Source organism: Mycolicibacter sp. MU0102 (assembly GCF_963378105.1).
Taxonomy (GTDB): domain Bacteria; phylum Actinomycetota; class Actinomycetes; order Mycobacteriales; family Mycobacteriaceae; genus Mycobacterium; species Mycobacterium holstebronense.
On record NZ_OY726398.1, the window covers coordinates 2638631 to 2696301 of the forward strand.

Here is a 57671-nt window from a genome sequence, read left to right on the forward strand (position 1 = left end):
CCTTCGCTCATTGCGCAATGCGCTCTCGTGATCGTCGGGGCTGGCCCATGCTCGGGCCGCCCGCAGCGATCAGTACCACTGCACCCGCAAAAGGGTACGTGCCCGGCTGGCCGGGATGATCGTTGGGCGGACGTTCCGCGCGTCGGGCGTGTCAGCCGGCCAGCCGGATGGCGGCGACCTGCCACACCCGAGTGGCGGAGAGCTGTTAGGCGCCCTCGATGGCCTCTTCGACTGCGGCCTCGGCCGTCAACTCCTCCGGCTCGATCTTGTCGCGCACGGCCAGCTTCATCCAGGTGGTCACCACACCCGGCGCGATCTCCAGGTCGACGTCGTCGTCGGTGATGCGGGTGATGGTGCCCTGCAGCCCCGACGTGGTGTGCACCCGGTCGCCCACCTGCAGCGATTCGTGCAGGTCGATGGTGGCCTGCATCGCGCGCTTCTGCCGCCGCGAGGCGAAGAACATAAAGGCGCCCATGACAAGGAGCAGCGGCAGGAAGGCAACCATGTTTTCCATGACGACAACCGATCTTTCGACTTGTTCGAATGATTCTTTGGCACCGGACCACCTGAGGCGTGGCGGGCCACTGTGATGACAACAGTGTGCCACTGTGTCCGGCGACCGCGCGTCGGTACCGCCGTCCACCCCCTAGGCTGTCGGTGACAGGGGGGTCAGGATTCTTGAGGGAAGGTTGGCCGATGAAAAACTTTGCGTGTGGTCTGGCGACCGCAGTTGCCCTGGCAGCGGCTCCCCTGGCGCTGGGAGCGATCGCCATGCCCGCCATCGGATCGGCAGAGCCGCTGGCCTGCCCGGGCGGTCAGTACTGGGAGCCCAGCACCAACTCCTGCATGCCGCTCGGACAGGGCCCGACCCCGCTGGCCTGCCCGGGCGGTCAGTACTGGGAGCCCAGCACCAATACCTGCATGCCGCTCGGACAGGGCCCGACCCCGCTGGACTGCCCGCCCGGTGAATATTGGCAGCCCTTCGGGAACGCATGCCGGCCACTCGGCCAGATCTAAGCCGCGGAAAGCACCGCTAAGGAGGCCCGCCCCATGTCAGTGCCGCCGCTGCTGCAGAGCCGACACCTGGCCACCGAGATCCCCGGGCCCGGCTCGGTGCAGCTGGCGCGCCGGCGAGCGAAGGCCGTGCCACGTGGGGTGGGCAGCACGCTGCCGGTGTACGCGCTGCGGGCCGGCGGCGGCATCGTGGAAGACGTCGACGGCAACCGGCTGATCGACCTGGGCTCGGGCATCGCGGTGACCACGGTGGGCAACGCCGCGCCTCGCGTGGTGGAAGCGGTACAGCAGCAGGTGGCCGAGTTCACCCACACCTGTTTCATGGTGACGCCCTACGAGGGGTATGTGGCCGTAGCCGAAGCCCTGAACCGGATCACTCCGGGTGAATTCGAGAAGCGTTCCGTGCTGCTCAACTCCGGCGCCGAAGCGTTGGAGAACGCCGTCAAGATCGCCCGGTCCTACACCCGCAAGACCGCGGTGGCGGCGTTCGACCACGGCTACCACGGCCGCACCAACCTGACGATGGCGTTGACCGCCAAGTCGATGCCGTACAAGAGCGGATTCGGTCCGTTCGCACCCGACATCTACCGCGCACCGGCGTCCTATCCCTACCGCGATGGGCTGGTCGACAAAGAGCTGGGCAGCGACGGGGAACGGGCCGCCGAGCGGGCCATCGGCGTCCTGGAGAACCAGATCGGCGCCCACAACCTGGCTGCGCTGGTCATCGAACCGATCCAAGGCGAGGGCGGCTTCATCGTCCCGGCTCCGGGTTTTCTGCCGGCGCTGCTGGCCTGGTGCCGCGATAACGACGTGGTGTTCATCGCCGACGAGGTGCAGACGGGTTTCGCCCGCACCGGGGCGATGTTCGCCTGTGATCATGAAGGCCCGGCAGGGCTGGCACCGGATCTGATCTGTACCGCCAAAGGAATCGGCGGGGGCCTGCCGTTGGCGGCCGTCACCGGCCGGGCCGACATCATGGACGCCCCGCACGTGAGCGGGCTGGGCGGCACCTTCGGCGGCAACCCGGTGGCCTGCGCCGCAGCGCTGGGAGCGTTGGCCGCCGTCGAGGCCGACGATCTGGTGGGCCGGGCCCGGCAGATGGAGCGGCTGATCTTCGAACGGCTTGGCCGGTTGCAGGCCGACGACGATCGGATCGGCGATGTCCGCGGCCGCGGCGCCATGATCGCCGTCGAGTTGGTGCAGCCGGACACAAGCGCACCGGACCCGACCCTGACCGCCGCACTGGCGGCAGCGTGTCATCAGGCGGGTGTGATCGTGTTGACCTGTGGAACCTTCGGCAATGTGGTGCGGCTGTTGCCGCCGTTGACCATCAGCGACGCCCTGCTGTCGGAGGGTTTGGACGTGCTGGCCGCCGAGCTGGCCAAGCTCTAGTCCGACCTACTCGAACAACCCCTGTTGCCCCAGTCCCCCGGCGCCAGGCGGGGGCACCATGCCCAGATGCGTCCATGCTGCCGGAGTCGCGACGCGACCCCGCGGGGTACGCGCGACCATCCCGGCACGCACCAGGAACGGCTCGCAGACCTCTTCGACGGTGGCAGCTTCCTCCCCCACGGCAACCGCCAGGGTGGAGACCCCGACCGGCCCACCGCCGAAGCTTCGGGTCAGTGCGGACAGCACCGCGCGGTCCAGCCGGTCCAGGCCCAATTCGTCGACGTCGTAGACCGCCAGCGCGGCTTTGGCCACGTCGCGGGTGATCACCCCGTCGGCGCGCACCTCGGCGTAGTCACGTACCCGGCGCAGCAGCCGGTTGGCGATCCGCGGTGTGCCACGGGAGCGCCGCGCGACCTCGGCTGCGGCCTCGGCGCCCAGTTCGATCCGGAGGATCTTCGCCGAGCGTGCCAGCACGCGCTGCAGTTCGGGCGGCTCGTAGAAATCCATGTGGGCCGTGAACCCGAACCGGTCGCGTAGCGGGCCGGTCAGCGCACCGGATCTGGTCGTCGCACCGACCAGGGTGAACGGCGCCACCTCCAGCGGAATCGAGGTGGCCCCGGGCCCTTTGCCGACGACAACGTCAACGCGGAAGTCCTCCATCGCCAGGTACAGCATCTCCTCGGCCGGTCGGGCGATGCGGTGGATCTCGTCGATGAACAGCACGTCGTGTTCGACCAAGTTCGACAGCATCGCGGCGAGATCACCGGCACGTTCCAGCGCCGGTCCGGAGGTCACCCGCAACGAGCTGCCCAATTCACTGGCGATGATCATTGCCAGCGACGTCTTGCCTAGCCCGGGCGGTCCGGACAGCAAGATGTGATCCGGTGTGCCGCCACGGTTCTTGGCGCCCTCGAGCACCAGCTGCAACTGCTCGCGTACCCGCGGCTGGCCGATGAACTCGGCCAGGCTGCGCGGGCGCAGACCCGCGTCGATGTCGCCCTCGCCGACGGTCAGCGCCGGGGAGACCTCGCGGTCTTCGGGATCGCCGGATTGGCTCACTTGGTCTTCCCCAGCCGGCTCAGCGCGGTCCGCAGCACTTCGGAGGTAGTCGCGTCGGGAGCGTCGGCCAGGACCTTATCGGTGGTCTCTTCGGCCTGCTTGGCGGCAAAGCCGAGCCCGATCAGGGCTTCGATCACCGGAGCGCGCACGGCATGACCGCTGAACACGGCGCCGTCGGACGCGGCCACCGCACCGATCTTGTCGCGCAGCTCCAGCACCAGCCGCTCGGCACCGCGCTTGCCGATCCCGGGCACCCGGGTCAATGCCGTGACGTCCCCGTCGCCGAGCGCCCGGCGCAGGGTGGCCGCGTCGTAGACCGCCAGGGTTGCGAGGGCGATCTTGGGTCCAATACCCGAGACCCCGATCAGCGTGAGGAACAGATCGCGTGCATCGCCGTCCGGGAACCCGTAGAGCGTCATGGAGTCTTCGCGCACGATCATCGCGGTGATCAGACGGGATTCGCTGCCGCGGCGCAGCGTCGACAGGGTCGCCGGCGTGGCCATCAGCTTGTAGCCCACCCCGGCCGCCTCGACCACGGCGTGGTCCAGTGCGATGTCGATGACCTCGCCACGTACCGACGCGATCATGCTCGGGCCGCCTTGAGCTTGGCGGCGTACTTGCGTCGCTGCTCGGCGGCCAGCGCCTCGGCGGCGGCCATCCGGGCGATCATCGGGGCCCGCCAGCAGTGACAGATCGCCAGCGCCAGCGCATCCGCGGCGTCGGCGGGAGTCGGCTTTTGCTGCAGCCCGAGAATTCGGGTGATCATCGTGGTCACCTGCGCCTTGTCAGCCGAACCGTTGCCGGTCACCGCGGCTTTGACCTCGCTGGGGGTGTGGAAGTGCACGGTGATGCCGCGTCGGGCAGCCTGCAGCGCGATCACCCCGCCGGCCTGCGCGGTGCCCATCACCGTGGAAACGTTCTGCTGGGAGAACACCCGCTCGATCGCGATGACGTCGGGGTGGTGAGTGTCGAGCCAGTGCTCGGCGGTGTTACTGATGGTCAGCAGCCGCTCCGGCAGCGGCTGATCGGCCGGGGTGCGCACCACATCGACATCCAAAGCGGTGACCTGACGGCCCTGCCCGCCTTCGACCACTGACAGCCCGCACCGCGTCAGCCCAGGGTCGACGCCCATCACCCGCATCGGAATCCTCTCCAGTACCGAACAACTGTTCGACAGTCTAGTGGGGTCCGACGACACCGATGGGGCGCGACACGCGGCGTCCACGCGCTCTCCCCGGCCCGGTCATCAGGCGGTGGAGATGCGGCCACTGCGCGCCGCAGCCCGCAGCGCCTCGTAGTCGTGGTTGTTCTGTTCGGCATACGCCATGGCGAACCGGGTCAGCGCACGGTCGGCGTTATCCCCCTTGCCGAGATAGGCCGCAATCGCGACCCGGTCGCCAGAACGGCTGTGCGCCCGGGCAAGTGCGTGCCCGCACGCCTGCACGTAGGCGGTAAGAACCTTGGGCCGCATCGACTCGACGTCGGCGGACCCCTTCATGTCCCACAGTTGGCGCACGTAGTAGTCGCCGTGGTGACCGTCGGGACCGATCGCGTGCAGCCAGCCCAGCAGGACGTCGCTGGTGGCCTGCATCAGCCGCTGCCCCGCCACAACGCGCTCCCCAGCGTTGGCGTATCGGCTGCGCTTGAGGTGGGGTTCCAACACTGAGGGGCGAGCCTCCTTGACCTGCATGAGCAGCGGGTCTCCGCTGCCGACGCCCTCAAACAGCACGATCCACGTTCGGGTTCCGACGCTGCCGACACCGACCACTTTGCGGGCCACCTCCATGTAGCGGTAGCGCCGTGCGAGCACCCTCCGGTCGTCGGGAAGGCTGGAAACGTAGTCCTTGATCAGCTTCCGCATGTACTTGTTGTAGAGCTGCGCCACACCGTCACTGACCAAGTCACCTGCCGGCACGATCAGGGGCGGATCGCTGATCAGTCGCAGGCGCCCGTCTTGCGACCGGGTGAGTTTGTCGACGGCCTGCTGCCGGCCGCGGGACAAGGCACCGACTGCGGTACGCCGGATCGCCTTGGCGTAGACCGGCGCTACGGCGGCCAGTAGTTCGGAGTCGATGACCGACTGCGCGTACCACACGTCGAGCTCACCGAGCCTGGCCAGTTCGCGCATCTGATTGCGGTAAGCCTCGGCGCAGGCCGATACGACCGATTCCTGCTTGGCAGGGCGCAGTCCCCTGCTGCGGCAGAGGACTGCGGCACTGGCCACCAACCGTTTGACGTCCCACTCCCACGGTCCGGGCAGCGTCTCATCGAAATCGTTGAGATCGAACATCAGCTGCCGTTCCGGGGAGGCGAACATCCCGAAGTTCGACAGGTGCGCGTCCCCACACAGCTGCGCCTGTAATCCGGTGTGCGGGTCGGCAGCGAGATCGGAGGCCATGATCACCGCCGAGCCCCTGAAAAACGCATACGGGGATGCCAACATGCGGGCGTAGCGGATCGGTACCAACTCGGGAACCCGGGACTTGGATTGAGATTCCAGCAGCGCTACCGGGTCCGCGCGTCGCGACGACGGCTCGTAGTCCCCGAGTGCGGATCGCGGAAGCACCTTCCGCTGGGACCTGCCGTACTCCTGGCGTTCCCTCGCCGACACGGCGTCAGTCTAGAGCCGTTGGCCGGCTAAATCACCCGCAAACCGGCGGGCACTGCGCCGGGGTCGCGCCAGAACGCGTCGTTGATGAACCGGTTGAACAGGTCCGGCGGCAGTATCGTCTCTCGCGGCTTGGCCCGGACCTCGCCGTGCACGGTGTGCAGGCCCGGCGTGCCGGCTCGTTCGTCGAAATCGGTTACGTCATAGTCGACATGAGCGAAGTCGTGTTCGAACATCGGCTGGCCGATGAAGTCGTAGATGGCACGCATGGTGAACGCCGGATCGGTGGTCAGCGTCTCATACTGCACCACCAAAAGTCGGTCGCGCTCCGCGCCAAAACAGGCCTGTTTGAGCATGTCGTATGGGGCCCCGATCATTCCGTCCTGCGCCACAATCGCGTTGGCGCGGGTGTAAACCGTGCCGCCGGGGTTGAAGCCGAAGATGGACGAGGGGGTGAATACGTTGCGCTGAACCAACCGTTCGATGCTGTCGACCACCCACGGCAACTCGCGCACGCAGGCGATGATCTTGGCGCTCGGGAACAACCGCGAAACCGCGGGCATCCAGCCGCACCACCCTCGGTTGGTATCGAAGACCACCTCAGCGTCGCAATCGGTATAGAAGCTGTCGAACAGGCCGCGCAGAATCCGTTCCCGCTTGGCGTCGTCGATGAACACCGAGTACTCGTTGCGGGCGCTCATCTCACCGAGCAGGGCGCCGAACAACCCCGCCAGCGGGCCCGACATCCCGGCCTCGAAGCGCGGATTCTGCCGCAGCAACGCGGCCAGCAGGGTCGAACCTGAGCGCGGCAGACCGGAGATGAAGTGAATCGTCGACAACGAGGTAGCTCCTATTCGTCTTCGAGGGCTGCCAGTACTTCGTCGGACAGATCGACGTTGGTCCACACGTTCTGCACGTCGTCGTTGTCCTCAAGAGCATCAACCAACTTCAACACCTTGCGAGCCCCCTCAACATCGACCGGGACACTCACCGACGCCTGAAAACTCGCCTCAGCCGAGTCGTAATCAATCCCCGCCTCCACCAACGCACTACGCACCGCCACCAAGTCCCCCGGCTCCGAGATCACCTCAAAGCTCTCCCCCAAATCATTGACATCCTCAGCACCGGCATCCAACACCGCCGCCAACACGTCATCCTCAGTCAACCCATTCTTATCCAGGGTCACCGTGCCCTTACGACTGAACAGATACGCCACCGAACCCGGATCGGCCATCTGACCACCGTTACGAGTCATCGCCACCCGCACCTCACTGGCCGCACGATTGCGATTGTCGGTCAAACACTCGATCAACACCGCCACCCCATTAGGCCCATAACCCTCATAGGTGATCGTCTGGTAATCCGCCCCACCAGCTTCCTCACCAGCACCACGCTTACGCGCCCGCTCAATATTGTCGTTGGGCACCGAGTTCTTCTTCGCCTTCTGAATGGCGTCAAACAACGTCGGATTACCCGACGGATCCCCACCACCAACCCGCGCCGCAACCTCAATATTCTTGATCAACCGCGCAAAATTCTTGCCACGACGAGCGTCAATGACAGCCTTCTTGTGCTTCGTGGTCGCCCACTTGGAATGGCCGCTCATAACCCGCCCTACCTCACTGTTTCTGATGAAAAGTTCGCCCGGTGAGTCTACGCGGACGCTTCGGAATTACCTGCACATAAGGTGGCCAAACAACCGCTCGCTCGGGCTCGCCCGGCTTCGCTCCCCCTGCGGGCCTCACCGCTACTGATTCCGCTCAAAAGGATTCCAGCCTGTTCGCGAGGCCAGCCAGACGTAGCCAGCGTTAGCCCGCCTCGTCGGAATGCGAGCATCCGCCGGCCATTGCCGTCGCCTCTTTGGAACCGCCGCAATGCGCCGGCGCAACGATGCCGCACGGACACACCGGCACCTCCGTGCGGGACTGCAATGCGGGCGGACATCATTACCGTATCGCCGCCTCTCAGGTTATTGCGTTGGCGCACTGGCGATTACACCTCACCTCAAGTAACGCACCTGAGTATGACCCACCGTCTCAACGGCAAGGATCCGCCAAGGTGTGCGGCAACGCACAAGGCGGTCGGCATGGCGGACGTCCTGAGCGGATCGCGGTGACTCGTGTCGCCATCGACGATCGAGGTTCAGCGCCGAATCCGTTTGCTCAGCGCGTCGCCGGGGAGTCCCACCCGGCCTTGCGGGCACCCGGATCTGCGGACCGGATTTCGACCGGCTGCGGCAAGCTTCACTGCATCATCGCGCCGACGCCCGCGGACGCCCAAACGTCATGGCATCTGCGCACGAACACCGTGGAGCATTCATGGATAACCGGTTCTTCCCATTGGTCGTAGTGACGGCCATGCTCGCGCTGGGAATGACCCTCACGGTCGCCGACTTCCGGCGGGCCGCCGCACTGAAGCGCCCACTCGCGGTCGCCTTGGTCTGCCAGGCGGTGGTCCTGCCGACCTTCTGCCTGCTGATTGCCGAAGCATTCAACCTCCCGCCGAAGCTCGCGGTGGGGCTCATGCTGATATCCGCCGTCCCAGGCGGCCTGTTGGCCAATGTCTTCAGCCACTTGGTCAATGGCGACCTGGCGCTCAATCTCACGCTTACCGCGATCAACGCCGTGATCTCGATCGCGTCCCTGCCAGCGATCCTGGCATTCTCAATCAACTGGTTCACCGGCGAGGGCAGGACCATTCCGCTGCAGCTGGACAAGTTCGTCGCAGTGGTCGGACTGGTCCTGATCCCCACAGCAATTGGTGTCGGCATTCGCGAACGCTTCCCCGAGCTAGCCCGCCGCTTGAAGCGGCCAGTGCGAGTCGCCGCGGCCACGCTGCTGGTCGCGATCTCCATTGCCGCAATCGTCGGGGGGCAACCGACACTGCTCAACAACCTCGGCACACTCAGTGGCGCCGTCGTGTCCTTCGCCACCGTCAGCTTGACCGTCGGCTATCTGGTTCCTCGATGGATGAAACTCGCTCCGCGGCAGGCGATTGCCATCAGCCTCGAAATCGGGATGCACAACGCAATGGTGGCCACAGCGATTGCCCTGAGTCCGCAGCTCCTCGACAGCGCCGAAATCGGGACTGTGCCGGCACTCTACGGCGTCATCGCGCCCATCATCGCCCTGCTGCTTGTCGTCACGGTGCGCCGCTTCGATCCTGCATACCGCTCGGACCGCCAATCCGCTGCCGCCTCCGCTGCGGACCAGACGCTGTCACCGAAACCCGATGACGGTGCGCGGCCGGCCTCAGAAACGGTGGCCGGCTAGGCCGCTCCAGCCGGGTCGATTACAGCTCAAGTAGGGCGAATTACCCACTGCCCCGTGCGATCCGCAACATCGATTAATAGTGTTCTCAACAGACGCAGTCACTTGAGTACACGCAGGTCATAGCGAAAGGTGACACCGAGATGAGCCAGCCCCAGCGCCCCCCACAGGACGCACCCAATGTCGTGGTAGTCCTGCTCGACGACCTCGGCTTCGCTCAGTTCGGCTGCTACGGCTCGGACATCTCGACGCCGAACATCGACCGCCTTGCCGCCGGGGGGTTGCGTTACAACCGGTTTCACGTGACTGCCCTGTGCTCCCCGACCCGGGCGGCGCTGCTGACCGGCCGCAACCACCATGCGGTGGGAATGGGTTTCCTTGCCGATCTGCCCACCACGCATCCCGGTTACACCGCACACATTCCCCGCTCGGCGGCCACGCTGCCACGGATCCTGCGGGACGCGGGCTGGAGCACACTGGCAACCGGCAAATGGCATCTGGTACCGCGCGGTGAGCGTGGCGGAGCCGGGCCTTACGACCAATGGCCCCTGGGATTGGGGTTCGAACGCTACTACGGATTTCTGCGGGGCGACGCCAATCAATGGGCGCCGGAACTGGTTCGCGACAATTCGTTCGTCGAAGCACCTGCCCGGCCCGATGAGGGCTACCACCTGACCGAAGACCTAGCCGACGAAGCGATCCGGATGGTCCTCAGTCAACAGGCCAGCGCCCCCGGCAAGCCCTTCTTCCTCTACTTCACGCCGGGAGCGATGCACTCGCCGCACCACGTAGAGCGCTCGTGGGCTGATGCCTACGCCGGCAAGTTCGACATCGGCTGGGATCGCTGGCGCGACGAACTGTTCGCTCGTCAGGTGGAGTCCGGCGTAGTCCCGGCCACCACATCCTTGACCCCACGGCCGCCCTGGGTTCCGGCCTGGGACGATCTCAGCGCCGACGAGCGCCGTCTGTACGCCCGCATGCATGAGGTTTACGCCGGGTTCCTCAGCCACACCGATGCACAGATCGGCCGGCTGGTCGACACCCTCGAGCGCATCGGGGTGCTCGACAACACGTTGATCCTGCTGATGTCCGACAACGGCGCCAGCGCCGAGGGTGGGGTTTCCGGAACCGTCAACGAGCACCGCTTCACCCATCGGGTACGTGATGACCTCGCCGAGAACCTCGCGCAGCTCGACGAATGGGGCGGACCGCGCACCTATCCGCACTACGCGTGGGGCTGGGCGTGGGCCGGCAACACGCCATTTCGGTTGTGGAAGCGCTACACCTGGCTAGGCGGTACCCGCGTTCCATTCATCGCGCACTGGCCCAAGAAGATTCGTGAGGGCGGCGAGGTCCGTGGACAGTTCGCCCATGCGATCGACGTCCTGCCTACCGTGCTCGATGCGTGCGGCGTGGCCGTCCCGGACTCCGTCGACGGCATTGCACAACAGCCCGTCCAGGGGGCCAGCCTGCTGCCCTCGTTCACCGATCCTGCCGCCCCCAACCCGCGTTCGCTGCAGTACTTCGAAATGATGGGCTCGCGGGCGATCTTCGCCGACGGCTGGAAGGCGACCACCGACCACGTGCCGGTCGGTGTGATGGACGAGGACACACTGCTGACCGGAAGCCGCGACTTCGATACCGATCGGTGGTCGCTGTTCCGCCTCGACGAGGACTTCTCGGAGTCCGAAGATCTCGCAGACCAACATCCCGATGTAGTCGAGCAGCTACAGGAGCAGTGGTCGCAGGAGGCTGCCGCCAACAATGTCCTGCCGCTGCTTGACTCGCTGATCGGGCGGTTGGCTGCCGCAGCGCAGCCGCAGTATCCGGTTGGTCTGAAGGTCACGCTGTATCCGCAGGCCGGTCCAGTGCTCGATGAGGCGTTGCCGATGCTGGCCGGCGGTGGTCACATCCTCGCCGATGTGGATGTGCCGCAGCAGGATGCGGCCAGCGGGGTGTTGTTTGCCATCGGTGACCGCAACGGTGGCTTGGCCTCCTACGTCATCGATGGCAGGTTGCATGTTGCCGTCGCGCTGCCCAGCGGCACCCTGCAGCTGCAGTCCGAACAGCACGTGCCGCCCGGGCGTCACCTCATCGGCTGCGTTCTGCGCCTGGTGTCCGGGGGCGTCGCCGTCGATGCCGTCGTCGACGACACCGTTGTCGCGAGCACGACGACCGAACATGCGCTTCCGTTCATCTGGCAGCACGGTGGCACGCACCTCACCCTGGGCTATGACCGCGGCCTGCCGGTCGCCGATGACTACCAGCCGCCCTTCGCCTGGAATGGCTCGCTGCATGCCGTCCACGTGCAGGCCGGGCAGGCCGAACTCGACCAGATCGACGCGCTGCGCATCGCCCTGCAATCCGACTAGTCGCCGGCGAAGGCGAACTGGAAGCCAGTGAGTATTGCGTGTTTTGCGGTGATGTAGGCCGGGTTATTGGGATCCCTAGTCTGAATAGTGACCGTGGCGGCCCAGAGCCTGTTTGCACTGTCCTGACCCGCAACTATTAGGCAGGTAACCTCACGACTGTGAAGGGCCGCGGCGCTGGTGCCGTCGTCGGCGACGTTGTACGCAATGATAACGGCGGGATATCCGCAAACAACGCCGCGACTCTGGTCAAGAATGTCGGTGATGCTGGCGCTTTCCCATTCGAGTGCGTCTTGCGGAGTTCTGAGTCCGACCTTGTCAGTTAGGTTTTCAAGAGTCACAACGGTGTTCGGCACGAAATTGTAGGCACCTATTTCTCGGCCGACCGTCACCGCGCGAACTATTGGCGGCCTCGGCGGGCCAGCGGCGTCGAAGACCCAGCCGTTCGGTTGGGGCAGCGCCAGCCTGGGCTCGTCGGCGGCGCGGTGGTCCAGGTGGGCAAGCGGCACGGGGCTGGGCGCGCATTTGCTCGACAACGAGCTGTCAGACGCTTCGACAGCCGGCGCATGGACTCTGCGAATCACAATCAGCGCAGCGGCGACCAGCGCAGCGGAGGTCAGCGCAATGGCCATCGCGACCGCGACGGCAACAAGGGCCGCTGAAAGCGAACGGCGTGCAGGCTGGGTGGCAGCGTCACTTCGCGGCTGCTCTGGCGGTTCCTCAACGAATGGCCCTTGGCTGCCGGATGCTTGGCTCTCCATCGGCAAAGGATAGCCACCCCGCTTGCCTCCGGGGCCAGGGCCGACTGACTCGGTGGCCAGTCGTCGGACGAATGGACAGCCTCAGCAATGCATTCGGCGGCCCGTCGCAGACAAGGTCAACTGCTGTTCAGCCCAGGGTGGCACCAGCCGGCGAACGCCGGGCGGTGCTGCTGGGCCACCGGAGCCGTGTCAGCCAGTCGCGGGCCACGACGGCATGGCCGTCCAGGCGCTGCACCGATGACGGGTGCAGGGCCGCCACCGACGCACGTTGGGCTCCCGGTTGCGGACTCAATCCGGGCAGCGGTCCACCGGCGCCGGGTTGGGCTCCGGTGCGGAATGCGGCCGCGAACGCCAGCGTCTGATCGTCGCCGGAGCCGGCGACCTCCAGTGCGGTCCACGTTTCAGGTGCCGGGTAGGCCCAGACCTTCGCTAGCAGGTCCGCCAAGTCGTGTCCTGGTGCGAGCCGGTATGCGGCAAGGTGATCTCCGCTTTCCTGCACGATCCCGTGCCAGGTCTCGCGAGAACCTGCGGAGTCCAGTCGCGGGACATCGTCGGATTCGACGGCGCTGGCCGTCCAACCGGATTCCCGGAGGTGATCGGCGAGCCGGCGTGCCACGACTGCAGCGGTCTTGTCCAAGGGGATATCTGGGGAACGTGCTTGCAGCGCAGCGAGATTGTCGACGGCGGAGAAGGTCAGCCCGATCCACGTGGTCCGCTCCCGTACGCCGGCCTGGTCTCCGACGTCGCGGCTGGTGACCCGGATCGTGTCGGCCCGCAGACCGTAACGGTCCAGATAGCGGGCGATCAGGGGCAGCGGAAGCGCATCGATGTCTTCGTGCGGCGCCGCGACGCTCAGCAGCGCGGTGACCCGCGGGTCCGTGACTGTTCTGCGGGCCCGGCGTTCCCCGTGCTTACCGCGGTTGAGGGCCACCCGACGCCACAGCAGCGTTGTCAGGGGTAACCCACGCCACCGCGCCAACAAGACCGCTGCGACGGCGACGCCAATGCCCAGCACCCAACGCTCGCGTGCCGCGTGCCAGGGGTAGGCAGCGACCACGGCCACCGCAGCGAAAAGCACCACGGCGATTCGGGCGGTACCGGGCCAGGATGATCGGTGGGTACTCACAGGGCGGTCTCCTTTCTCCGGCGTGCCGCGATTGCGGCGGCGCCGACAGCCAATCCCAGCGCCGCTGCGCCGCCCAATGCGACGAGCTGCGGCGTGTAGTTCTTCGGTTCGGGTTGCGGAGGCGGGGCCACCCGTTTCAGCGGAACCGCGTCCGGGACGGATCCGGCCGGCAGCTGCCAGGTCAGCGCGGCCACCGGGTCAACGGATCCGGCACCAAGGATGTTGGACGGTGCGCGGGCCGTGTTGTGCGCAGTGGCGGTGAGTCGGTGGATCACCTGCGCCGCGCTCAGCTCCGGATACCGGCTCCGAACCAGCGCCGCGACGCCGGCCACATAGCCGGAGGCGTAACCGGTACCGCTGAGCGGCACCAATTTCTGCCTAGCACCGGGTAGCGCGTTGGCGAGGCCACCGTCATCGCGGTTACTCACCGACACGATGTTCTCGCCAGGTGCGGCGAGACCGACCCACGGCCCGGCCGTGGTGAATTTCGAGGGCTGGCCGTTGGGCGCCAGCGATGCCACCGACAGCACATAGGGCTGCCAGGACGACGGGATCGACACCGATGCAACGGTTCCCCAACTGCGCGGGTCGTCTGGTCGGCTCAGGTCGGTCAGCGGGTTGGACTGGCAACCGGTTCCACCGCCAACCGATCCGGTGGCGCCGCTGTCACCGGCCGCGGCAATCACGACGGCGTCCTTGTCGACCGCCGCATAGCGAATGGCCGCACCGAGTTCGGACTGGTCGACGTTGCGGTCGGCGGGCACGCAATGCACCGCAGAGACAGCTATCACCCGTGCACCCAGATCCGCGGCGTGCACGATCGCCCGACTCAGGGCCGTAACAGCCAAGGCCGCCTGCGCCAACTCCGGATCACCGTTGGAGGTTGCCGGTGTGATCTTTGCGGACGCGGCGCGCAGGGACAGCAGGCGGGCCGCCGGCGCGACGCCGGTGAAACCGTCGTCGCCGGGCTGGCCGGCAATGAGCCCGGCGACCAGCGTTCCATGCCCGTCGCAGTCGCTGAGGCCGTCGGTGGTGCCGATGTAGTCGCCACCGGGCTCAACGGCAGGAAGGCGCGGGCCGGGCCGCACCCCGGTGTCGATCACGGCCACGGTTTGGCCGTCGCCGCGAGCGAACTGCCAGGCCCCGGCAAGATCGATCTGCCGTTGCGCGGCAGGGGGATCCTTGAGATCGGTTCCGGCGATGATCTCGGTGGTACCGCACTCGCTGTTCTGCTGGGTGGCTTGCACCGGCCCCGGACTCCCGCTGGGCGGTACGACGCCCAGATCTACGGTCGGCGGGGTGATCGCCAAGACCAGCGGGGATGTCCACAGCGCCGCGACCAGGACCCCGGCGGCACCGCCGAGCCGGATCGCCCGGGAGTACCCGGGCGCCGGGCCGATTCGGGAACGGCTCATCGATCGAGGACCCAGGCGAAAATGCCGACCAGGTAGGCGATTACCGGTATCAGCGATGCGTCCAGACCCGAGGCAAGGAAGCCGACCAGGCGGCGCACCGGCAATGAATAGCTGTGCGGGTCGGCGACGGCCGGAAGCACGGCGGCCAACACCCATATCGACACCAAGCTGGCCAGCACCCCCACCGCGATCAGCGCGGCAAGATAGCGGCCCGTCACACCGTAAAACACCAGCAGCGCCACCGTCAGTAGGTAAGGCTGGGCCAGCAGCCAGGATTTGCTCGCGGCGGAATCCCACACCCGTGCGCGCAGTGCAGCGGCGACCGCATTGGCCACCACCACGTACCATCCCCACGCCGGAACCGTTTCGGGTTGCGCAGCAATCGCAAACGAGCCAAGAGCTCCAAGGAGCACGCCACCGGCGATGAATCCGGTTTGGTACTTCTCGCTGGCCTGTACCCGACGCGGCAGGTCCTCCAACACCCGCAGTGAAGGAGCTGCCGGGGTCGGATCTCCGGGCGCGGGGATGACCGGCAGCGGCAACCGTGCCCACAGTGCAGACAATTGCGGAGCCGAGACGGTGAGCAACAGGGCCAGCACGACCAGGCCGCCGCCGATGCTGCGCAGCGGCAGCGGCCACAGTGCCTCGACCGCTGCCGCCAGGGCAACGCCGCCACCGACCGCGGCTGTTGCCGTGAAGAATCCAAGGTCACGGTGTGAGCCGATGACGCGAATCAAGGACCACGCAGCAACGCCGGCGGCTCCCAGTGTCAGCTGTGCCGGCCCGAATTGCCCCGGCACCGCCAAAGCCAGTGCCGAGGCGATCGGCGCCAGCGCGGCGATGGACAACGCTCCGTCATACGGCGGGCGTGCGACGAACGCGGCGAGCACGGCAAGTACGGCGATCGCGCCGGCCGCGAACAGCCCTGCCGGCGCGCCGGTGACCACCCGATAGGTGACGGCCAGACCCGTTGCCGCCACGATCAATCCGACAGCGGCCGCGAGTGCTCCGGTCCCGATGTGCCGCGGCCCCCAGGGCTTTCGCCGGGAGGCCGAGAAGATCACCGCAGCATCTGCGATGTCTTCGACGATGCCGGGCGCCGAGGGCCCGGAGGGCACCGGCTGCAGGGCCAGGAGGTCCCCGTCGACCACGCCGACGGTGTCCAGGCTGGCATCCAGGCTGAACGGTGCGCCGCCGATCGGCGCAAGGCTGAGCCGGTCCGTGCTACCGGCACTGTCTTGAGCCTCGTCGGGAGCGGTTGGCACGACCAAGCGCTGGACGGTGGGCAGGATTTCGCGTAGCGGCAGGTCCGCGGGCAGAGCAATCTCCGTCAACCGGCTCTCGGCCAGGACAGCTATCCGCACGATCGGAATCACAGTGTTGGCCATCACGGGGTCCTCAACTTCAGAAGGGACATGGGTTCTTCTCCTAGCGCGTCAAGGTTTGGCTGAATTGCGGGTTGACTAGTTGTAGGTAGGTGGGTTCGTCGTTGTCGGCCAGCAGGATTGCTCGTCCTGCGGGTAGGCGTGCGAAGCGTTGGCCGCGGATCTTGCCGCTGTCGGCAGGGTTGCCTGAGAGCATCAAGGTGGTGGCTTGCAGGTCGTTGAGCCGGCGCAGTAGCGGGTTGGTCATCAACGCGTGCCCTGAGCCGGTGGCCCGTGCGGTGACGATGACCCGCAATCCCAGATCGCCTGCTTGCGACAGCAACTCGATCAAGGTGGTCCACGGCCGCTGCCCCGCATAGGGGCCGGTCAGGGCCGGGGTGTCGGGGATGGCATCAACATCGTCGATGATCAGGTAGTGGGTGTGCCCTTCATAGCTCCAGGAGGCCAGATCGGCCGCCGACAAGCCTGCGGGGGGCCGACGTGATCCGATCAACGCCGAGAGCCCGAGCATGGCCGGGATGACCCGATCCACATTCGCGGTGTACTCGTTGTCGGCGAACAACGGTTCGTCCACCAGGTGCAGGCGCCGATCCAGGACGGTGAACGCCACCTGATCAGCACTGGAATGCTCACGCACGGTGCGAATGATGTGCCGCAGCAAGGTGGTCTTGCCGGACTTGGCATCACCGAGCACCAGCAGCAGCGGGTTGGTAGTGAAGTCCACCTGCACTGGCGCCAGGTCCTCTTCGCGCACCCCGATCACCACATGATCGACCGCGGGATAGACCACACCCACTTCTTCGGGAGCCAGGTTGGTCGGCAACAACCGCACCGGCGGCGCCGCCAACCCCAGATGGCGGGCATTGATCGCCTCGATCTGACCCAGATCCGGTTGGGCGATCAAGAAATGCTCGGCGGCCATCGTCAAACCACGACCCGGCTGGTTGGCCGGCACCGCTTCGGCGGGCCGGGTCAACGCGCCGGCGACGCGCACGTTGCTGTCGCGGGCATCATGGAGCTTGAGCTCCAGACGCAATCCGAGCCCATCGCGCATCGCCAACGGCACTTCCAGCCAGCTCGGCGTGGTGACCACGACATGGATGCCGTAGGCCAGGCCGACGTTGACCAGTTCGGTGACCTTGGCCAACAGCGGGTTGCGGGTATTGAACGCATCGGTGTTGTCGCGGCTGAACGCATACAGGTTGTCGATCACCAAAAACACTTCGCCGTAGCCGTCGTTGAGCGAACCGATGCTGCCATCACGGAACGCTTCCCGGTGCTGACGGGCGGTCAACAACTGCTCGAGTTCGCCGAAGGTGCGGCGGATCTTCTCCGGTTCTAGACCCGAAGCCACACTGCCCACATGCGCCAGCCCTTCCAGGGCCCGCAACTGCCCGCCGCCGTAATCGAGGCAGTAGAAACTGACCTCCCGCGGCGAATGCAGGCTCGCGGCCGACAGGATGAACGTCTGCAACGCGGTGGTCTTGCCCGACTTGGGGCCACCATGAATCAGCAAGTTCCCACTAGCGGAGCGGGCATCAAAGACCAGCGGGTCGCGGCGCATCTCAAAGGGTTTGTCGATCTGTCCCAACGGCCACCGCAACGCCCGCTCGGAAATCCCGGCACCGGCCAACGTCGTGGCGAGTGGGATCGGCTCATCCAGGGGCGGCAACCACAACGCCGGGGCCTGGGGCCCGTAGTTCGCCAACTGATCACCGATCGTGGCGATCAGCTTGCGCGGCGGACCCAACACCTCTTCCTCGACCTCACCCACGATGGTGGTCTCCGCCCCGGCATCGACCACGCCAGCGGTAAACAGTTTCGGTTCGGGCAGCGCATGCATCACCACCGCCCGCGATTGGCGCGGCGGGTCATAAATCCCATCGACATAGGTGGAGCGGAACTTGATCGGCGCCGCCCCCGGAGCCGGCACCAAAAAGCCCTCACCTTTATGTTCTTTGCCCGACTCGATGTGATAGGCGTCCTCAACCCCGATGATCTGGCGAGACACACTCGGGCTCGCGACTTTCAACCCGATCCGATACGAGGTGTTCTTGTCGATGTCCTTGATCTTGCCCACATCCAACGTTTGCGACGCGAACAAGATATGGATGCGGAACGAGCGACCCTTACGGGCCACATAATCAAACAACTCGGCGTACTCGGGATGATCAGCCAACATCAACGTGAACTCATCGGCCACGATGAACAACGTCGGGATCGGCGCCAAATCATGGCCGGCCGCGATCGCCGCCTCATACTCGGTCACCGAGTTAAACGCACTGCCCTGAACCCGCCGGCCCGCCTCCCGCAGCAACAACTCCCGCCGCGCCACCTCACCACGCAACGTGTCGGCGAACCGATCCGCCAACGACTTCTTCTCGGCCATATTCGAGATCACCGCAACGACCTGCGGGAAATGCCGGAAAATATCCGCGCCGGCCTCACCCTTGAAGTCGGCGTAAATCACGATCAACCGATCCGCCGAATGCGTCGTCAACAACGACAACAAGATCGCCATCAACGTCTGCGACTTACCCGAACCGGTCATCCCGATCATCAACCCGTGCGGACCCATCCCGCCCTCGGCCTCATCCTTGAGATCGAAGAACAACGGCTCCCCGGTCGCGGTCACCCCAATCGGCACCCGCAACTCCTCCTCACGGCTACGCGGCGCCCACAACGCCGGCACATCCAACCGCGACGCATCCGCGATACCCAACAACGTGGTGAACGTCGCCCCCCGAGTACCGGCCGAGCGCAACCCGGCATGAGTGGGATTGGAATCCCACCGCGACAACCGCCGCGCCACATGCGCAGCCTCCGCAGCGCCGAGCTGGTCCGCAGCATCGACGTAGCGCTGCCAGCCGCCGGTCTGCCACCGATCAATCGAGCCGCCGCCGGCGCTGATCCGCAGGATCGGACGCTCCGGATCGGAATACTGCTCACGATTCGGCGCCACCACACTGCGCTGCACAACGGTCACCCCGGCCCGCGCGGCGCCCAGTGCTGAAGCCGCCACATCAAACTCCGGGTCATCGACGATCACCAACAAATGCCGACCCGACTCGGCCGCATCACCGGTAAACGGCGGGCGGGCCGCCAGCACCGGCGCCAACAATCCAGCGAGTTCTTCGGCGCTGGCCGCCAGGTAGCGGGCCGGGCCCACCCCATCGGCCTGGCCGGCGATGTCGGTGTGCGGCAACCACTTGCACCACGACCACTCTGGGCTCTCCAACTCCGGTGAGGCCAGCGCCACCCCGAGCATCGTCGGGTCATGCCAGGTCACGGCCTGGGCCACCCACGCCCGCAACGCACCGCGCACCTCATCGGCAGCGTGCTCGCCCTCACCCAGGACCGTGATCCGCGACAGTTTCGTCACATCCACACCGACGGGCACATCACGCACCGTGCGCTGGGTATCGAGCAAGCTACGCAACGCACTGTGCGACACCGGCTCCAAATCAATCTCATCCGCAGTGTCGCTCACCCGCACCGCACTGGCCAACCCCACCGCATGCCGGCCCGTGCGCACCACCAAGAAATCCTCATCATGAGGATCGCGCTCCCACTGGCGGCGCGAACCCGGCACCGCCGCCAAATCCGCCGGATCGGGATGCGACCACTCCGCAGCCGCCCGCTGCTTAGCCGCCGAACCCCGAATGTTGTCGCGAACCACCGACAGATACCGCAGGTAATCCGCCCGCTCGGCATCCACCTCAACGGTGCGGGCCTTCTTATCCCCGCCCCGATAAATCCCGGCCGCGGCCACCAACAACGCGAACGGGAAGAACAACATCACCGGAGACACCAACCGCATCCCCGTCGCGACCATGGCGATCACCATGCCCACGATCAGGATCACAATCACCACCGGCAACGCGCGCTGCAAAAACGACGCCGGAACCAACCGCGGCAACTCCGGCGGCGGCTCAATCGTGATCGTGCCCTTATCGGTCGGCGGCACCGGCAACCGGCGACGTGCCTCAAAAATCAAACGACTCATCGGGTCTCTCCCCCGTTAGATCCGGTACCCAGCTCAGCAGAGGCACGACGACCCGGACGCGAATCCGGCGCCAACCCGTCATGCGCCAACAACGCATCACCACGCGACAAGGTGGGTCCAAGGGCGAACTGCGAGAGCACCGACCACGGAATCGGCAGTGCCGGCTCGGTCAGGCCGAGTGCGGCGATGGTGTCTCCATCGCCACCAGTGGTGCCGGCCTCGGTGTTGATGCCATACCGCACACCGGTGTCCGAGATCCAGAACAGCGGGCCCGCAGTCGCGTTGGCCGCCGGATCACTGTTGACGCTCTGGGCGAAGTAGCCCGACCCCGGGGTCAGCGCGACGCGTGCGGCGGTGCCGCCCACTCCCGCGCCCACCAAATCCAGGGTGCGCACACCCTCACGCAACGGCAGCGTCGAACCCGACAACAACCTCAACGAACTCGTGCTCGCCCCAGCAGGCTTGCTCCACTGCGCGCACGTCACCGGCGCCGACACCGCATCAACCACCTTGACCGGCTGCTCCGGGAAACGCGACACATCCAACTGGTGCGAAACAGGCAGTCGCGCAACATCATCGGCACCCAACACCGGCGGCCGATCCAAACCCTGCGAATCAGTGTTACGCAACACCGCCGCCAACACACCAGAAATCGGCTGCAAGCCATCGGATAACACCGCGTAGTACCGCCGGGCGGTGTCAGAACTGTCGTCGATCTCGTGCGCCACGACCACAGAGCCGATGGAAACCGGCACCGGCAATGCGAACGGCAGCGGGTTCCCCGCATCGGGGATCACCGGCGCCACCAGGGCGGGCGCCTCCGGAATCACGTTGAACAGTCCCGAAGCGATCGGCCGAGGCTTGGATGCACCGGCATCCAGGCCCAGCGCGGCGGTGACGGCCCGATCGTCGAGGTCGATCCGGCTGCGCTTGCCGTCCCACAACAGCCAGGCACCGGCACCGTTGTCGACCAGCACCGCGTGCTGCGCTCCCAACGCGTCAGCGCGACTCCCGTCGGTGTCCAGCCGCCCGGCGATCACTGTCACGCCCGTGGCGCTGCCGGACGCCGCGTCGCACACCGTCCAGTTCGCGTCGGCGTCTGCGTTTTGCACCAGCCGCTCCGGCGCTCCCGGAATACCCAGCAGATTGCCACGCGGGAAGTTGTCCAACACGGCCGCTTTCACTGCTGTGGGATTCACCGGACGACCAGCGACCAGCCGCGCAGAGGTCAGATTCAGCACTGGGTGCAGCTCATCTCCGACCCGCACATAAAGCGCCGATGTGGACCGGTCAGCCAACACGGGATCGTTGCCGGCGGATCCACCCGGCCGAATCAAAGACAGCGCAAAGCTGCCGGCCACTCCGGTGGCCAACAGGACCACCCCCATCAACACCGAACGGGACTGGGTGCGCAGCGGCTCCACGAGCATCCGGGTGTCATGCAGAGCAAGGCCCGCGGAAATCCGCCGCACCAGGAATCGCCAGCCGCTGACCTGGTGCTTGGTGATAAAACCGCGCCGGTACTCGACTCGGTCGGGATTGTCGTTGACTGGGGTCCGCGACGCGAACGAGCGCCGCCCGTCTTCCGTCAGATCAGACCGGTCCGAAGGTGCGCTCATACCTTGGCCTCCAAGCCCAGGCCACGCAGCAACGGCGCCACCGAGTTACGAACGTCTTCGGCAGTAATGGTCATGAGCTCCTCATCAGTGAATGCCTCGCTGCCAGCTTGTTCGGAATGATCGAGCCGGAATTCGCGCTCCTCCTCGGAGCGTTCGACGAGGTTTCGTACGAACCGGCCGTTGCCGGCGATGTCCAGGCTGCGCCGTTCGACACCGTTGGCATCGGGGTGCGACGCAGCAGCCAGCTGACCGAACAGCGCCTGCAAGTCTTCTTGCGCGCTCGGTTCAAAGACGCTGTCCCGGTGCTCGGCCATCACAGTGGCGATCTCGACCAACTCGCCCGCTGTGTAGGACGGGAAGTCGATGCTGCGAGAAAAGCGTGACCGCAGACCTTCGTTGGTGTCCAGGAACCGGTCCAGGTCGGCCCGGTAGCCCGCGATGATCACCACCAGCCGGTCACGGTCGTTTTCCATCCGCGCCAGCAGGGTGTCGATGGCGATCAGACCGAAATCGTTCTTGGCGCCGGTGGCCACCAAGGCATACGCCTCATCGAGGAACAGCACACCATCAAGGGCGCTGTCGATGACCGCGTTGGTCTTGGCTTCGGTCTCACCGATGTGCTGACCGATCAGGTCGGCACGGTGCACCTCACGCACATTCTCTTTCTTCAGCAGGCCCAGGCCGCAGTAGATCTTGGCCACCACACGGGCGATGGTGGTCTTACCCGTCCCGGGCGGCCCGGCGAAGACCAGGTGATGGGCTCGTTGCGCCACGGCCAGACCGTGCTGCTCGCGCCGGATCGCCATCGCCACCGAACTTTTCAGCCGCTGCACCTGATCCTTGACCTCGTCGAGGCCGATGAACTCGCCGAGTTCACGCTCGGCCTCGGCCAGCAGCTCCGCCTTGCGCTCATGCGCGCCGGGATCGATGAAGTCGGATTCGTTCGGCTCGGTGCCGCGGTCCCACGGGTCGGTCCGGGCCTCGATCCGGGCCGCGGTGGTCGTGATGATCCCGAAGCTGTGGTCCAACAGGGCCTGCTGAACCTGCTCGTTCTCCGGGTTGGCGGCATAAAGGTCCTGCAAAACCTCAGCCGCGGTCTCCTCATCGTCTTGGGCCCGCAGGACCAATCCCTTAGCCAGGGCCCCGTCGGTGGCCGCGGCCGCGATCGGCCCTTCCGGCTCCTCCAGGTACGACAACGCAGGGGCGAACATGCCCAGCCGCGCCAGCGCACTCCCTAGGGCGATCTTGGCGGCGTGGGCGAACAAGTCGTCCAGCTCCGGGTCGTTGACGATCGGAGTCAACAGCTTCACGACATCCGACCACCGCTCGGCGCGGTAGTGGATCACCGTGGCGAGCCAGCGAGCATCGCGGAAACCCGGCCGGCGCTCGGCGATCTCGGTGACCAGTCGGTACGCCTCGCCATAGTGGCCGGCCGCGGTCAGCGCGCTGGCATAGGCCAGCTGGAAATCGTCGGGATCGGTGGCGCGGAACTGCAGGTACAGCCCTGTGTCGTAGTGGAAGCCCAGCGCACCGTGCTGCAGGTCGAGTTGCCGTTGCAGAGCACCCACTGTCAGCTCGGTGCGCCAGACCGCCTCCAATACCCGTGGCGAGGTATCGCCGGCAGCGGCCAGGCCCACCCACGCATCGCATTGATCGTGGGCGACACGGGTCAGCGCGGCGAAGCCCGCGCGGGCCGCGGCCAGGTCGGCGGGCCGTTTCCGACCGTGGACCGCGATACCCAGCGCTCGACTGCAGGTGGCGAACCGGCTGACGACGTCGGCATCCACCTTGGTTGTGCGAGTACGTGCCTCCAGCACGCCCACGTCACGGTTACTCATCCTCAAATCACTTCCCACTCAAAGCTGTACGGCCCGAAACGATTGGTGGCTTACGCCACCGCTCGAGGCTCTCCGATGACGGAGTACGCCGAAGCGTCGCCCTGGATGACGCGACTGCGCTCACCGTGGACGCTGACCGGAATGTCGCCGGCAAGGGTGATCCGGTGCAACCGCCGGTGCGCCTGCCCGAAGTCGGAGACTCCGTAATGCTGGGTGGACCGGTTGTCCCAGATCGCCAGGTCGCCCAGCTGCCAGTTCCACCGGATGGTGTTCTCCGGCCGAGTGATCCGCTCCTGGAAGAGCTGGAACAGTGCACGCGACTCGGAGCTCTTGACGTCGGCGATCCGTTGCACGAAGCTGCCGAGAAGCAAGGCGCGTTCCCCGCTCTCGGGGTGCACCCGCACCACGGGGTGCTGCGTCTCGTACGTGGTGGAGTTGAACGTCTGGACGTATGCCTGGAACTCCTCCGATTGCAGCAGATCGGCGTACTTCTCGAGCTGCTTGGAGTCCGCCACCTCGAGCTGCGTGTAGTCGAAGGCGTTGCTGTGCACCGCCCACAGCTCATCCGCCAGCCGCGCCAGTGGATTGGGCAGCTGCTCGTAAGCGGTTACGGTGTTTGCCCACAGGGTGGTTCCGCCGTAGGGCGGCAGCTCCACGGCCCGCAACAGTGACGCCTTGGGTGCCCGGTCGACGAAGGTGACGTCGGTGTGCCAGCTGCTCGCGCTGGTGCCGCCGAAGGAGTCGATCGGAAGAATGGCGCCCTCGCCCGGCAACAGCGGGTGGGGAGCCGTCGGCGTTCCCAGCAGCTGAGCGAACTCGAACTGGCTGACATCGTCCAAATGGTGCTGCCCACGGAAGAAGATGACCTTGTGGGCGACCAAAGCGTCGTTGATCGCGGTGACGGTCTCGGTGTCCAAGTCACCGCCCAACTGGACTCCGTCGATCCGGGCACCGATGTATTCGCCGAGCTTCACCACATCCAAGTCGGAACGGGTGGACAACGATTGGCTGGACATGAGATTTTCTCCTTTGTTGATCTAGCTAGTTGTTGAACGGTTCAAGCCGGCGTGCGGATGGGGGAATCCAACACACGCCAACCTGTTGAATTTGCTTCGGCAGAGTTCTTTTCGGGTGAAGGGATATTCGGTACGGGCGCTACGTCAGCCCCAGCGGGCGGCCTCCGCCGTGTCGCGGGCGAGCATCCCCAGGGTGTTGGACTCATGCGTGGTGGCCATCGCGTGGTAGGCCCGCACCAACTCCTCCATCGCCTGATTCCACTGCGCCTGCCACGCCTGATAAGTCAGTCCCGTATCGCCCTGCCACGCCGAGTGCAACGCCGCCTGCTCACTGGCAATGTCAGCACCCACGGCCTGCAATGTGCCCGCGTGACTATTCATCTCCGCGGCATGGGCCAGCATCGCCGGGTAGTTGTACAGAATCTGTGACATCACAAAATCCCTTCTCGTCAGAATCCGGTGTAGGTGCTCGCCGCGGCCGCGTCGGCCGCCACATAGGTACTGCCCGCGTCCGCCAAATTGGCCTGCGCCATATCAAGCAATGCATTCACCCGCGCCGCCAAAGCCACAAACCGGGCGTGTGACCCCTGAAAGGCCACGGCTGACTCACCCACATGAAATGCCTGCGCCGACAACGCCGTCTGCTCCGCCTGCGCCATCGTCGACCGCATCAACGCCGCCTTGGCACCAAACGCCGACTCCGAGGCCACCAACTGCGGAATATGTGCATCCAACAAACTCATCGCTTATCTCCCTTTCCACATCGCTTGCTTTGTGTTCACCGTCGATCAGCTCTCTGCGTTGCGATCCACTCCTTCGGTCGACTGACCGGTCCAGCTGGCCGGCAGCAGCGGCTCACTCGGAATGCCATTGAACGAATCGCCGGCCAAGGTGGCCAATCCGGCTTCTCGCACACCGTGTTTCACCGCGTTTCCGCCGAACCCGATCCCGCCTGCGCTCCCCTGCGAGGCGATCGGGCCTCCGCCCCATTCGGCGTCCACTTCGACGTTCATGTCGGCGTATTGCTCGCCGTGCTCACGAATCTGCGCCCGGCGCCGGCGCCGCGACCGCGACGCTCGCCGCGCGGCCGACTCCTCCACCGCGGAGTCCGATGCCGGGCTCTTCGCCTGTGAGCCGGTGCCGCTTCCGGTCCTGTTGTTCGTATTGAATCCGGTGCCGGGGCCGCCGCCGAATCCGATCATGTACGGGAAGGCAATTGCCGGGGCGGGAGCGGGTGCAGGCGGCGCCGGAGGTGATGCACCACCGGGAACGCTGGCCGGAGGGGCGGCTGCGGGGGATCCGCCGGCCGGTACTGACCCGGCCACGCTCACCACGTGCACATTGGACCCCGTCGTGGCCGACCCGGAGGGCGCCGCGACCACCTGGGGCGTCGTGTCGACCAAGAAGGACAGGTCGGATGAGCGGGGCAGAGCCGCCAGTGCAGCCAACGCGCTCATGCTGGCCAACGGCGCGGCGAGGCTGGAGGAGATCGCGGCGCCCAGCTCGATGGCGGTCAGCGGGTGCGCAAGCAACCACGGGGCGAGAGTCACCGGGTTGAGAAGCAGCAGGCCCACTTCCGGGTTCGTCGAGAGATTGGCGACGATGTAGTCGATCTCCTGGATCTGAGTCAACGTGTTCTTCAACCAGTACGCCACCGTCAATGGGTTGGTGTAGGCGGTATATGGCAGTCCGTCGATGGTGCCGGTCACGGGGTCCCAATTGAGCCCGAAGACCGACCGCACCACGTCCGCGACGTTCTCCAGAAAAGGGTCATTCCAGACGTGGGCCGGGCCCCACGGGTCTGAGGAATCCGCGGGCGCCGCCGGGGCCTCTGACTTGAGGATTGCCGGTGCCGAGGCGGTCGGCGGTATGGACGCGGCGGCCACGCTCGCGACCGCCTGGTAGGTGCTCATGGTGGTAGCGGCCTGAACCCACATCCGCGCGTAGTCGGCCTCATTGATCGCAATCGGGACGGTGTTGACCCCGAAGAAGTTCGTCGCCAGCAGTAGCCCGTGAACGGCGTGATTGGTGGCCAGCTCAGCCATCGTCGGCATCGCTGCCAACGCAGTCACGTAGGCGGCGGCCACGGCCTCATGCTGGGCCGCCGCCGCGGCGCTGTCCGCGCTGGCCTGCGACAGCCACGCCAGGTAAGGCGCGTTGGCCGCCACATAGGTTGCGGCGCTCGGGCCTTGCCATGCCCCGGCCTGCACCGCTGCCAGCACCTCACTGAGTTCCACCGCCGCTGAGGAGTACTCGGCGCTCAGCGTTTTCCATGTCCCAGCCGCAGCCAATACCGAGCCGGGGCCCGGCCCGCTGGTCAACATTGTTGAATGGACCTCGGGCGGCAACGCCATCCATGCCGGCGCGGTCACGCCAGCCACCCCGGTTCGGTTAGCTCAGTGCGTCCCTGGGCCACCAACGCTGACTCCACCACCAACGGCGGAACAGGCGCATCCAACAAACTCACGGTCTATCTCCATATCGACATCGATTGCCTTGCGTTGAGCGACGATCACTGATCCCGGTGGTGGTCCGCCCCATCGCTCGACTGGCCGGTCCAGGTACTCGGCATCAACGGTTCAATCGGGAGGCCACTGAACGAATCACCGGCGAGAGTGGTCAACCCCGCCTCCTGCACATCGTGTTTGACAACGCTGCCTCCGAACCCGAGCTGTCCTGCGCCACCCTGGGAGGCACTCGGGCCGCTGTCCGGCAACTCCCACTCGGGGTCGACGTTCATGTCGGCGAACTGGTCGCCGTGATCGTGCAACTGCGTCTTCCGACGGCGCCGCTTCCTGGCCTGTCGGCGGGCCGCGGATTCTTCTGCCGCGGAGGCCGATGCCGGACTCTGCGCTCGTGCGCCGGTGCCGGTTCCGGTCCTGTTGGTCGAATCGAAGCCGATCCCAGGACCGCCACCGAATCCGATCATGTAAGGGAATGCGATTCCCGCTCCCGCGACTGCCGCCGGCGCCGGTGCTGGGGCCCCCGCACCGGCCGAAGCGCTCGCCGGCACCCCGGCCCCAGGGGATCCCCCGGCAGGGACCGACCCGGCAACGCTCACCAGATGCGGGTTGGAGACCGTTGCCACCGAGTCCGGAGCCGAGGCGACGTCGGGAACCGAGTCGACCAGGATGGGTACGCCGGACGGCCATGGCACAGCTGCCAGTGCCGCGAACGCGCTCAGACTCGCTAAGGGCGCGGTCAGGGTGGAGGCTATCGCGGCACCCAGTTCGATGGCGACCAGCGGATGCGCGATCAAGAACGTCGAGAGAGTGGCCGGGTTGAGAAGCAGCAGAGCGACTTCCGGGTGAGCACCTACGTTCGCGATGACGTAGTCGACCTCTTGGATGAGGGTCACGGTGTTCTTAACCCAATACAGCACAGTCAGTGGGCTGGTGTACGCCGAGTAGGGCAGCCCGTCGATGGTGCCGGCGCCGGGTTCCCAGTTGATCCCCACGGATCGCAACACCTGCGCGATGCCTTCCAGCAAGGGGTCGGTCCAGGTGTGTGCAGGCCCCCACGGGTCCGCCGGATCCGACGTCTCCGCCGGCGCCGCCGACTTGAGGATCGTCGGCGCCACGGGCGTCTCCGGGGTTGACGCTGCGGCCGAGCCCGCGACCGCCTCGTAGGTGCTCATCGTGGTGGCGGCCTGGACCCACATCCGCGCGTAGTCGGCCTCGTTGATCGCAATGGGGACGGTGTTGATTCCGAAGAAGTTCGTCGCCAGCAATACCCCGTGAACGGTGTGATTCGTGGTCAGTTCAGCCAGTGTCGGCATCGCCGCCAACGCGGCGGTGTAGGCGGCAGCCACGGTCTGATGCTGGGCCGCCACCGCGGCACTGTTGGCGCTGGCCTGCGTCAGCCATGCCAGATAAGGCGTATTGGCCGCCGCGTACGACTCGGCGCTCGGCCCTTGCCAAGCCCCGGCCTCTACCGCCCCCAGCACCTCGCTGAGTTCCTCGGCAGCCGATGCGTAGTCGGCGCTCAGTGAACTCCATGTCCCAGCTGCCGCCAACACCGGGCCGGAACCTGGCCCGCTGCTCAACAGTGCTGAATGAAACTCCGGCGGCAACGCCATCCAGGCTGGCGCGGTCACGCAAGCCGCCAGTTCGGATACACCGACGCCGCAGCGGCATCACCGGCGGCGTAGTTGACGCCGGCCTCACCCACTCCGATCCCCGATCGGCCGAGTTCGGCTGTGCCCTGGGCCGCCACCACTTCATGCCGGCCGCCGAAGAGGCTCAGCGTGGCCGCGCTCTGCACCGATACCAAGTCGGCCGCGGGAGGAACCACCGCCGTGATCACCGGCGCCGCACTGGCGTGTGCGGCGGCAAGCCTAGCTGTCAGCGCTTCCACGCGTGCGCAGGCAGCGGCCAGTCCTTCAGGGACGACATGTAGCGGCATGACCAATCTCCTTCCGTACTGGGGCAAATCCACGGCGACTACCTCGATGGGTACTCATACGACCACCGCGGCCCACGGGTGTCGACCACCGATCAGGGCGCCGCCGCGCCACAGCAAGCGGATTCGGAGCCCGAACGGATGCCCGCACCGAGTTGGAATACGTTGTCACTCAACGTGTTTCGGAATTCAGGGGAGTCATGTTAATCCCCAGTAGGGACTTGCGCTGAGTTTGAATCAGAAGGTGCCGAAAGGCGCACCGGCACTTGACCATCGGATGATCCGGGCGCGCCTCGCCGCACACCTATCACCGAAAGGCGGCTACTACGGACTCGGTAGGCAGACCGTCAAGGCTGACGCTGCAATGACTTTCGTTGTTCTACAACGGTTTACCGTCGTCACGACGGTTGATGAGCGCATACCGAGAGGTACGCGCGATTCGCTCTGAAAGCGGGATGGACTCGACGACATGAGGTTTCGAGTCGAGGAACTGCTCGAGGGCGGAAAGCCGCACGCGAGCAAAGGCTCCGGCAGCCGCGGTCGTCAGACGAGCCGGAGAAAGGCCGCGACTGTCGACGGCGAACGTAAGTACCGCGACAGGCGGTCGAAAGTAGGGAAGACCGTCAGGGTGCGGCGTACCGACCATGACGATATTTGGCGTGGGTGCCCACTTGGGTCACCGAACGTGTAACCCCTCCCGTGGTGTCACAGGCAGCAGCGGCGACATCGCCCCTGGCGGTTCAGCTGACGATCCCGCGATTCCTGGCAGCCCGGCACGACTCGGCCGGCGGCCTGCGTCGGAGCGGCCATCAGGACCTCCATGAATTGGCGGATCAGTGCGCCGAGCACGCCGCGACGCGCGCCCGCTGGTCAAGCGACTACACGATGTAGTGCGGTTAGCGTAACTAGCAGGCGGCCAGCCCAGAACAGAGCTGCGGCGGCGGGTGCCGGCCCGCACCGTCCTCGACGATTTTCCGGTCGTGCAGGTCTAGGAGCGATTGCCCATCGCAGCAATCCGGTGAGCTACGTCCAACGTAGCTATGCCCAGGAACGCACCGGCCGTGTTGCTACCGCCAATGCGGTAGCGCTGCAGTTGAATTGACAGTTCTTCGAGCCGTTACTACGCCCGGCAACGGCGATCGAAGACCTATCGTGCGCATACTTGCGGCAAAGCCTCAACGGCGAGCTCACGCGACCGCCGAAAGCCAGCGCCACCGACATGTACCGGATTGCATTCCCGGTGAGCCAAACCAGCCCCCTGCCGAGATCGCTTATTCGTCTTCGAGGGCTGCCAGTACTTCGTCGGACAGATCGACGTTGGTCCACACGTTCTGCACGTCGTCGTTGTCCTCAAGAGCATCAACCAACTTCAACACCTTGCGAGCCCCCTCAACATCGACCGGGACACTCACCGACGCCTGAAAACTCGCCTCAGCCGAGTCGTAATCAATCCCCGCCTCCACCAACGCACTACGCACCGCCACCAAGTCCCCCGGCTCCGAGATCACCTCAAAGCTCTCCCCCAAATCATTGACATCCTCAGCACCGGCATCCAACACCGCCGCCAACACGTCATCCTCAGTCAACCCATTCTTATCCAGGGTCACCGTGCCCTTACGACTGAACAGATACGCCACCGAACCCGGATCGGCCATCTGACCACCGTTACGAGTCATCGCCACCCGCACCTCACTGGCCGCACGATTGCGATTGTCGGTCAAACACTCGATCAACACCGCCACCCCATTAGGCCCATAACCCTCATAGGTGATCGTCTGGTAATCCGCCCCACCAGCTTCCTCACCAGCACCACGCTTACGCGCCCGCTCAATATTGTCGTTGGGCACCGAGTTCTTCTTCGCCTTCTGAATGGCGTCAAACAACGTCGGATTACCCGACGGATCCCCACCACCAACCCGCGCCGCAACCTCAATATTCTTGATCAACCGCGCAAAATTCTTGCCACGACGAGCGTCAATGACAGCCTTCTTGTGCTTCGTGGTCGCCCACTTGGAATGGCCGCTCATAACCCGCCCTACCTCACTGTTGCGTCAAAACTTTGCGCGACGAGTCTACGTGTCAGTCCTGTTCGCGTGCCGGGGGCTGCTCGGGTGGGAAGAATCCCGGCGCCCATCGCTCGATCAGCGCGGCGTAGTCGACGTGCGCGTCCAGCTGCACCGCTACGCCCAGCAGACCGCCCAGCGTGCGCAGCAACATGACGTAACCAGCGGGAATGGTCAGCCGGCGAGCCATCTTGAATCGGTCGGCGAAGCCTTCCGCCATCGGATCGGTGGTGACCAGCGCAGACTTCTGGAACCACTTGCGGGTGAAATGGAACTCCCCCGAGCGCAGCGGGTCGATGTAGGGCCACAGCGGCTGGATGTACTCCACCAGCTGCTCGGCACTCAGGTCATAGTCGGCAGGCATGAACCCGAGTTGCTTGAGCAGCCGGATCGCCTCGTCCCACTGCTCGTCCCGAGCCCAGCACAGCAGTTCGGCGAATCCCGGCGGGATGCCCTCGGGATGTTCGGCCACCGCGCCGAAGTCGATGACGCCTAGCCGACCGTCGGGCAGCATCATGAAGTTGCCCGGATGCGGGTCGGCATGCACCAGCCCGACGCGCGCCGGCGAGCTCAAGGTGAACTCCAGCAGCAGCGCGCACGCGGAGTCTCGCTCCTGTCTCGTGCCACTGTTGATGATCGCCGACAGCCGCCGGCCTTCGATCCACTCCGAGACGATGACTTTCGGCGCGCTGGCGATCACCGCCGGAACGAAGAACTTCGGGTCATCGGCATAGGCCTTGGCGAAGGCCCGCTGATTGTCGGCCTCCTGGCGGTATTCGAGTTCGGCTTCCAGGGTGTCGTTGATCTCCGTGACCAGCCGGTCTACGTCAGCGCCGGGAACGACCTGCTTGGCGACCCAGTTGAACCGCTGAATCAGCTTGAGATCGGCGCGCAGCGCCTCGTCGGCACCGGGATACTGGATCTTCACGGCGACCTCGCGGCCGTCCTTCCAGACCGCCCGGTGGACCTGCCCGATGCTCGCCGAGGCAGCGGGGGTGTCGTCGAAGGACGCGAAACGCTCCCGCCATTTGGTCCCAAGCTGGGCGTCGAGCACCCGGTGCACCTTGGCGGCCGGCAGCGGCGGAGCCTCGCTTTGGAGCTTGACCAGCGCCTCGCGGAACGGTTCGGCGAACTGCGGAGGAATCGCAGCCTCCATCACCGACAGCGCCTGGCCAACCTTCATGGCGCCGCCCTTGAGCTCGCCGAGCACCTTGAACATCTCGTCGGCGGCCTTCTCCAGGAGCTCGGCGTTGACCTCGTCTTTGGTCTTGCCGGTCATCCTCTTACCCACACCGAGCGCTGCGCGGCCTGCGACTCCAGCCGGAAGGCTCGCCAGTTTTACTGCGCGACGAAATCCGCCCCGCGCGAGATCTGCCATGCCGACATCATGCCTGGCGGTCCCGGCGGCGGTGTTCCCGGTCACCCAACTGGCGGCCAGCAACGGGCGCGACTTCTCAGACCCGCCCCGCGACAATGTCGACGAAGAGCCGGTGAATACGGCGGTCGCCGGTCACCTCCGGGTGAAACGAGGTGGCCAACACGCGTCCTTGCCGCACCGCAACGGGATGACCCGCTGCCTCGGCCAGCACCTGAACCCCCGGTCCGATCCGCTCCACCCACGGTGCTCGGATGAACACCGCGTGTACCGGTTCGTCCAAGCCGTCGAATACAACGTCGCCCTCGAAAGAATCGACCTGACGACCGAAAGCGTTGCGCCGCACGGCCATATCGATGCCGGACAACGGAATTGCGGCACGACCCTGCGCGCCGGCATCAAGGATCTCGCTGGCCAGCAGAATCATTCCCGCGCAGGAACCGTACGCCGGCATCCCGTCGGCAAGCCGCGCCCGCAGCGGATCCGCCAGCTCCAGCTCGCGCAGCAGATGACTGATCGTGGTCGACTCGCCGCCGGGAATCAACAGCGCGTCGACCGCATCCAGCTCGGAGCGGCGGCGTACCAGCACCGGATCGGCACCGACAGCGCTTAGGGCGGCAAGGTGTTCACGGACGTCGCCCTGCAGGGCCAGGACGCCGATGTGCGAGCCGCTCACTGGCCGGTCGGCTGATATCCCGACGGATAGCGGGTCAGCCCCTCCTGCATGACGGCAGCCACCATGTCCCCGGATCGGTTGTAGATCTTGCCCTGAGTCAGCGCGCGGCCGGCACCCGCCGACGGCGACGACTGGTCATAGAGCAGCCATTCGTCGGCCCGGAACGGGCGCATGAACCACATCGCGTGATCGAGCGACGCCACCTGCAAGACGTCCCGCTCACCTGGGTGGATCGCCCAGGAGGTGCCCAGCAGGGTCAGGTCGCTCATGTAGGCCAGCGCGCAGATGTGCAGCACCGGATCGTCGGGCAACCGGTCGCGATGGCGGAACCAGACCTGCTGCTCGGCAACCTTGCCCGGCATGTGCGGCAGCTGCTCACGCGGCACCCGGCGCAGATCCCACTCGGCGAACGCCTTGAAGCCTTCGTCGTCGAAGGCCTTCATCGCGGCGATGTCGGGCAGGTCTTTCGGGTCGGGTGCGTCGGGCATCACGTCTTGGTGCTCGATGCCCTGCTGTTCGGTCTGGAACGACGCCGACATGTTGAAGATGGTTTCGCCGTGCTGGATGGCGTTGACGCGCCGCGTACAGAACGAACCACCGTCGCGGACCCGCTCCACGGTGAACACCGTGGGCGCCTTGGCATCTCCGGGACGCAGAAAGTATCCGTGTAGCGAGTGGACCCGGTAGCGGGGGTCCACGGTACGCACCGCCGACACCAATGCCTGGCCGGCGACGTGGCCGCCGAAGGTGCGCTGGTTGTCCGCCGAGAGCGGGCTGAACACACTCCCGCGGTAGATGTTGACCTCGAGTTGTTCCAGATCGAGGATCTCTTCGATCGCCACGAAGAAGTTCTACCAGCCGCGTTCGGCAAGCCGGTGCGGTTGCGCGATGTCCTCCACATTGATGCCGACCATCGCTTCGCCCAGCCCACGCGATACCCGGGCCAACACGTCGGGGTCGTCGTAGAAGGTGGTCGCTTTGACGATCGCCGCTGCACGCGCAGCGGGGTCACCGGACTTGAAGATGCCCGAACCGACGAAGACGCCCTCCGCGCCGAGCTGCATCATCATCGCGGCATCCGCCGGGGTGGCGATGCCGCCCGCGGTGAACAGCGTCACCGGCAGCTTCCCGGCCCTGGCCACCTCTGCGACCAGATCGTAGGGCGCTTGCAGTTCCTTTGCGGCAACGAACAATTCGTCTTCGGAGAGCGACGTGAGCCGACGGATCTCGCCGCCGATGGACCGCATGTGGGTGGTGGCGTTGGAGACATCACCGGTGCCCGCCTCGCCCTTGGAACGAATCATGGCCGCACCCTCGGTGATCCGGCGCAGCGCCTCACCCAGGTTGGTCGCCCCGCACACGAACGGCACGGTGTACTGCCACTTGTCGATGTGGTGGGTGTAGTCGGCCGGGGTCAGCACCTCGGACTCGTCGATGTAGTCCACCCCGAGGCTCTGCAGGATCTGCGCCTCGACGAAGTGCCCGATTCGCACTTTGGCCATCACCGGGATGGTGACCGCGGCGATGATGCCCTCGATCATGTCCGGGTCGCTCATCCGCGAAACCCCGCCCTGGGCACGGATGTCGGCGGGCACCCGCTCCAGTGCCATCACCGCGACGGCGCCGGCGGCCTCAGCGATACGAGCCTGGTCCGGGGTGACGACGTCCATGATGACGCCGCCCTTGAGCATCTCGGCCATGCCGCGCTTTACTCGCGCAGTACCCGTTTGTCCGTCGGGTGCCGAACCGTTCTGCGCCGCGCTGTCCACTGAATGCTTCTCCTTGCTGGCCTGCCGATACCCGCTCAGTGTAGTGGGCCGACGCCAGCCGTTTTCCCGCCGATTACCGCTACACCGTGAACACCGGCCCCGCCGGAGGCGGATCGGCGAGCAGCGCAGGCAAGACGAACACCCGCACATAGCGGCGGACCTGGTCGGCGTCCTGAACACCGGGGATGAGTCCCAGCAGCAGTCCGAGTGCGGTCGAGAGCACGAACCGCGCCGCGTCGCTCGAGTGCAGACCGGGCCGCAACTGCGGTGCGGCCTGGCGGAATCCCAGCTCGTAGAGCCCGGCCAGCAACTCGCCCAGCGTCGCCGACCGCGCGATCAACGCGGCGACATTGCCCTCGTCGGTGTGCTCGGAGATGACCCGGAGCAGTGGGTCCTGGGCAACCTCGGTCGCCACGATGACCAGGGACTCTGTCACCAGCGTTGCGGGTCCATGCGGCGGTTCCAGCCGGGCGGTGATCTCGGCGATCTTGCGTCCGGCCACCCGCACCACCAATGCGTCCAGCAGTTCGTCACGGGTGGCGAAGTGGCGGTAGATCACCGCCCGGGTGTAACCGGCTTCCGCTGCGATCACCTGCATCGTCGAGGCGCGGTAGCCGCGACGGGCGAAGGAGCGCTCCGCGGCATCGAGCAGCAGCTCTCGGGCGTGCTCGGGAGGGTTCCCGCCACCAGGGGGTCGACCCCGCCCGCGCACGGTCACTCGCCCCGTCGACATATATGGACATTCCTGCACATATGCCTATTATTAACCTCACTGCATTCCCCGCGCGTTTCCGACGGAAGGTCGTCGCATGGCGGCAAGGATTACCGGCGTTCCCGAGCAACGAGACTGGCCGGCCGTGTTCGGCTCCTGGCGCCTGCTGGCCAATCCGGGCCGCAACGGCGGATCCGCGTTCGACCTGATCGTCGGGCTGGCGGCTCCGATTCTGGCCCGCAGCTATCACCAACTGCGGGCGCATCCCAACGGCCGGCGGCTGTTCGCCGAGAAGCCGGATCTGTTGGCGCTGCTCGGCGACGACGACTATCTGGCCTCGTTGCCGGTGGGCTCGCTCGGCCATGCCTATCGGTCGTTTCTGCGCACCAATCGTTTGGATGCCGGGGTGTTCGACGTGGACACCGTGATCCGGCCGATCGCCGAGCGTCGCGGCTGGGACGACGACTTCTTCTACATGATGCGGCGCGGCACCGCCCTGCACGACATGTTCCACACCCTGGGCGGCTATGGCCCGGACATGGGCGGAGAGTTCGGCAATCTGGGTTTTCACTGCGGCCAGATGGAGCCGTCCGGCGCCCTGAAGACGCTGACTCTTGGGCTGCTCGGACCCCTCATCCCGGCCTCACCGCGGCGCAAGAACCGGTACTTCCGTGAGGCGGTCCGCCGCGGCCAGCGCGCCGACAATTTGATGGCAGCCCCCTACGAGGAGCTGCTGGACCAGCCGATCATCGAGGTTCGGGAAGCGTTGGGCGTCATGCCGACGCGTAGTGCGCACCCGGGCGGCCACATGTTCATCGGCTGGATGCCGCCGGGCATGAAGCCGCCGACCCGCTGGGATTACGACGCGACTCTTCCTGCCGCCTGAATCCGCCCGTCGGCCGGTCGGTCAGATGGTCAAGACCATCCGGTAGCGCGCCCGCCCCTGCTCCATGGCGGCGTAGGCCTCGGCGGCCTGGGCCAGCGGACGCTCCTCGATACGGGCCCGAACCCCGGACAGCACCGCGAAGGCCATGGTCTCCTCGACATCGCGGGCGGTGCCCGACGGGTGGCCGGTGACGCTGAGCCCGGGGGTGATCAGCTGTACGGGGGCGATCGGCAGCGGCTCGCCCGTGACCCCGATGATCACCAGTTCCCCCCTCGGCGCCAACCCGCCCAGGGTGTCGGCCATCGCTCGCGAATTGGCCGCGGTGGCCAGCACCACCGACGCACCGCCCAGCGCCGCCATCGCCGCAGCGACGTCGCCGGCGGTCGAGTCGATGTAGTGGTGGGCACCGAGCGCGAGCGCATCGGCTTCCTTGGCTTCTCCACGTGCGATCGCGATCGTCTCGAAGCCCATCGCCCGCGCGAACTGCACGCCCAGGTGCCCCAAACCACCCAGGCCGAGCACTGCGACCCGGTCCCCCGGTCGCGCCCGGGTAGACCGCAGTGCGTGGTAGGTGGTGACGCCCGCGCAGCCCATGGGAGCGGCTTCGACGAAGGACAGCTCGTCGGGGATTCGGGCCAACGCGTTGGCCGGAACCGTCACCGATTCGGCGTAGCCGCCCGGGTAGTGCCAGCTGGGCACCTGACCGTTGGCGCAGTGGATGAAATCGCCTTTGCGGCAAGGAATGCAATGGTTGCAGTGTCCTCCGAACCAGCCGACCGCGACCCGCTCACCGAGCTGCCAATCCGTCACGCCCGGCCCGATTTCGACGATCGTGCCGGCGATCTCGTGGCCGAGGGTCAGCGGCCAGGTCATGGCGGGAAAGCCACCGCTGACGAAGGCGTGGTCGGTGCCGCAGACACCGCACGCGGCAACGGCGATACGAACCTGGCCGGGACCCGGCGATGAGGTGTCGACATCGACAAGAGTCAGCGGCGCATCGACAGCGGCTACGTGAACAGCGCGATGTGTTGGCATGGCGGCTCCCTGGGTAGCGAGGTTGATTCGCCCGAGGCGTGTTCAGCCTAAGCCGCGCAAGTCAGGAAATCCGGCTAAGACCGGTATCAGCTCCGGCGCCGCCGTCGACCGAGCGAGCCGCTTGGGCCAGACGATCGCCCAGTTGTAGCGGGTAGACCTTCTGACCGCCGGCGGCCAGGGCCGCGATCTCTGCGGCATCGCACCAGCGATGGCCGTGCAGGTAGCGCTGCTCCAGCCCGGTCCGGCCGGCCCCGGATGGCTCGAACCGCGCAGTGCGGTAGGCGAAGAAGAACTCCTGGCTGTCGATGCGCTCACCGTTGAACTCGAACACGGCGTCGCGGCGCCAGATCGGTCCGACCAGCTCACCCGGGTCGACCCGCAAGCCGGTCTCCTCGGCCAGTTCGCGGGCCGCGGCCTCGGCGAGCGGCTCGTCGGGCAACACCTGACCGCCGACGGTGAACCACCACCGCGGCGCGGGATTGGCCGCATCATCGGGCAGGGCCGGATCGTGACCGCACAGCAACAGCACCGATCCGCCCTCGTCGAGCAGCACCACCCGCGCCGAGATACGCGGGTCCAGCACGCCGCGACCGCCGTGGGCGACCATGCCGGCCCGCTCCACGATCTCGAAATACGTTGGCATCGGTGCTGTTCCACCGAGGTGCAGAACTTGGACCAACGGCCGTTCGCGCAGTGCCACCGTGTCACGGACCGCGTCGTTGTGGAACCGGCGGGCCAGCAGCACTCGCGCCTCGGCGTCTGCCAATTCGGCGACCATCACATGCGGCAGCGACTGGGCATCGACCATCGCCAGCTCGGCCGACAGCGCGTTCTCCGCGGACTCCCGTGCGTGGCGCGGTGCCCGCTCGGCGACATCGGCCACGGCAGCCAGTCGCCGACCGGCCACCTGGTCCCCGTAGGCGTCGATCGCGACGGCCCGGGCCACCACTGCGCGGCGCGCCAGCGCGGCGTCCAGCGCCTGCCAGGACAGATCGCAGCGCACGTGCAGCCGGTTGAGCCGGTTGGCGGTCTGGTATGCCCAGGCCACCGCGGCGGCCAGCACCGCCACCCCGACCAGCACCAGCACGGTTGCCACGATGGTCAGCTCCATCAGTCGCCCACCGTCACCTTGCTGCCGACGCCGGCGACCGTCTCGTAGACCCGGATGATCTGGTCGGCGACCACCGGCCAGTCGAAGCGACGCACCGCCTCGGCGCCGGCCGCCACATACGACGCCCGCAGCGCATCAGCGTCGAGTAGCTCGATCAGGGCGCCGGCCAGGGCCGCCGAATCGTCGACCGGCACCAACCGGCCGGCTTCCCCATCATTGAGCACCCGGCGGAAGGCGTCCAGGTCGCTGGCGACCACCGCGGTCCCGGCGGCCATCGCCTCGGCCAGCACGATCCCGAAGCTCTCCCCACCGGTGTTGGGCGCGCAGTACACGTCGGCGCTGCGCAGGGCCGACGCCTTCTCGGCGTCGTCGACCTGCCCCAAGAAGCGCAGATGGCTCGCCAATTTCCCTGCGCTGCGGCGCAGTTCGTCCTCGTCGCCTCGCCCGACGATCAACACCTGCACATCGGCGTGCCGCTCGACCAACGCCGGAAGTGCCCCCAGCAGCACAGCCATCCCCTTACGGGGCTCGTCGTAGCGGCCAAGAAACAGCACCGTGCGCCCCGCTCGCGGATAGCCCGGCAGCGGCTGCGCCGTCGCGAACGCGGCCACGTCGACCCCGTTGGGGATCTCCACCGCGTCCGAGCCCAGGGCCTCCATCTGCCAGCGCCGGGCCAGATCCGAGACCGCGATGCGGCCGATGATCTTCTCGTGCATCGGCCGCAGCAGGCCCTGCACCACGCTCAGCGTCAGCGACTTGGTCGTCGAGGTGTGAAACGTCGCCACGATCGGGCCCTCGGCCACGTTCAGCGCGAGCATCGACAGGCTGGGGGCGTTCGGCTCATGCAGGTGCAGCACGTCAAAGTCGCCCTTGGCCAGCCATTTTTTGACTTTGCGGTGCGCAGCCGGACTGAACTGCAGGCGGGCCACCGAGCCGTTATAGGGAATCGCGACAGCCTTGCCGGCCGACACCACGTAGTCGGGCAGCACGACATCCGGCGAAGCCGGTGCCAGCACGCTGACGTGATGCCCGCGGGCACGCAGCACCTCCGCCAGCTGCAGTACATGAGCCTGCACCCCGCCGGGTACGTCGAACGAGTAGGGGCAGACCATGCCGATCCGCATCAGGTCTCCCCCAAGCGCGCCCGTCGCGATTCGGGAAGGTCGGCGATCCACTGCGGCTGCATCATGTGCCAGTCCTGCGGGTAGGCCGCGATGCCCTCGGCGAACTTGTCGGCCAGCGCCTGGGTGATCGCTTTAACCCGTTCAGCGACATCACCGCGACCACGGCAGTCCAGCGGAGCCTGGATGTCGATACCCCAGCCCGCGCCGTCGAACCAGCAGTGCACCGGTAGCAGCGGTGCGCCGGTTTCGATCGCGAGCCTGGCCGCACCGGCCGGCATCCGCGTGACGTCGCCGAAGAAGTCGACCGTCACCCCGTTGCGGGTCAGGTCGCGGTCGGCCATCAGACACACCAGGCCGTTGCCGGCCAGTCGCTCGGCGAGGACCTCGAACGGCGGCCGGGGGCCACCGGACAGCGGCAGCACCTCGAAACCCAGGCTCTCCCGGAACGCGAGGAACCGCCGATAGAGCGATTCGGGTTTGAGTCGCTCGGCGACCGTGGTGAATCCGCCATAGGTCTGGGCCATCCATACCCCGGCCATGTCCCAGTTGCCACTGTGCGGCAACGCCAGCACCGCCCCGCGGCCGGCCGCCAGCGCCGCGGCAACTCGGTCACCGCCCCGCGTCGTTTCGTTCAGCCGTGCAGCCAGCGCCGCGTGGTCCATGGCGGGAAGGCGGAACGCCTCGCGCCAGTACCGGGCGTAGGACGCCAGCGAGGCCCGCATCAACTCCGCCGGCACCTGCTTCGGGGCCACCCCGATGACGCGGGCCAAGTTCTTGCGCAGCTGCTCGGGACCTCCGCCACGCGAGGCGAACAGTGCGCCGGCGTCGAACGCGTTGCGGGCGACGAATTCCGGCATCGCGCGCACCAACATCCAGCCCGCGGCGAAGCCGGCGTCGGTGGCCCAGGCATCAAGCTCACTGAGCCCGGGAACTCGCAGGCCGCTCGGGATGAAGGTCACGGTCCTGTGGTTTCCTCACCGTCAGAGCCATCGGAACCGTCGGCCAGCTGCGGCAACGGCTCCACCGCGCCCGGCGAGGTCCGCACAGTGTGCAGCCGCTGGGCGCAGGTGATCAGACTGGCCACCGCCAGCAGCCACATCGCCACCGGCAACGCCCACGGCAGCGGGAAGACCGGCAGGCCGGACAATCCAGCGCCCACCAGCACGATGATCAAGCGTTCGGGCCGTTCGATGTAGCCACCGTCACCGCGCAGTCCGCTGGCCTCCGCGCGGGCCTTGATGTAGGAGATCACCTGCGAGGTGACCAGGCAGATCAAGGTGGCCACCACCAATGGCGGGTCGTCCAGACCGAACGCCGCCCACCAGGCCAACCCGCAGAACACCGCACCGTCGCTGATTCGGTCGCAGGTGGCGTCCAAGACGGCGCCGAACGCGCTGCCGCCGCCGCTTTGCCGAGCCATCGCCCCGTCGACCATGTCGAAATGCACGAAGAACCAGACGATCAGCGTGCCGGCGAACAGCTGACCGGTCGGAAACAGCGTCAGCGCCGCCAAGACCGCGCCGGCGGTGCCCACCATCGTGACGATGTCGGCCGTCAGACCGGCTCGCAGCAGGACTCGCGCCACCGGCGTGGTGATACCGGCGAACGTCGCCCGCGACAGGAACGGCAGTCTGCTCATTACTGTTTGGCCCACTCGTCGGCGAGCAGCCGGCGGGTGTCGCGCAGCAGTTGCGGGATCACTTTGGAGCCGCCGACGATCGTGATGAAGTTCGCGTCACCGCCCCAGCGCGGCACCACATGTACGTGCAGGTGCTCGGCCAGCGACCCGCCGGCCGACTCGCCGAGGTTCATCCCGACATTGAATCCGTGCGGGCGTGACACCGCCTTGATGACGCGGATCGCCTTCTGGATGAACGCCATCAGCTCGCTGCCCTCGTCATCGGTGAGGTCTTCGAACTCCGAGAACCGCCGGTAGGGCACCACCATCAGATGGCCCGGGTTGTACGGGTAGAGGTTGAGCACCGCGTAGACGTGCTCACCGCGCGCCACCACCAGACCGTCCTCGTCGGAGAGCGTGGGGATATCGGTGAACGGCTGGGTGGATCGCGCCGACCCGGCATCGGCACGCTTCAGCGGCGCCTCGGCCAGATAGGTCATCCGATACGGCGTCCACAGTCGCTCCAGCCGGTCGGGATCACCGGCGCCGGTGTCGACGATCGCCTCCTCGCCGGCCTGGTCGCTGCTCACGGCGCTTCACTCGCTTCGGGGCCCGACTCCAGGCCCGCCTTGACCGTCTCCGCGGTCGGCACGGTGTTGGCGCGTGCGGCGATCCAGCCGGCGATGGCCGCCACCGCCTCGTCGCGCGGCACCCCGTTGATCTGAGTGCGATCGGCGAACCGGAAGCTGACCGCGCCCGCCTCGACATCGCGGTCGCCGGCCAGCAGCATGAACGGCACCTTCTGGTTGGTGTGGTTGACGATCTTCTTGGGCATCCGGTCGTCGCTGGCGTCGACCTCGACCCGCACGCCGTGGCGGCGCAGTTGCGCGGCGAGATCGTCCAGGTAGGCCACGTGCTGATCGGCGACCGGGATGCCGACCACCTGGACCGGCGCCAGCCAAGCCGGGAAGGCACCGGCGTAGTGCTCCGTCAGCACACCGAAGAAGCGCTCGATCGAACCGAACAGCGCCCGGTGGATGAGCACGGGTCGCTGGCGGGTCCCATCAGAGGCGGTGTACTCCAGCTCGAAGCGGTCAGGCATGTTGAAGTCGAGCTGGATGGTCGACATCTGCCAGCTGCGGCCGAGCGCGTCCTTGACCTGCACCGAGATCTTCGGTCCGTAGAAGGCGGCACCGCCCGGGTCCGGCACCAGGGTCAGCCCTGATTCTTCGGCGACCTCGCGCAGTGTGTCGGTCGCCTCTTCCCACACCTCGTCGGAGCCGACGTACTTCTCCGGGTCCTTGGTGGACAGCTCCAGGAAATAGTCTTCCAGGCCGTAGTCGGCGAGTAGGTCCAGCACGAAGCGCAGCAACGAGGTCAGCTCGTCACGCATGCTTTCACGGGTGCAGTAGATGTGCGCGTCGTCCTGAGTCATCCCGCGCACCCGGGTCAGCCCGTGCACCACGCCGGAACGCTCGTAGCGATAGACGCTGCCGAACTCGAAGAGCCGCAACGGAAGTTCCCGGTAGGAGCGTCCGCGCGACCGGAAGATCAGGTGGTGCATCGGGCAGTTCATCGGCTTGAGGTAGTAGTCCTGGCCCGGCTTGCGCAGCGCGCCGTCCTCGGCGAACTCCGCGTCGATGTGCATCGCCGGGTACATGCCCTCGCGGTACCACTCCAGGTGTCCGGAGGTCTCGTAGAGTTCGGACTTGGTGATGTGCGGGGTGTTGACGAACTGGTAGCCGGCCTCAATGTGCTTGCGCCGCGAGTACTCCTCCAGCTCCCGGCGGATGATCCCACCCTTGGGGTGGAAAACCGGTAGCCCCGAACCGATTTCGTCGGGGAAGCTGAACAGGTCCAGCTCGACCCCGAGCTTGCGGTGATCGCGGCGCAGCGCCTCCTCGATCAGTTCGAGGTGGCTGTCCAGTGCCTCCTGCGATTCCCATGCAGTGCCGTAGACGCGCTGCAGGCTGGCGTTCTTCTGGTCACCGCGCCAGTAGGCGGCCGAGGACCGAGTGAGCTTGAACGCCGGGATGAACCGGGTGGTCGGGATGTGCGGGCCACGGCACAGATCGCCCCAAACCCGTTCCCGGGTACGGGGATTCAGGTTGTCGTAGGCAGTGAGTTCATCGCCACCCACTTCCATGATGTCGCTGTCGCCGGATTTGTCGTCGACCAGCTCGAGCTTGTAGGGCTCGCCGGCCAACTCCGCGCGAGCGGCGTCCTTGGACTCGTAGACGCGCCGAGAGAACAGCTGCCCGTCCTTGATGATGGCGCGCATCCGCTTCTCCAGCTTGGCCAGATCCTCGGGGGTGAACGCCTCGGGCACGTCGAAGTCGTAGTAGAAGCCGTCGGTGATCGGCGGGCCGATACCGAGTTTGGCGGCCGGAAACAGGTCCTGCACCGCCTGGGCCAGTACGTGGGCGCACGAGTGCCGGATCACGCTGCGGCCGTCGTCGGTGTCGGCGGCCACCGGAGTCACCTCGGCGTCGACCTCGGGAGTCCAGCTCAGATCGCGCAATCGGCCCTCGGCGTCGCGCACCACCACAATGGCGTTCGGGGCTCCCCGGTCGGGTAGGCCCGCCGCGCGCACCGCTGCGGCCGCGGTTGTCCCGGCAGCCACCCGGATCGGGCTTGCCGGGGCGGGGATGGCGGGCGCGGTCATGACGTGGTCTCCAAGGGGGTGCTAGGGGCTAGAAACGTCCGCGACCATGCTATCGGGGCGCCGGTGGCGCGCCGTCCGCGAGTACACCGGCGTCATGGTTGGCCGGGTTTGAGCACCACGAACAATGCCTCGCCGTCGGTCAGCACGGTGTCGCCGTCGCAGAGTCTGGTCTCGACGAAGATCTTGCGCCCCTCGGTCCGGCTGATCCACGCCTCGACCTGCAACTCCTTGTCGATCGGAACGATCTGGCGGTAGTTGAGGTGCAGGTAGGCGGTGCGTTGATAGGGCCCCCCGGTCAGCAACCAGGACGCGGTTCCCAGCACCGAGTCGAACAGCAGCCCGATAGCCCCGCCGTGCGCCGCGCCGTTGCGTCCCAGGTGGAATCGCCGGAACTGGGCCCAACCGCGCAACCGCCCGTCATCGTCCTTCTTGAGCTTCATCGGCACTGCCAGCAGGTTGCCGCGCATCGGCAGGTCCAGCCGTCGCCCGGATGGTGAGGACCATTCGTCGGTGTCGAACGGGGCCAGTAGCGCGCACACCTCCTCCAGTGCGTCGGCGGCGCGGCTGATCACCTCGGCGGGGGCGTCGGCGGCGCGGGCGTGGTCCTGCAGGGCGCGCACGTTCTCCAGGAACCGGCCGTAGTCCGGCCCGCCCTTGTCGGTGGGTTCGGGCGGGTTGAAGCCGCCGCCGGCGTGTGGGGCACTCACCCCCCTATTTAACGTTCCGGCAATTGGGGTGCCGGCGGCGCTCCCGCAATGGCAAGGTTGGGCCGTGGACTTGAGCACGCTGCGTGGGTTGCCGTTCACCTACGGCGAGGTAGGCGCTACCGCCAGGGCGCTGCCCACCGGGTATCACCACCTCGATCTGAGCGCGCCGATCGGTAAGGGGCGCCGGCGTTTCGAGGAGGCCGGCGACGCCGTGCTGCGCTGGGGCATGTTGCGCGGTGCTGGGCTGGGTGTGCGGGTGCACGCCGACAGCGACATCGCCACGGTGGGCGCGGTGGCGCGAGTACGGCTGGGCGTGCTGAGCGCGCCGTGCCGGGTGGTCTACGTCGTGAACGAGCCAGACCGGCGCGGCTTCGCCTACGGCACGTTGGCCGGGCATCCCGAATCCGGGGAGGAGCTGTTCTCGGTGCGCTACGACCCGGCCGATGAGACGGTGTACGCGCAGGTGCGGGCGTTCTCCCGGCCCGCCACCTGGTGGATCAAGGCAGCCGGCCCGATCGGGCGATTGGTGCAGCGCACGATCGCCAAACGCTATCTGCGGGCGGTGTGAAAGGTCAGCTCCAGCGCGCCAGCAGGCGCTGCGCCCCGCTGCACAGCTCGTCGAGGACCGCTGCCGCCGGGCGGCTTTCGGTGAGCATGCCCACGCCCTGACCCGCATCGACCGGGGCGACGCGCTGATCGTCGGCGGCGATCGCGGCGGCCAGCTCCGCGCCCGCCTCCCGATCGCCGGCCAGGTCATCCTCGCGTCCGGTCCAGCGGCCGGTGAACTCGTTGCGCAGCACTCGTGACGGGAACCGCGCCGGCCAGTCCAGCCGCTGCCCCACGTCGAAGACCCGGGTGGTGATCGTGTCGGTGCCGGCGGCGGCGAGCAACGTGCGGCGGGCGCCCTCGCCGGTCAGCGCCTCGGGGCACGCCGAGAAGACGGTGCCCAGCCACGCCCCGGCGGCACCGGCCGCCAACACGGCGGCCAGGCTGCGCGGCCCGGAGATCCCGCCCGCGGCCAGCACCGGAACCTCGACGGTGTCCAAAACCGCGTCGAGCAGCGGCAGGGTGGCCAGCCGGATCTCCCCGTGGCCGCCGCCCTCAGCGCCGCGCGCCACCAGCACGTCCACCCCGGCGTCTTGGGCACGTCGGGCACTGTCGGCGTCATAGACCTGGGTGGCGGCCACGATCCCGGCCGCGTGGGCGCGCTGCACCCAAGACAGATCGGCGCCGAAGCTGACCGAGAGCAGCGTCGGGCGAGCAGCCAGTGCGGCATCCAGCAGGTCCGGCTGCTCGCGGATCACCCAGTCCACCAGACCGATCCCGAACCGCGGTGCGGCTTCGAGCGCGGCCAATTCGGTAGCCAGCGACGCCGCCGTGGCGGTGCTGCCCATCCCGATCATTCCCAGCCCGCCCGCGGCGCTGACGGCGGCGGCCAGCCTGCCCCCGGCCACCCCGCCCATCGGGGCATTGACGATGGGCAACCGCAGACCGGTCCGCTGCGACCAGGGTGTGCTCAGCGGCACGCTCAGTGCGAGGCGCTCTTGGCGACGGTCAGCAGCACCACGGAGTCTTCCAGCGACTCCAGCGCGTGGCGGGTGCGCGGCAGCGTGACGAGGTCACCGGCCGCCCCCTCCCAGCTGTCGTCGCCGGCCGTCAGCCGCACCCGGCCGCGCAGCACCTGCAGGGTCGACTCCCCCGGGCTGTCGTGCTCGGCCAGCGACTGGCCGGCCTGCAGTGCGACCAGGGTCTGGCGCAGGTGATGCACCGAACCGCCGTAGACGGTGTGGGCCGCGCGACCGCTGTGATGCTGGGTGGCCTCGGCGAGCTTCTCGTCGGCCAGCACATTCAGCGAGGTCGATTCCATCGGTTCTCCTTCGACTCGGCGGGACACTTCAGCGAGACAGCAGCAGGATGCCCAACGGCACCAGCGCGGCGACCTTGATCAGTTCCAGTGCGACATAGGCGTAGTGCGCCCGCGAGCGGGGCGCTTCCAGTCCGGACAGCACCTGGTCAGCGCGTCGGCCCAGGGCCGGACGCACCGCGAGCACCTGAGCCACCAGCATCGCCAGGGCGACCGCGTAGGTGACAGCGATGCCCACCGTCGGCCGCTCGATCGCGAACGTGACCGCGATGACCGCGGCAAGCAGGAATTCGGCGGAGTTGAGGGCCCGAAAGACCAACCGGCCGATGCCGAGACAGATCGGGATGGTCGCGTTGGGCGCCCGAAACTTCAGCGGCGCCTCCATGAACGAAATCGCGGTCACCATCCCCAGCCAGACGAATGTCGCGGCGATCGCAACCGAGGCGCCGGCACTCACCCGGCGGTCTCTTCCGCACGCACCGCGGTGGGGGGCAAGGGGTCGACCGGGACTCCGTTCAGGGCCGGCGACTTCAAGTGCGCCACGCACAGGTCCGGCTTGGCGAACGGATCAAGTCGGTCGACGGTTATCGGGGAGTCCCATGCCTCCAGGGCTCCCTGCATCAGTCCCAGATGGATGGGGCAGACCACTTGGGTGGAGGTTTCGGCGAGTTCCAGGAACGGGCAGTGCCGCAACCCGAGCTGTTCGTCCCCGGTGGCATCGGGTTCCAGGCGTTCGGGTTCGAAGCCCAGCTCATCGAGCATCTCGAGCAGATGGTCGGTGGATTCCTCGGCGTCGACGGGCCCCGACGGTTGGTGCAGCGGCCGTAGCCGATGCCCCCACGCCCGGCCCGCAGCCAGTGCTTTGCCGCTGGGATCGGCGTCTGCGGCCAGCCCAATGGTGAGGATCTCGGCGAGCAGCCGAAACCGGCGGGTTCCTCCCCGGTCCATCTGCCGGATGGCCCGAAACATCAGCGCCGGCCGTCCGCGTCCCTTGTGATCGGGTTCGGTGTGCTCGACGCGGCCTTCTTCAACCAGGGTGTCCAGGTGAAAACGCACCGTGTTGGGGTGCACCCCCAGCTCGTCGGCGATCTGGGCGATGCTCAGCGGTTCGTCGGCGGCCTGTACCAGCCGCAGAACGTCGAGGCGACGTCCTCCAGGTGGTACAGGCGGCTTGGCGATGTCGCTCACTCCCCCTGGGGTGGGTAACTGGCCACCAGCGGGGTGTCGATGCCCAGCGGGCCGATCTTGGCGGCGCCGCCGGGTGAGCCGAGCGCCTCATCGCGCCCGGGCAGTGCCTCGGTGAAGAACTCCGCGTTGTCGGCCAGGTGCGGTTGGAGCTCGTCCGGGAGGTCATCTTCGTAGTAGATGGCCTCGACCGGGCACACCGGCTCGCAGGCTCCGCAGTCCACACACTCATCCGGGTGGATGTAAAGGGCTCGACCGCCTTCGTAGATGCAGTCAACCGGGCACTCCTCCACGCAGGCCCGGTCCATCACGTCAACGCACGGCTTCCCGATCACATATGCCATGGGCAGAGAGTTTACACAAGGGATTTTGTAGAAACTAGAAAGGCAAACCTAAATCTCGGGGGGCCGAATGCGGCGTCTCGGCACTCCCCCGCAGCGGTCACCCCACCGACCCTAGAACGCTTGCGCTCGTAGCGGATTCACGCAGATGGGTAGCTCGCCGCATGGCGGTTCCCCGAGCGCGCCAGCGCGAGGCCACAGTGCCGCGGCGCGGGGCGGTCGAGTAGAAACGAATGATGACTGACACCCCCCGCTACCGTGCCGCCGCCGACTTCCCGAGCCTTCGGTTCGAACCCGGCGACAACGGCGTGCTGGAGCTGGTGCTCGACGCGCCGGGACTGAACTCGGTGGGTCCGCAGATGCACCGCGACCTTGCCGACGTGTGGCCGGTGATCGACCGCGATGACGATGTGCGGGCGGTGCTGGTGCGCGGTGAGGGCAAGGCATTCTCCGCCGGCGGCAGCTTCGAGCTGATCGAGAAGATCGTCGGTGATCACGCCGGACGGATGCAGGTGCTGCGGGAGGCCCGCGATCTGGTGCTGAACATGGTCAACTTCTCCAAGCCGGTGATCTCGGCGATCAATGGGCCGGCCGTCGGCGCAGGCCTGGTGGTGGCGCTGCTCTCGGACATCTCGGTGGCCGGGCGCACCGCTCGGTTGATCGACGGCCACACCAAGCTCGGGGTTGCCGCCGGGGATCACGCGGCGATCTGCTGGCCGCTGCTGGTGGGCATGGCCAAGGCCAAGTACTACCTGCTGACCTGCGAGACGCTGCACGGCGAGGAGGCCGAGCGGATCGGTCTGGTCTCCAAGTGCGTCGATGACGACGAGGTGCTGGCCACCGCGACGCGCATCGCCGATGACCTGGCGCATGGCGCCCAAGACGCGATCCGCTTCACCAAGCACAGCCTCAACTATTGGTATCGGCAGTTCGCGCCGGCCTTCGAGACCGCGTTGGGGCTGGAGTTTCTCGGGTTCTCCGGGCCCGACGTGCACGAGGGCCTGGCCGCGATCCGAGAGAAGCGCAAGCCGCAGTTCGGCTGAGCCGTCCGCCGCTCAGACCCGTTGCGCGCCGAGCGCCTGTTCTTTGGCCCAGCGGTAGTCGGCCTTGCCCGACGGTGAGCGCTGCACCTGGGCGCAGAACACCACGTCTTTGGGCAGCTTGTAGCGCGCGATGTAGTTCGCGGCCTCGGTGACGATGTCCTCAGCCCCGGCGTCGGCGCCCTGCGCCAACTGGACCACCGCGACAACCTCGCTGCCCCATCGCTCGCTGGGCCGGCCCACCACCACAACGTCGTAGACGGCGGGATGATGAGCGATCGCGGCTTCGACCTCCTCGGCGAAGATCTTCTCGCCGCCGGAGTTGATCGTCACCGAGTCTCGGCCCAGCAGCTCGATGCCACCGTCGATGTCCCAACGAGCCCGGTCACCGGGGACCGAATGGCGGATGCCCTCGATGACCGGGAAGGTCCGCGCGGATTTCTCCGGGTCGCCGAGGTAGCCCAGCGGCACATTTCCCTGCTGCGCCAGCCAACCGATCTCGTCGTCGCCGGGCTGCAGAATGCGGGTCATGTCCGCACTGACCACGACCGCGCCGGGGTTCGGGGTGAAGCGGCCGGTGGAGGCCTGAGCCCGACTGGTGGTCTGTCCCATCTGCGCGCCGGTCTCCGAGGAGCCGCCGGCATCGAGGATCGACAGCTGCGGGAGCGAATCCAAGATCCGTTGTTTGATCGGCACGGTGAGCGGCGCACCGCCGCTGGCCAGTACGAACAGTCCCGACAGCGCATCTGCCAGCGTGGCGCCGCCGGCCTCCAGTGCGTCGGCCAGCGGGCGTGCGAAGGCGTCGCCGACGATCGAAAGCGATACGACCCGCTCTTTGGCCGCCAGTTCCCAGGTCTCGACTGGGTCGAAGCGGTCGGTGGTCGCCGACATCACGAACGGCCGCCCGCCCAGCAACGTGATGAAGGCGGCCCACTGGGCTGCGCCGTGCATCAACGGCGCCACCGTCATCGAGCCGGCGGCCGCCGCCATTCGGGCGCGTTCGACGATCTCCTCCAACGTGGTGGGCACGGCGCCGGTGCCGAACTCACGGCCGCCCATGGCGCCAACGAAGATGTCGTGCTGGCGCCACAACACGCCCTTGGGCATGCCGGTGGTGCCGCCGGTGTAGAGCAGGTACAGATCATCCGGGGACAGCGCCAGGCCCAACGGTTCGGCGGAGGTGGCGACCAGCAACTCCTCGTAGCGGACCGCACCGGGCAGCGGCGCATTGCCGGAGTCGTCATCGACGTGGATCAGCAGCATCTTGGGCAGCCGGTCACCGGCCTGCCGCAGCGCTTCGGCCAACGTGGGGGCATACCGGGCGTGGTACATGATCGCCTCGGCGGAGGCGTTGGTCAGCAGGTAGACCAGTTCGTCGGCGACGTAGCGGTAGTTGACGTTGAACGGTGCGACCCGGGCGTTGTAGGCGCCGAGCATGCCCTCCAGGTACTCGTTGCCGTTGGCCAAGTACAGCGCGAGGTGGCTCTGGCCCGACTCATCGGGGGCCAACTCGGAACGCTCACGGCGCACGCCCAGGCCGCGCTCGTGCAGCGCCCGCGCCAGCCGGCGGGACCGGTCCTCAATCTGCTGATAGCTGAATCGCCGGTCGCCGAAGACGATGCAGTCCCGGTCGCCGATGGCCGCCGCCACTGCCGAGAACACTTGGGCGAGGTTGAATTCCACTGCCGCTCCTCGATTCGATCGCAACGCCTGAGCAACGCTACTAGGTGACGCATGTTCGGCCGCCGACGGTCGTGACGGGCTTTCCTGGGCGACGTCAGGCATGCTTGGCCGCATGTCGGTGGATGTCCTGCTGTATTCGATCCCGCCCGTTCTGGTCTATCTGCTCGTCGGCGCGGTTATCGGGATAGAGAGCCTGGGCGTTCCGTTGCCGGGTGAGCTGATGCTGGTCGGCGCCGCGCTGTTGTCATCGCGACACGAGTTGGCGGTCGATCCGGTCGGGGTTGCGGTGGCCGCGGTGATCGGCGCGGTGATCGGTGACTCGATCGGCTATTCGATCGGCCGGCGATTCGGTATGCCGCTCTTCGACCGTCTGGGCCGGCGCTTTCCGAATCACTTCGGTCCCGGCCACGTCGCCTTCGCCGAACGGTCCTTCGGCCGTTGGGGCGCCAGCGCGGTGTTCTTCGGCCGATTCGTGGCGCTGCTGCGCATCCTGGCCGGCCCGCTGGCCGGGGCCCTGAAGATGCGTTATCCACACTTCCTGATCGCCAACGTGACCGGCGCGATTTTCTGGGCCGGTGGGACCACTGCCCTGGTGTATTACGCCGGCGTCGCGGCCGAACACTGGCTGTCCCGGTTCTCCTGGGTGGCGCTGCTGATCGCCCTGCTCGCCGGGCTGATCGCGGCCCTCGCGCTGAAGGGCCGCGTCGGCGCCCAGATCGCGGAACTGGACGCCCAACATCGGGCCCAGCCGGACCCCGTCACCGAATAGTCAGCCAATTGGGGGGCGAATAAGGGTTGTCCCCGCACCGCAGCCGGAGCATGGTGGAAGGGACCGGCGGCGCCGCCGCGGCGTCGCCCCGTCCAACCGGAGGCCGACATGTTCGCGCGCGCAACCTCAATCCACGCCCATCCGTCCTTTCTCGATGAGGGGATCACCCATGTCCGCGGTGTGGTGATGCCAGCCTTGGCCGACACCGATGGCTGCGCAGGGATGTCGATGCTGGTCGATCGCGACGCCGGCCGCTGCATCATCACCTCGTCGTGGCTGGATGAGGACACCTTGCGTGCCAGTGAGGCAAGCGCCGAGCACTTGCGCGACCGCGCCACCGAGATCTTCCACGCCACCGCCGAGGTGAGCCGCTGGGAGATCGCCGCGGTGCGCCGCGATCACCGGTCTCGGCGGCACGCGGGTGTACGCGTCACCTGGCTGCGGACCGACCCGGCGGGCTGCGAGCGGATGATCGACACCTACAAGCTGGCGCTCATGCCTGCGCTGGAGGACCTCCACGGTTTCTGCAGCACCACTTTGCTGGTGGACCGGCATTCAGGACGCGCGGTGTCGTCGGTCAGCTTCGACGACCGGGCGGCACTGGTTGCCAGTCGCAGCGGCGAGCAGGCGATCTGGGCGCAGGCTGTCAACGACGCCGGCGCAGAGATACTCGAAGTCGCCGAGTTCGATCTGGCGATCGCCCATCTGAACGTTCCCGAAATGGCCTGAACACCGCTCACCGTAGACGAAGCTGCACGTCAGGCGGGGCTTCGGGGTGAGTGCGCGTTAATCTTTGCTCGCGGCGCGTTGCCGTCTTTGCTAGGAGGTCTGACTCATGCGCTCTTTCAGCGTGGCCGTGGTCACGACGGTTGCGGCCACGTTCGGTGGCGTGGCCGTGGCTGCAGCGGCCCCGAAGGATTACTGCGCCGAGCTCCACGGGGGCAATACCGGCAGCACGTGTGAGATCCAGGTCTCCGACCCCGGGTATGTCGTCGACATCAGCATGCCGCTGAACTACCCCGACCAGAAGGCGGTCGCCGAGTACATCGCCGCGACCCGCGACGCGTTCTTGAACTCGGCCAAGTCCGGCGCGTCGCACAGCACAGCGTACGAGTTGCGCATCAAGCCAACGGAATACAGCTCGTCGATTCCCCCGCGCGGCACGCAAGCGGTGGTGTTCACGGTGAACCACAATCTCGGCGGAGCGCAGCCACAGACGACGTACAAGGCGTTCAACTGGGACCAGACGTACCGCAAGGCGATCACGTACTCCGCGACGCCGGACGACAAAGAACACGCGCCGTTGTGGCAGGTGGACGATCCGCTAAAGACCGTCGCCCCGATCGTCCAAACTGAATTGCAGCAGCAACTGGCGCCGCCGCCCGCACAACCAGGACAGTCGACCACAGGCACGTCCACCACGGCGCCACCACCGTTACCGTTCGCACAAGCCGCGCTGTACGACCCCGCCAACTATCAGAACTTCGCCGTGGTCAACGACGGGGTGATCTTCTTTTTCGACCAGGGCGTCTTGTTGCCCGCCTCGGCCGGGGGGTTACACGTGCTGGTGCCCCGGTCTGCGATCGACCCGATGATCGCCTAACGCCTACGCGGTGCGACGGGCCCGTCCCGAGCGCCCGGTGCTAGCTACGCTCTGCCTCATGACACGCCAACGGCGACCGCGCTCGGCACCGAGTTACCCGAAGACTCGGCGGATCCGTTTCCGTTTCGACGACGGCTTCGACAACAGCGATGGCTACGGCAAGTATTTCGCCGACGACGACATGGTGCTCAGCCACTTCCTGGCCGGATTGTCCGGCGGATTCCCGGCGGGCGAGGAATCCTTCATTCGCTCGGTGCGACGCTTCGCCGATCGCGTCACCGACCCGGTGCTGAAAAAGCAGGTGGCGGGGTTCATCGGCCAGGAGTCCACCCATGGCCAGGAGCACCGTCGACTCAACGCCGTGCTCGCAGACAAGGGCTATCCGATCCGCTGGCAGGATTCGGATGCCGTGCACCGCTGGAGAATTCGCGCCGAGGAACGGACCCCGGCCAAGGTGCATCTGGCCCAGACCGCGGCACTGGAGCACTACACCGCCGTGCTGGCGGAGCGCATCCTGTCCACCGATGAGATCCAGGCCATTCCGGGAACTCCCGAGGTGTGGAATCTGCTGAATTGGCATGCGGTGGAAGAACTTGAGCACAAGTCGGTGGCCTTTGACCTCTATCGCGCCGTCGGCGGTTCCGAGGCGGTCCGGATCATGGCGATGGCGGTGGTGATCGCCGCCACGGTTCCGCTCATTGCGCTCGGGCTGATCGTCTCACTGGCCCGTGATCCTGCAGCCCGACGGCAACCGCGGCGGGCGTTGCGGGGAATCGCTGCGCTGTACCGCGGGCCTTTCTTCCGCGGATTTCTGCGCGACGCGGCTGTGTACCTACGCCCGGGATTTCACCCTGACGATGTGGATACCGTTGCCTTGCTTGACTATTGGCGCTCGCGCTTGTTCGGAGCCGACGGCGCCCTCAACGACCATCTGCGCTGAATACACCGCGCCAGCGGTCACCCGTAGTAGGCGAAGCTACACGTGGGGCGCGCTTCGGTTTTGAACGCAGCCAGCATGCCGTCCATGGTGATGGTGCAGCTAAGCGCCGCATCGCCGGCGTCGGCGGTCACCGAAGTCTCGACCTCGTCGTAGACCGGGTAATTCTTCTCCCACGGCAGCGTCACGTTCGACTCGGTCTGCTGCGGGCCACCGTTGATCCGATAGCTGATGTCGACCGGACCGTCGGCAGGCCCGAGGACCTTCATGGTCGCCGTGCCGACCGGCGACCCGGCCGGGGCCCGTTTGACCTGCTGCACGGCCGTAAACGCCGCCTGAGCGGTCACCGGCGAGCCGGCGGCGACCGCGGTGCACAAACCGAGAACCGTGGCGACGAGACGCAAAGACCTCAGAACCGGAGTCGGCATGGTCATCGTGGCAGCTTACGTCGGGGCCTGCGTTCGATGTGGCGATCACGTCATATCGTCGGCATCTAGCGCCGCGGCCAGTCTTGCCCGGGTGCGGATGCCGAGTTTGCGATACACGCCCGACAGCGTGCTCTCGATGGTCTTTTCGGCCAGAAACAGTTCGACGGCGATCTCGCGATTGGACATGCCGCGAGCCGCGAGAACGGCGGTGCGCCTTTCGGCGGGAGTCAGTCGCCGGCCGTCGCCGCGGGCGCCACGCAGGCGAGCCAACTCCCGCCGCGCCCGCTCCGCCCACAGTGGCGTACCGAGCGCCTCAAAAGCGCCAAGCGCGGCGGCCAGACTCGTGGTCGCACTCCCCCGTTGACGCCGGCGACGCTGCAGTTGGCCCAACAGGAGCTGCGTGCGCGCTTGCTCGAAGGGCATTGAGAGCCGCTGGTGATGCGCCATGGCGCGCTCGAGGGCACGAAGTGCCGCGGGAAGGTCACCACGAGCGGCCAGCACCGTGGCACGCCCGCGGGCCCCGACAGCCATCATCCAAGGCCGGTCACGGTCAGTGCCGTGCGTCTCGAGCGCATCGACGAGGGCTTCGGCCTCCGCGAGCTGATCGAGCGCACTGAGCGCCTCGATGGCATCGGGAAGATGCTCCCCACCCTCGATCTCCAGCTCGTGAGGGGGATCGAATTGGTCCAGCAGTGGCCGCAGCACGGCCAGCGCAGCAGCGTAGTCACCGAGCGATACCTCCAGGAAGGCAAGCACTCTGGACGGCTCCTTGATTTGCCGGAGTGCGCCAACGGCGCGTGCCGCCGCAATCGCGGCATGGGCGTCGGCGCGAGCATCGGTGACGCGCCCGTGAAATGCCGCGACGGCGGCTCGTTTGGTCCATGCCGTGGCGCACGAAAGCCGCCCACCGAGTTGTTCGGCGCGCTGCACGGCCGCGTGCGCGACGCGGGCCGCCTCGTCGTAACGGCCGGCCCAGATCGCCACCGCGGCAATGCGATTGTCCACCCAGACCAGATCCACTTCACTGCCGTCGGAAGTCATTTCGTGGCGAACCGCGTGGATCTGGGCGCCGGCGGTCTCAAGGTCGCCGACGTACGCCGAGATCACCGCTTGCACGGCTCGAGCGCGCAGGAACGTGGTGGCACCGCTGCGTGGGTCTTCGAGCTGCACGGCCAGTTGCAGCGCAGGACGATCGACGCCGCCGCCCCGGATGAACGTCGCTGTCACCCAGATCGCCAAGGCCTGGCTGCGCAGCCCGGGCGCGTCCAGTTCCTCGGCCAACGCGATTGCACGCTGAGCGTGTTCGATCGTCGCGCCCATCCGGTCAGCGATCGCCAGTGCCAGCGATAGCCGCAACAAGCACACCAGCCTGAGCGCAGGGACATCAGCAGCCTCATCGGCAGCCGCCGACAGCGCATCGATGGCGCCGGACAAGTCGTCGTCATAGGCCTTCACCGCGCCCAGGTGCGCCAGCGCCAGGGCACGCAATGCCCCGGATGGCTCATCGGCCAGTACGCGCTGCAGATGCGCGCGCGCCGGCGCTATCGACCCCGAGCGAAAGTGCAGTTCCGCTGAGCGAATTCGCCGCTGCGGGCTATCGCCGCCGCGGTCCAGTGCCAAGTCGATCAACTCGGCAGCGGCGGCCAGCGCACCACGCGCCGCCAAGGCGTCGGCAGCCGCGTCCAGCTCAGCCAGGGTGGCCGCGTCGCTTGTCGACGCCGCCAACGCCAGGTGACGGGCTCGTAAGGTGCGGTCCGCGACGACGCCGGCCAGGGCCAGGTGCGTGGCGCGACGGCGCGTCACAGAAGCGCTGGCGGCCACGCCATTGGCGTACAGCGGGTGGGCGAATCGGACGTGGTGACCATCCAGGGTGGCCACACCGAGCTTCTCGCAGGCTTCGATCGACTCCATCACACGTTGGGATGACAGCGTGGTGACCCGACTCAGTTCCTCGGTGGTCGGTGATGCAGAGCAGGCCGCGGCCAGCAGGACCGCAAACGCATCATCGCCCAGACGTTGCAGGCGACTGCTCACCAGCGCGGCCAGACTGTCCGGCAGATCGGCCGCGGCACCTGGTGCGTCCAGCTCTGCTCGGGCCAATTCCAGCGCGAACATCGGATTGCCGCCCGAGATGCGGTGGACCCGGTTGAGCGCCGGGCGGGGCAGCGTGCGGTCCCAGCGTGCGGCGATGAGATCGTGCACGCCCTCGACGTTCAACGGGCCCATCCGAACACGCGTGGCGATCGCGGGATTGCGAAAGGTCAACCACTGCGCCAAGTCGGCGAGATTGGATTGCGCGACGCGGACCGTGACGAGAAGCCCAACGTTTTTCGAAAGGCGCCGGGCGGCAAAACCGAGCACCGCGCGACTGGACGGGTCAAGCCACTGCGCGTCGTCGACTGCCAGCAACACCGACGATCTCGCACTGAGGCGCTCGACAGCCGCACAGAACGCCGCGGCGACGGCCCGTTCGTCGGTGTCCGGCTCAGCCGGGGCCAGTTCGTCTCGCGCCCTGTCCAGCGCCAGGCGCTGGGGGCCGGGCAGTTCTCCCAACACCGCTTGATCGATCCCGTTGAGCAGGTCAGCGACCGCAGCGAAGGCATAATCGACTTCCGCTGCAGACCCATGCGCCGACAGCACCACGAATCCTTGGGAGCGAGCCACGTCCGCCGCGCTCAGCATCAAGGTGGTCTTGCCGATGCCGGCTTCGCCCTCGATCACCAACGCCGCGGGCCCCGGTCGAGCACGGGCCAGCAAATCCGACACTGCCCGCACCTCCGTGCGGGGCACCGTCATCGACAC

General features: G+C 66.9%; 53 protein-coding genes. 11 read left to right on the forward strand and 42 right to left on the reverse strand.

Annotated elements, in window-relative coordinates; genetic code table 11:
- Positions 1–205: 205 nt before the first annotated feature.
- Positions 206–514, reverse strand: coding sequence for a preprotein translocase subunit YajC (yajC, locus tag RCP37_RS12250; protein ID WP_308483383.1), 309 nt, complete (start codon positions 512–514; stop codon positions 206–208).
- Positions 515–696: 182 nt separating this feature from the next.
- On the opposite strand from yajC, the gene RCP37_RS12255 reads away from it, so the two are divergent.
- The gene (locus RCP37_RS12255; RefSeq protein WP_308483384.1) at positions 697–1017 is read left to right on the forward strand and encodes a hypothetical protein; all 321 of its coding nucleotides are present in this window, start codon (positions 697–699) and stop codon (positions 1015–1017) included.
- Positions 1018–1056: 39 nt separating this feature from the next.
- Positions 1057–2406 carry a 4-aminobutyrate--2-oxoglutarate transaminase gene (gene gabT, locus RCP37_RS12260; RefSeq protein WP_308487063.1) on the forward strand — a complete coding sequence of 450 codons (1350 nt, stop codon included), beginning with the start codon at positions 1057–1059 and terminating at the stop codon, positions 2404–2406.
- Positions 2407–2412: 6 nt separating this feature from the next.
- Here the strand turns inward: gabT and ruvB are convergent, their stop codons facing one another.
- From ruvB to RCP37_RS12290, 6 genes are all read right to left on the reverse strand, one after another.
- Positions 2413–3465 carry a Holliday junction branch migration DNA helicase RuvB gene (gene ruvB, locus RCP37_RS12265; protein WP_308483385.1) on the reverse strand — a complete coding sequence of 351 codons (1053 nt, stop codon included), beginning with the start codon at positions 3463–3465 and terminating at the stop codon, positions 2413–2415.
- Positions 3462–4052 (reverse strand): Holliday junction branch migration protein RuvA, encoded by a 591-nt coding sequence (ruvA, locus tag RCP37_RS12270; RefSeq protein ID WP_308483386.1) that lies wholly within the window; start codon positions 4050–4052, stop codon positions 3462–3464. Before ruvA ends, ruvB begins: the two co-directional genes overlap by 4 nt.
- Positions 4049–4606, reverse strand: a complete 558-nt coding sequence (ruvC, locus tag RCP37_RS12275; RefSeq protein ID WP_308483387.1) for a crossover junction endodeoxyribonuclease RuvC — start codon at positions 4604–4606, stop codon at positions 4049–4051. The genes ruvA and ruvC overlap by 4 nt, the downstream gene beginning before the upstream one ends.
- A 105-nt stretch (positions 4607–4711) precedes the next feature.
- Positions 4712–6076, reverse strand: a complete 1365-nt coding sequence (locus RCP37_RS12280; RefSeq protein WP_308483388.1) for a DUF2252 domain-containing protein — start codon at positions 6074–6076, stop codon at positions 4712–4714.
- 26 nt (positions 6077–6102) lie between these two features.
- Complete coding sequence (locus RCP37_RS12285) at positions 6103–6912, reverse strand: sulfotransferase family protein (protein ID WP_308483389.1); 810 nt, start codon at positions 6910–6912, stop codon at positions 6103–6105.
- A gap of 11 nt (positions 6913–6923) precedes the next feature.
- A complete protein-coding gene (locus RCP37_RS12290) occupies positions 6924–7679 on the reverse strand; it encodes a YebC/PmpR family DNA-binding transcriptional regulator (RefSeq protein WP_308483390.1) in 756 nt (251 codons plus the stop codon).
- Positions 7680–8391: 712 nt separating this feature from the next.
- Between RCP37_RS12290 and RCP37_RS12295 the strand changes: the two genes are divergently transcribed.
- Entirely contained in the window at positions 8392–9345 is a 954-nt protein-coding gene (locus RCP37_RS12295; RefSeq protein WP_308483391.1) for a bile acid:sodium symporter family protein, read from the forward strand.
- A 140-nt stretch (positions 9346–9485) separates the two neighbouring features.
- Positions 9486–11714: an arylsulfatase gene (locus RCP37_RS12300; RefSeq protein WP_308483392.1), complete on the forward strand. Its 2229-nt coding sequence runs from the start codon at positions 9486–9488 to the stop codon at positions 11712–11714.
- On the opposite strand, the gene RCP37_RS12305 is transcribed toward RCP37_RS12300, so the two are convergent.
- The 19 genes from RCP37_RS12305 to RCP37_RS12395 form a co-directional block, all read right to left on the reverse strand.
- Positions 11711–12472 carry a hypothetical protein gene (locus RCP37_RS12305; RefSeq protein ID WP_308483393.1) on the reverse strand — a complete coding sequence of 254 codons (762 nt, stop codon included), beginning with the start codon at positions 12470–12472 and terminating at the stop codon, positions 11711–11713. The two genes, RCP37_RS12300 and RCP37_RS12305, sit on opposite strands and share 4 nt — an antisense overlap.
- 127 nt (positions 12473–12599) lie before the next feature.
- The gene (gene eccE / locus RCP37_RS12310; protein ID WP_308483394.1) at positions 12600–13598 is read right to left on the reverse strand and encodes a type VII secretion protein EccE; all 999 of its coding nucleotides are present in this window, start codon (positions 13596–13598) and stop codon (positions 12600–12602) included.
- Positions 13595–15013 (reverse strand): type VII secretion-associated serine protease mycosin, encoded by a 1419-nt coding sequence (mycP, locus tag RCP37_RS12315; protein ID WP_308483395.1) that lies wholly within the window; start codon positions 15011–15013, stop codon positions 13595–13597. The genes eccE and mycP overlap by 4 nt, the downstream gene beginning before the upstream one ends.
- Complete coding sequence (gene eccD / locus RCP37_RS12320; protein ID WP_308483396.1) at positions 15010–16401, reverse strand: type VII secretion integral membrane protein EccD; 1392 nt, start codon at positions 16399–16401, stop codon at positions 15010–15012. The genes mycP and eccD overlap by 4 nt, the downstream gene beginning before the upstream one ends.
- Positions 16402–16441: 40 nt before the next feature.
- Positions 16442–20404: a type VII secretion protein EccCa gene (eccCa, locus tag RCP37_RS12325; RefSeq protein WP_308483397.1), complete on the reverse strand. Its 3963-nt coding sequence runs from the start codon at positions 20402–20404 to the stop codon at positions 16442–16444.
- Positions 20401–22023 carry a type VII secretion protein EccB gene (gene eccB / locus RCP37_RS12330; RefSeq protein ID WP_308483398.1) on the reverse strand — a complete coding sequence of 541 codons (1623 nt, stop codon included), beginning with the start codon at positions 22021–22023 and terminating at the stop codon, positions 20401–20403. Before eccB ends, eccCa begins: the two co-directional genes overlap by 4 nt.
- Positions 22020–23861, reverse strand: coding sequence for a type VII secretion AAA-ATPase EccA (gene eccA / locus RCP37_RS12335; RefSeq protein WP_308483399.1), 1842 nt, complete (start codon positions 23859–23861; stop codon positions 22020–22022). Before eccA ends, eccB begins: the two co-directional genes overlap by 4 nt.
- A gap of 50 nt (positions 23862–23911) precedes the next feature.
- The gene (locus RCP37_RS12340) at positions 23912–24877 is read right to left on the reverse strand and encodes a TauD/TfdA dioxygenase family protein (protein WP_308483400.1); all 966 of its coding nucleotides are present in this window, start codon (positions 24875–24877) and stop codon (positions 23912–23914) included.
- 144 nt (positions 24878–25021) lie between these two features.
- Complete coding sequence (locus tag RCP37_RS12345; protein ID WP_308483401.1) at positions 25022–25309, reverse strand: WXG100 family type VII secretion target; 288 nt, start codon at positions 25307–25309, stop codon at positions 25022–25024.
- 17 nt (positions 25310–25326) lie between these two features.
- Positions 25327–25620: a type VII secretion protein EsxS gene (locus tag RCP37_RS12350; RefSeq protein ID WP_308483402.1), complete on the reverse strand. Its 294-nt coding sequence runs from the start codon at positions 25618–25620 to the stop codon at positions 25327–25329.
- A gap of 45 nt (positions 25621–25665) precedes the next feature.
- Positions 25666–27249, reverse strand: coding sequence for a PPE domain-containing protein (locus tag RCP37_RS12355; protein ID WP_308483403.1), 1584 nt, complete (start codon positions 27247–27249; stop codon positions 25666–25668).
- A gap of 140 nt (positions 27250–27389) precedes the next feature.
- Positions 27390–28973 (reverse strand): PPE domain-containing protein, encoded by a 1584-nt coding sequence (locus RCP37_RS12360; protein WP_308483404.1) that lies wholly within the window; start codon positions 28971–28973, stop codon positions 27390–27392.
- The gene (locus RCP37_RS12365) at positions 28970–29281 is read right to left on the reverse strand and encodes a PE family protein (protein WP_308483405.1); all 312 of its coding nucleotides are present in this window, start codon (positions 29279–29281) and stop codon (positions 28970–28972) included. Before RCP37_RS12365 ends, RCP37_RS12360 begins: the two co-directional genes overlap by 4 nt.
- Before the next feature lie 1268 nt (positions 29282–30549).
- Positions 30550–31305, reverse strand: coding sequence for a YebC/PmpR family DNA-binding transcriptional regulator (locus RCP37_RS12370; RefSeq protein ID WP_308483390.1), 756 nt, complete (start codon positions 31303–31305; stop codon positions 30550–30552).
- 52 nt (positions 31306–31357) lie between these two features.
- Positions 31358–32719 (reverse strand): ABC1 kinase family protein, encoded by a 1362-nt coding sequence (locus tag RCP37_RS12375; protein ID WP_308483406.1) that lies wholly within the window; start codon positions 32717–32719, stop codon positions 31358–31360.
- Positions 32720–32795: 76 nt separating this feature from the next.
- Positions 32796–33392, reverse strand: coding sequence for a pyridoxal 5'-phosphate synthase glutaminase subunit PdxT (pdxT, locus tag RCP37_RS12380; protein WP_308483407.1), 597 nt, complete (start codon positions 33390–33392; stop codon positions 32796–32798).
- Positions 33389–34234, reverse strand: a complete 846-nt coding sequence (tesB, locus tag RCP37_RS12385; protein ID WP_065039134.1) for an acyl-CoA thioesterase II — start codon at positions 34232–34234, stop codon at positions 33389–33391. The genes pdxT and tesB overlap by 4 nt, the downstream gene beginning before the upstream one ends.
- Positions 34235–34243: 9 nt before the next feature.
- Positions 34244–35161: a pyridoxal 5'-phosphate synthase lyase subunit PdxS gene (pdxS, locus tag RCP37_RS12390; protein ID WP_308483408.1), complete on the reverse strand. Its 918-nt coding sequence runs from the start codon at positions 35159–35161 to the stop codon at positions 34244–34246.
- 79 nt (positions 35162–35240) lie between these two features.
- Entirely contained in the window at positions 35241–35894 is a 654-nt protein-coding gene (locus RCP37_RS12395; protein ID WP_308483409.1) for a TetR/AcrR family transcriptional regulator, read from the reverse strand.
- A 76-nt stretch (positions 35895–35970) separates the two neighbouring features.
- Between RCP37_RS12395 and RCP37_RS12400 the strand changes: the two genes are divergently transcribed.
- Entirely contained in the window at positions 35971–36759 is a 789-nt protein-coding gene (locus RCP37_RS12400) for a Coq4 family protein (protein ID WP_308483410.1), read from the forward strand.
- A 21-nt stretch (positions 36760–36780) separates the two neighbouring features.
- Here the strand turns inward: RCP37_RS12400 and RCP37_RS12405 are convergent, their stop codons facing one another.
- The 8 genes from RCP37_RS12405 to RCP37_RS12440 form a co-directional block, all read right to left on the reverse strand.
- Positions 36781–37794 carry an alcohol dehydrogenase catalytic domain-containing protein gene (locus RCP37_RS12405; RefSeq protein WP_308483411.1) on the reverse strand — a complete coding sequence of 338 codons (1014 nt, stop codon included), beginning with the start codon at positions 37792–37794 and terminating at the stop codon, positions 36781–36783.
- Positions 37795–37855: 61 nt separating this feature from the next.
- Entirely contained in the window at positions 37856–38905 is a 1050-nt protein-coding gene (locus RCP37_RS12410) for an NUDIX hydrolase (protein ID WP_308483412.1), read from the reverse strand.
- Complete coding sequence (locus RCP37_RS12415; RefSeq protein ID WP_308483413.1) at positions 38905–40029, reverse strand: glycosyltransferase family 4 protein; 1125 nt, start codon at positions 40027–40029, stop codon at positions 38905–38907. Before RCP37_RS12415 ends, RCP37_RS12410 begins: the two co-directional genes overlap by 1 nt.
- On the reverse strand, positions 40029–40988 hold the full coding sequence (locus RCP37_RS12420; RefSeq protein WP_308483414.1) for a phosphatidylinositol mannoside acyltransferase: 960 nt from the start codon (positions 40986–40988) through the stop codon (positions 40029–40031). The genes RCP37_RS12415 and RCP37_RS12420 overlap by 1 nt, the downstream gene beginning before the upstream one ends.
- Positions 40985–41668 (reverse strand): phosphatidylinositol phosphate synthase, encoded by a 684-nt coding sequence (pgsA, locus tag RCP37_RS12425; RefSeq protein WP_224971589.1) that lies wholly within the window; start codon positions 41666–41668, stop codon positions 40985–40987. The genes RCP37_RS12420 and pgsA overlap by 4 nt, the downstream gene beginning before the upstream one ends.
- The gene (locus RCP37_RS12430; RefSeq protein ID WP_065039142.1) at positions 41668–42237 is read right to left on the reverse strand and encodes an ATP adenylyltransferase; all 570 of its coding nucleotides are present in this window, start codon (positions 42235–42237) and stop codon (positions 41668–41670) included. Before RCP37_RS12430 ends, pgsA begins: the two co-directional genes overlap by 1 nt.
- Positions 42234–44312: a threonine--tRNA ligase gene (thrS, locus tag RCP37_RS12435; protein WP_308483415.1), complete on the reverse strand. Its 2079-nt coding sequence runs from the start codon at positions 44310–44312 to the stop codon at positions 42234–42236. The genes RCP37_RS12430 and thrS overlap by 4 nt, the downstream gene beginning before the upstream one ends.
- Positions 44313–44404: 92 nt before the next feature.
- On the reverse strand, positions 44405–45019 hold the full coding sequence (locus RCP37_RS12440) for a PaaI family thioesterase (protein WP_308483416.1): 615 nt from the start codon (positions 45017–45019) through the stop codon (positions 44405–44407).
- 64 nt (positions 45020–45083) lie between these two features.
- Here RCP37_RS12440 and RCP37_RS12445 point away from each other — a divergent pair, with 64 nt between their 5' ends.
- The gene (locus RCP37_RS12445) at positions 45084–45587 is read left to right on the forward strand and encodes a DUF1990 domain-containing protein (protein WP_308483417.1); all 504 of its coding nucleotides are present in this window, start codon (positions 45084–45086) and stop codon (positions 45585–45587) included.
- Between the two features lie 4 nt (positions 45588–45591).
- Here RCP37_RS12445 and RCP37_RS12450 read toward each other — a convergent pair whose 3' ends face one another.
- Genes RCP37_RS12450 through fdxA form a run of 5 tightly spaced genes read right to left on the reverse strand, consistent with a single transcriptional unit; the run spans position 45592 to position 48412 of the window.
- A complete protein-coding gene (locus RCP37_RS12450; protein WP_308483418.1) occupies positions 45592–46545 on the reverse strand; it encodes an NAD(P)H-dependent flavin oxidoreductase in 954 nt (317 codons plus the stop codon).
- Between the two features lie 2 nt (positions 46546–46547).
- Positions 46548–46886: a cupin domain-containing protein gene (locus RCP37_RS12455; protein ID WP_065039147.1), complete on the reverse strand. Its 339-nt coding sequence runs from the start codon at positions 46884–46886 to the stop codon at positions 46548–46550.
- 28 nt (positions 46887–46914) lie between these two features.
- Positions 46915–47340 (reverse strand): hypothetical protein, encoded by a 426-nt coding sequence (locus RCP37_RS12460; RefSeq protein ID WP_308483419.1) that lies wholly within the window; start codon positions 47338–47340, stop codon positions 46915–46917.
- Positions 47337–48071 carry a helix-turn-helix transcriptional regulator gene (locus RCP37_RS12465; protein ID WP_308483420.1) on the reverse strand — a complete coding sequence of 245 codons (735 nt, stop codon included), beginning with the start codon at positions 48069–48071 and terminating at the stop codon, positions 47337–47339. Before RCP37_RS12465 ends, RCP37_RS12460 begins: the two co-directional genes overlap by 4 nt.
- Positions 48068–48412 (reverse strand): ferredoxin, encoded by a 345-nt coding sequence (fdxA, locus tag RCP37_RS12470; RefSeq protein ID WP_024441594.1) that lies wholly within the window; start codon positions 48410–48412, stop codon positions 48068–48070. Before fdxA ends, RCP37_RS12465 begins: the two co-directional genes overlap by 4 nt.
- Before the next feature lie 233 nt (positions 48413–48645).
- Here fdxA and RCP37_RS12475 point away from each other — a divergent pair, with 233 nt between their 5' ends.
- A complete protein-coding gene (locus RCP37_RS12475; RefSeq protein ID WP_308483421.1) occupies positions 48646–49452 on the forward strand; it encodes an enoyl-CoA hydratase/isomerase family protein in 807 nt (268 codons plus the stop codon).
- Between the two features lie 12 nt (positions 49453–49464).
- Here the strand turns inward: RCP37_RS12475 and RCP37_RS12480 are convergent, their stop codons facing one another.
- Positions 49465–51132, reverse strand: a complete 1668-nt coding sequence (locus RCP37_RS12480; RefSeq protein WP_308483422.1) for an acyl-CoA synthetase — start codon at positions 51130–51132, stop codon at positions 49465–49467.
- 112 nt (positions 51133–51244) lie between these two features.
- Between RCP37_RS12480 and RCP37_RS12485 the strand changes: the two genes are divergently transcribed.
- The 4 genes from RCP37_RS12485 to RCP37_RS12500 all read left to right on the forward strand — a co-directional run bounded on the left by RCP37_RS12485 (position 51245) and on the right by RCP37_RS12500 (position 54444).
- Positions 51245–51901, forward strand: a complete 657-nt coding sequence (locus tag RCP37_RS12485; protein ID WP_308483423.1) for a DedA family protein — start codon at positions 51245–51247, stop codon at positions 51899–51901.
- 108 nt (positions 51902–52009) lie between these two features.
- Positions 52010–52630 carry a hypothetical protein gene (locus tag RCP37_RS12490; protein ID WP_308483424.1) on the forward strand — a complete coding sequence of 207 codons (621 nt, stop codon included), beginning with the start codon at positions 52010–52012 and terminating at the stop codon, positions 52628–52630.
- A 106-nt stretch (positions 52631–52736) separates the two neighbouring features.
- Positions 52737–53504: an esterase gene (locus tag RCP37_RS12495; protein ID WP_308483425.1), complete on the forward strand. Its 768-nt coding sequence runs from the start codon at positions 52737–52739 to the stop codon at positions 53502–53504.
- A 58-nt stretch (positions 53505–53562) separates the two neighbouring features.
- Positions 53563–54444: a metal-dependent hydrolase gene (locus tag RCP37_RS12500; protein WP_308483426.1), complete on the forward strand. Its 882-nt coding sequence runs from the start codon at positions 53563–53565 to the stop codon at positions 54442–54444.
- 17 nt (positions 54445–54461) lie between these two features.
- On the opposite strand, the gene RCP37_RS12505 is transcribed toward RCP37_RS12500, so the two are convergent.
- Entirely contained in the window at positions 54462–54875 is a 414-nt protein-coding gene (locus tag RCP37_RS12505; protein WP_308483427.1) for an MmpS family transport accessory protein, read from the reverse strand.
- Positions 54876–54914: 39 nt separating this feature from the next.
- The gene (locus RCP37_RS12510) at positions 54915–57665 is read right to left on the reverse strand and encodes an AAA family ATPase (RefSeq protein WP_308487064.1); all 2751 of its coding nucleotides are present in this window, start codon (positions 57663–57665) and stop codon (positions 54915–54917) included.
- Positions 57666–57671: the final 6 nt, after the last annotated feature.

Coding starts and splice junctions, on each gene's coding strand:
- yajC (WP_308483383.1), bottom strand. CDS start 514: ATGGAAAACATGGTTGCCTTCCTGCCGCTGCTCCTTGTCATGGGCGCC.
- RCP37_RS12255 (WP_308483384.1), top strand. CDS start 697: ATGAAAAACTTTGCGTGTGGTCTGGCGACCGCAGTTGCCCTGGCAGCG.
- ruvA (WP_308483386.1), bottom strand. CDS start 4,052: ATGATCGCGTCGGTACGTGGCGAGGTCATCGACATCGCACTGGACCAC.
- ruvC (WP_308483387.1), bottom strand. CDS start 4,606: ATGCGGGTGATGGGCGTCGACCCTGGGCTGACGCGGTGCGGGCTGTCA.
- RCP37_RS12290 (WP_308483390.1), bottom strand. CDS start 7,679: ATGAGCGGCCATTCCAAGTGGGCGACCACGAAGCACAAGAAGGCTGTC.
- RCP37_RS12295 (WP_308483391.1), top strand. CDS start 8,392: ATGGATAACCGGTTCTTCCCATTGGTCGTAGTGACGGCCATGCTCGCG.
- RCP37_RS12300 (WP_308483392.1), top strand. CDS start 9,486: ATGAGCCAGCCCCAGCGCCCCCCACAGGACGCACCCAATGTCGTGGTA.
- RCP37_RS12305 (WP_308483393.1), bottom strand. CDS start 12,472: ATGGAGAGCCAAGCATCCGGCAGCCAAGGGCCATTCGTTGAGGAACCG.
- mycP (WP_308483395.1), bottom strand. CDS start 15,013: ATGAGCCGTTCCCGAATCGGCCCGGCGCCCGGGTACTCCCGGGCGATC.
- eccD (WP_308483396.1), bottom strand. CDS start 16,401: ATGGCCAACACTGTGATTCCGATCGTGCGGATAGCTGTCCTGGCCGAG.
- eccCa (WP_308483397.1), bottom strand. CDS start 20,404: ATGAGTCGTTTGATTTTTGAGGCACGTCGCCGGTTGCCGGTGCCGCCG.
- eccB (WP_308483398.1), bottom strand. CDS start 22,023: ATGAGCGCACCTTCGGACCGGTCTGATCTGACGGAAGACGGGCGGCGC.
- eccA (WP_308483399.1), bottom strand. CDS start 23,861: ATGAGTAACCGTGACGTGGGCGTGCTGGAGGCACGTACTCGCACAACC.
- RCP37_RS12340 (WP_308483400.1), bottom strand. CDS start 24,877: ATGTCCAGCCAATCGTTGTCCACCCGTTCCGACTTGGATGTGGTGAAG.
- RCP37_RS12345 (WP_308483401.1), bottom strand. CDS start 25,309: ATGTCACAGATTCTGTACAACTACCCGGCGATGCTGGCCCATGCCGCG.
- RCP37_RS12350 (WP_308483402.1), bottom strand. CDS start 25,620: ATGAGTTTGTTGGATGCACATATTCCGCAGTTGGTGGCCTCGGAGTCG.
- RCP37_RS12365 (WP_308483405.1), bottom strand. CDS start 29,281: ATGCCGCTACATGTCGTCCCTGAAGGACTGGCCGCTGCCTGCGCACGC.
- RCP37_RS12370 (WP_308483390.1), bottom strand. CDS start 31,305: ATGAGCGGCCATTCCAAGTGGGCGACCACGAAGCACAAGAAGGCTGTC.
- RCP37_RS12375 (WP_308483406.1), bottom strand. CDS start 32,719: ATGGCAGATCTCGCGCGGGGCGGATTTCGTCGCGCAGTAAAACTGGCG.
- RCP37_RS12395 (WP_308483409.1), bottom strand. CDS start 35,894: ATGTCGACGGGGCGAGTGACCGTGCGCGGGCGGGGTCGACCCCCTGGT.
- RCP37_RS12400 (WP_308483410.1), top strand. CDS start 35,971: ATGGCGGCAAGGATTACCGGCGTTCCCGAGCAACGAGACTGGCCGGCC.
- RCP37_RS12405 (WP_308483411.1), bottom strand. CDS start 37,794: ATGCCAACACATCGCGCTGTTCACGTAGCCGCTGTCGATGCGCCGCTG.
- RCP37_RS12410 (WP_308483412.1), bottom strand. CDS start 38,905: ATGGAGCTGACCATCGTGGCAACCGTGCTGGTGCTGGTCGGGGTGGCG.
- RCP37_RS12415 (WP_308483413.1), bottom strand. CDS start 40,029: ATGCGGATCGGCATGGTCTGCCCCTACTCGTTCGACGTACCCGGCGGG.
- pgsA (WP_224971589.1), bottom strand. CDS start 41,668: ATGAGCAGACTGCCGTTCCTGTCGCGGGCGACGTTCGCCGGTATCACC.
- thrS (WP_308483415.1), bottom strand. CDS start 44,312: ATGACCGCGCCCGCCATCCCCGCCCCGGCAAGCCCGATCCGGGTGGCT.
- RCP37_RS12455 (WP_065039147.1), bottom strand. CDS start 46,886: ATGGAATCGACCTCGCTGAATGTGCTGGCCGACGAGAAGCTCGCCGAG.
- fdxA (WP_024441594.1), bottom strand. CDS start 48,412: ATGGCATATGTGATCGGGAAGCCGTGCGTTGACGTGATGGACCGGGCC.
- RCP37_RS12475 (WP_308483421.1), top strand. CDS start 48,646: ATGACTGACACCCCCCGCTACCGTGCCGCCGCCGACTTCCCGAGCCTT.
- RCP37_RS12485 (WP_308483423.1), top strand. CDS start 51,245: ATGTCGGTGGATGTCCTGCTGTATTCGATCCCGCCCGTTCTGGTCTAT.
- RCP37_RS12490 (WP_308483424.1), top strand. CDS start 52,010: ATGTTCGCGCGCGCAACCTCAATCCACGCCCATCCGTCCTTTCTCGAT.
- RCP37_RS12495 (WP_308483425.1), top strand. CDS start 52,737: ATGCGCTCTTTCAGCGTGGCCGTGGTCACGACGGTTGCGGCCACGTTC.
- RCP37_RS12500 (WP_308483426.1), top strand. CDS start 53,563: ATGACACGCCAACGGCGACCGCGCTCGGCACCGAGTTACCCGAAGACT.
- RCP37_RS12505 (WP_308483427.1), bottom strand. CDS start 54,875: ATGACCATGCCGACTCCGGTTCTGAGGTCTTTGCGTCTCGTCGCCACG.
- RCP37_RS12510 (WP_308487064.1), bottom strand. CDS start 57,665: ATGACGGTGCCCCGCACGGAGGTGCGGGCAGTGTCGGATTTGCTGGCC.